Annotated in this window: 54 protein-coding genes, 1 tRNA gene and 1 pseudogene (1 of these 56 only partly in view); 29 read left to right on the top strand and 27 right to left on the bottom strand. The window is 64.0% G+C overall.

Annotation, left to right across the window (positions count from 1 at the left end):
- Positions 1-491: the 3' portion of a D-2-hydroxyacid dehydrogenase family protein gene (locus tag U4012_RS29015; protein ID WP_044847344.1), read on the top strand. Its footprint begins 523 nt before the window's first position; the window shows 491 of its 1,014 coding nt (coding positions 524-1,014); its start codon lies off the left edge, out of view; its stop codon occupies positions 489-491.
- Between the two features lie 79 nt (positions 492-570).
- On the opposite strand, the gene U4012_RS29010 is transcribed toward U4012_RS29015, so the two are convergent.
- Together U4012_RS29010 and U4012_RS29005 are read right to left on the bottom strand one after the other, a co-directional pair.
- Positions 571-1,437 carry a patatin-like phospholipase family protein gene (locus tag U4012_RS29010; RefSeq protein ID WP_124892316.1) on the bottom strand — a complete coding sequence of 289 codons (867 nt, stop codon included), beginning with the start codon at positions 1,435-1,437 and terminating at the stop codon, positions 571-573.
- Between the two features lie 8 nt (positions 1,438-1,445).
- Complete coding sequence (locus tag U4012_RS29005; protein ID WP_044847342.1) at positions 1,446-1,850, bottom strand: PaaI family thioesterase; 405 nt, start codon at positions 1,848-1,850, stop codon at positions 1,446-1,448.
- Positions 1,851-2,041: 191 nt separating this feature from the next.
- Between U4012_RS29005 and U4012_RS29000 the strand changes: the two genes are divergently transcribed.
- Together U4012_RS29000 and U4012_RS28995 are read left to right on the top strand one after the other, a co-directional pair.
- Positions 2,042-2,117 (top strand) — tRNA-Lys (locus U4012_RS29000).
- A gap of 189 nt (positions 2,118-2,306) precedes the next feature.
- The gene (locus U4012_RS28995) at positions 2,307-3,356 is read left to right on the top strand and encodes a DUF3592 domain-containing protein (RefSeq protein ID WP_321802696.1); all 1,050 of its coding nucleotides are present in this window, start codon (positions 2,307-2,309) and stop codon (positions 3,354-3,356) included.
- A gap of 42 nt (positions 3,357-3,398) precedes the next feature.
- Here U4012_RS28995 and U4012_RS28990 read toward each other — a convergent pair whose 3' ends face one another.
- Positions 3,399-4,013, bottom strand: coding sequence for a CGNR zinc finger domain-containing protein (locus U4012_RS28990; protein ID WP_321802694.1), 615 nt, complete (start codon positions 4,011-4,013; stop codon positions 3,399-3,401).
- Between the two features lie 81 nt (positions 4,014-4,094).
- On the opposite strand from U4012_RS28990, the gene U4012_RS28985 reads away from it, so the two are divergent.
- Positions 4,095-4,910 (top strand): alpha/beta hydrolase, encoded by an 816-nt coding sequence (locus tag U4012_RS28985; protein WP_321802692.1) that lies wholly within the window; start codon positions 4,095-4,097, stop codon positions 4,908-4,910.
- Positions 4,911-4,939: 29 nt separating this feature from the next.
- Here the strand turns inward: U4012_RS28985 and U4012_RS28980 are convergent, their stop codons facing one another.
- Genes U4012_RS28980 through U4012_RS28970 form a run of 3 tightly spaced genes read right to left on the bottom strand, consistent with a single transcriptional unit; the run spans position 4,940 to position 7,172 of the window.
- Positions 4,940-5,698, bottom strand: coding sequence for an amino acid ABC transporter ATP-binding protein (locus tag U4012_RS28980; protein WP_124486713.1), 759 nt, complete (start codon positions 5,696-5,698; stop codon positions 4,940-4,942).
- On the bottom strand, positions 5,695-6,375 hold the full coding sequence (locus tag U4012_RS28975; RefSeq protein ID WP_044847337.1) for an amino acid ABC transporter permease: 681 nt from the start codon (positions 6,373-6,375) through the stop codon (positions 5,695-5,697). The genes U4012_RS28980 and U4012_RS28975 overlap by 4 nt, the downstream gene beginning before the upstream one ends.
- Before the next feature lie 14 nt (positions 6,376-6,389).
- Positions 6,390-7,172, bottom strand: a complete 783-nt coding sequence (locus tag U4012_RS28970; RefSeq protein WP_257773938.1) for an amino acid ABC transporter substrate-binding protein — start codon at positions 7,170-7,172, stop codon at positions 6,390-6,392.
- A gap of 325 nt (positions 7,173-7,497) precedes the next feature.
- Here U4012_RS28970 and U4012_RS28965 point away from each other — a divergent pair, with 325 nt between their 5' ends.
- Complete coding sequence (locus U4012_RS28965; protein WP_044847335.1) at positions 7,498-7,773, top strand: hypothetical protein; 276 nt, start codon at positions 7,498-7,500, stop codon at positions 7,771-7,773.
- A 90-nt stretch (positions 7,774-7,863) separates the two neighbouring features.
- Here U4012_RS28965 and phnY read toward each other — a convergent pair whose 3' ends face one another.
- Positions 7,864-9,318: a phosphonoacetaldehyde dehydrogenase gene (gene phnY / locus U4012_RS28960; protein WP_124486716.1), complete on the bottom strand. Its 1,455-nt coding sequence runs from the start codon at positions 9,316-9,318 to the stop codon at positions 7,864-7,866.
- Between the two features lie 27 nt (positions 9,319-9,345).
- Positions 9,346-10,584: a phosphonoacetate hydrolase gene (phnA, locus tag U4012_RS28955; RefSeq protein WP_321802687.1), complete on the bottom strand. Its 1,239-nt coding sequence runs from the start codon at positions 10,582-10,584 to the stop codon at positions 9,346-9,348.
- 217 nt (positions 10,585-10,801) lie between these two features.
- Here phnA and U4012_RS28950 point away from each other — a divergent pair, with 217 nt between their 5' ends.
- From U4012_RS28950 to U4012_RS28920, 7 genes are all read left to right on the top strand, one after another.
- The gene (locus U4012_RS28950; protein WP_321802685.1) at positions 10,802-11,857 is read left to right on the top strand and encodes a putative 2-aminoethylphosphonate ABC transporter substrate-binding protein; all 1,056 of its coding nucleotides are present in this window, start codon (positions 10,802-10,804) and stop codon (positions 11,855-11,857) included.
- Between the two features lie 111 nt (positions 11,858-11,968).
- Positions 11,969-13,060, top strand: a complete 1,092-nt coding sequence (locus U4012_RS28945) for a putative 2-aminoethylphosphonate ABC transporter ATP-binding protein (RefSeq protein ID WP_321802683.1) — start codon at positions 11,969-11,971, stop codon at positions 13,058-13,060.
- Positions 13,057-14,784 carry a putative 2-aminoethylphosphonate ABC transporter permease subunit gene (locus U4012_RS28940; protein WP_321802682.1) on the top strand — a complete coding sequence of 576 codons (1,728 nt, stop codon included), beginning with the start codon at positions 13,057-13,059 and terminating at the stop codon, positions 14,782-14,784. The genes U4012_RS28945 and U4012_RS28940 overlap by 4 nt, the downstream gene beginning before the upstream one ends.
- Positions 14,785-14,832: 48 nt before the next feature.
- Positions 14,833-15,963: a 2-aminoethylphosphonate--pyruvate transaminase gene (locus U4012_RS28935; RefSeq protein ID WP_321802680.1), complete on the top strand. Its 1,131-nt coding sequence runs from the start codon at positions 14,833-14,835 to the stop codon at positions 15,961-15,963.
- A 133-nt stretch (positions 15,964-16,096) separates the two neighbouring features.
- On the top strand, positions 16,097-17,485 hold the full coding sequence (locus U4012_RS28930; protein ID WP_321802678.1) for an FAD-dependent oxidoreductase: 1,389 nt from the start codon (positions 16,097-16,099) through the stop codon (positions 17,483-17,485).
- A 478-nt stretch (positions 17,486-17,963) separates the two neighbouring features.
- On the top strand, positions 17,964-18,239 hold the full coding sequence (locus U4012_RS28925) for a hypothetical protein (protein ID WP_321802676.1): 276 nt from the start codon (positions 17,964-17,966) through the stop codon (positions 18,237-18,239).
- A complete protein-coding gene (locus tag U4012_RS28920; RefSeq protein WP_321802674.1) occupies positions 18,236-18,508 on the top strand; it encodes a hypothetical protein in 273 nt (90 codons plus the stop codon). The genes U4012_RS28925 and U4012_RS28920 overlap by 4 nt, the downstream gene beginning before the upstream one ends.
- Before the next feature lie 188 nt (positions 18,509-18,696).
- Here U4012_RS28920 and U4012_RS28915 read toward each other — a convergent pair whose 3' ends face one another.
- Positions 18,697-19,422 (bottom strand): phosphonate utilization associated transcriptional regulator, encoded by a 726-nt coding sequence (locus U4012_RS28915; RefSeq protein WP_044847361.1) that lies wholly within the window; start codon positions 19,420-19,422, stop codon positions 18,697-18,699.
- Positions 19,423-19,617: 195 nt separating this feature from the next.
- On the bottom strand, positions 19,618-21,789 hold the full coding sequence (locus U4012_RS28910) for a phosphocholine-specific phospholipase C (protein WP_321802671.1): 2,172 nt from the start codon (positions 21,787-21,789) through the stop codon (positions 19,618-19,620).
- Between the two features lie 229 nt (positions 21,790-22,018).
- Here U4012_RS28910 and U4012_RS28905 point away from each other — a divergent pair, with 229 nt between their 5' ends.
- Positions 22,019-22,927 carry a LysR family transcriptional regulator gene (locus tag U4012_RS28905; protein WP_321802669.1) on the top strand — a complete coding sequence of 303 codons (909 nt, stop codon included), beginning with the start codon at positions 22,019-22,021 and terminating at the stop codon, positions 22,925-22,927.
- 289 nt (positions 22,928-23,216) lie between these two features.
- Here U4012_RS28905 and U4012_RS28900 read toward each other — a convergent pair whose 3' ends face one another.
- Positions 23,217-24,857, bottom strand: coding sequence for an L-lactate permease (locus U4012_RS28900; RefSeq protein WP_124486726.1), 1,641 nt, complete (start codon positions 24,855-24,857; stop codon positions 23,217-23,219).
- Positions 24,858-25,418: 561 nt separating this feature from the next.
- Between U4012_RS28900 and U4012_RS28895 the strand changes: the two genes are divergently transcribed.
- Complete coding sequence (locus tag U4012_RS28895; protein ID WP_321802666.1) at positions 25,419-25,730, top strand: DUF4148 domain-containing protein; 312 nt, start codon at positions 25,419-25,421, stop codon at positions 25,728-25,730.
- 76 nt (positions 25,731-25,806) lie between these two features.
- Here U4012_RS28895 and gshA read toward each other — a convergent pair whose 3' ends face one another.
- The 3 genes from gshA to ada form a co-directional block, all read right to left on the bottom strand.
- Positions 25,807-27,420, bottom strand: coding sequence for a glutamate--cysteine ligase (gene gshA / locus U4012_RS28890; protein ID WP_321802664.1), 1,614 nt, complete (start codon positions 27,418-27,420; stop codon positions 25,807-25,809).
- Between the two features lie 478 nt (positions 27,421-27,898).
- On the bottom strand, positions 27,899-28,873 hold the full coding sequence (locus U4012_RS28885) for a DNA-3-methyladenine glycosylase family protein (RefSeq protein ID WP_321802662.1): 975 nt from the start codon (positions 28,871-28,873) through the stop codon (positions 27,899-27,901).
- Positions 28,870-29,961: a bifunctional DNA-binding transcriptional regulator/O6-methylguanine-DNA methyltransferase Ada gene (gene ada / locus U4012_RS28880; protein ID WP_044847321.1), complete on the bottom strand. Its 1,092-nt coding sequence runs from the start codon at positions 29,959-29,961 to the stop codon at positions 28,870-28,872. The genes U4012_RS28885 and ada overlap by 4 nt, the downstream gene beginning before the upstream one ends.
- Positions 29,962-30,390: 429 nt before the next feature.
- Here ada and U4012_RS28875 point away from each other — a divergent pair, with 429 nt between their 5' ends.
- Complete coding sequence (locus U4012_RS28875; protein WP_044847320.1) at positions 30,391-30,804, top strand: VOC family protein; 414 nt, start codon at positions 30,391-30,393, stop codon at positions 30,802-30,804.
- A 15-nt stretch (positions 30,805-30,819) separates the two neighbouring features.
- On the opposite strand, the gene U4012_RS28870 is transcribed toward U4012_RS28875, so the two are convergent.
- From U4012_RS28870 to speG, 3 genes are all read right to left on the bottom strand, one after another.
- Complete coding sequence (locus U4012_RS28870) at positions 30,820-31,374, bottom strand: YaeQ family protein (RefSeq protein ID WP_044847319.1); 555 nt, start codon at positions 31,372-31,374, stop codon at positions 30,820-30,822.
- A gap of 177 nt (positions 31,375-31,551) precedes the next feature.
- A complete protein-coding gene (gene sap1, locus U4012_RS28865; protein ID WP_321802658.1) occupies positions 31,552-31,899 on the bottom strand; it encodes a surface attachment protein Sap1 in 348 nt (115 codons plus the stop codon).
- Between the two features lie 491 nt (positions 31,900-32,390).
- Complete coding sequence (gene speG / locus U4012_RS28860; RefSeq protein WP_044848671.1) at positions 32,391-32,933, bottom strand: spermidine N1-acetyltransferase; 543 nt, start codon at positions 32,931-32,933, stop codon at positions 32,391-32,393.
- 152 nt (positions 32,934-33,085) lie between these two features.
- On the opposite strand from speG, the gene U4012_RS28855 reads away from it, so the two are divergent.
- The 4 genes from U4012_RS28855 (at position 33,086) to U4012_RS28840 (ending at position 35,368) form a co-directional block, all read left to right on the top strand.
- Positions 33,086-33,256, top strand: coding sequence for a hypothetical protein (locus tag U4012_RS28855; protein WP_044848668.1), 171 nt, complete (start codon positions 33,086-33,088; stop codon positions 33,254-33,256).
- 110 nt (positions 33,257-33,366) lie between these two features.
- Entirely contained in the window at positions 33,367-33,615 is a 249-nt protein-coding gene (locus tag U4012_RS28850; protein WP_006756942.1) for a DUF2795 domain-containing protein, read from the top strand.
- A 110-nt stretch (positions 33,616-33,725) separates the two neighbouring features.
- Entirely contained in the window at positions 33,726-35,084 is a 1,359-nt protein-coding gene (locus U4012_RS28845) for a sensor domain-containing diguanylate cyclase (protein ID WP_321802653.1), read from the top strand.
- A 149-nt stretch (positions 35,085-35,233) separates the two neighbouring features.
- The gene (locus U4012_RS28840) at positions 35,234-35,368 is read left to right on the top strand and encodes a hypothetical protein (protein ID WP_257773917.1); all 135 of its coding nucleotides are present in this window, start codon (positions 35,234-35,236) and stop codon (positions 35,366-35,368) included.
- 84 nt (positions 35,369-35,452) lie between these two features.
- Here U4012_RS28840 and U4012_RS28835 read toward each other — a convergent pair whose 3' ends face one another.
- The gene (locus U4012_RS28835; RefSeq protein WP_321802650.1) at positions 35,453-35,860 is read right to left on the bottom strand and encodes a DUF6678 family protein; all 408 of its coding nucleotides are present in this window, start codon (positions 35,858-35,860) and stop codon (positions 35,453-35,455) included.
- A 90-nt stretch (positions 35,861-35,950) separates the two neighbouring features.
- Positions 35,951-37,345: a tRNA uridine-5-carboxymethylaminomethyl(34) synthesis GTPase MnmE gene (gene mnmE / locus U4012_RS28830; protein ID WP_321802648.1), complete on the bottom strand. Its 1,395-nt coding sequence runs from the start codon at positions 37,343-37,345 to the stop codon at positions 35,951-35,953.
- Between the two features lie 338 nt (positions 37,346-37,683).
- Here mnmE and U4012_RS28825 point away from each other — a divergent pair, with 338 nt between their 5' ends.
- Positions 37,684-38,121, top strand: coding sequence for a helix-turn-helix domain-containing protein (locus U4012_RS28825; protein WP_124486743.1), 438 nt, complete (start codon positions 37,684-37,686; stop codon positions 38,119-38,121).
- 121 nt (positions 38,122-38,242) lie between these two features.
- Here the strand turns inward: U4012_RS28825 and yidC are convergent, their stop codons facing one another.
- The 4 genes from yidC to rpmH all read right to left on the bottom strand — a co-directional run bounded on the left by yidC (position 38,243) and on the right by rpmH (position 40,860).
- On the bottom strand, positions 38,243-39,898 hold the full coding sequence (gene yidC, locus U4012_RS28820; RefSeq protein ID WP_321802646.1) for a membrane protein insertase YidC: 1,656 nt from the start codon (positions 39,896-39,898) through the stop codon (positions 38,243-38,245).
- 8 nt (positions 39,899-39,906) lie between these two features.
- The gene (yidD, locus tag U4012_RS28815; RefSeq protein WP_006750110.1) at positions 39,907-40,173 is read right to left on the bottom strand and encodes a membrane protein insertion efficiency factor YidD; all 267 of its coding nucleotides are present in this window, start codon (positions 40,171-40,173) and stop codon (positions 39,907-39,909) included.
- A 75-nt stretch (positions 40,174-40,248) separates the two neighbouring features.
- Positions 40,249-40,710: a ribonuclease P protein component gene (gene rnpA, locus U4012_RS28810; RefSeq protein ID WP_039364627.1), complete on the bottom strand. Its 462-nt coding sequence runs from the start codon at positions 40,708-40,710 to the stop codon at positions 40,249-40,251.
- Between the two features lie 15 nt (positions 40,711-40,725).
- A complete protein-coding gene (gene rpmH, locus U4012_RS28805; protein WP_004198824.1) occupies positions 40,726-40,860 on the bottom strand; it encodes a 50S ribosomal protein L34 in 135 nt (44 codons plus the stop codon).
- 421 nt (positions 40,861-41,281) lie between these two features.
- On the opposite strand from rpmH, the gene dnaA reads away from it, so the two are divergent.
- The 8 genes and pseudogenes from dnaA to U4012_RS28765 all read left to right on the top strand — a co-directional run bounded on the left by dnaA (position 41,282) and on the right by U4012_RS28765 (position 52,722).
- Complete coding sequence (gene dnaA / locus U4012_RS28800; RefSeq protein WP_321802642.1) at positions 41,282-42,865, top strand: chromosomal replication initiator protein DnaA; 1,584 nt, start codon at positions 41,282-41,284, stop codon at positions 42,863-42,865.
- A 168-nt stretch (positions 42,866-43,033) separates the two neighbouring features.
- A complete protein-coding gene (gene dnaN, locus U4012_RS28795) occupies positions 43,034-44,140 on the top strand; it encodes a DNA polymerase III subunit beta (protein WP_006756934.1) in 1,107 nt (368 codons plus the stop codon).
- A 193-nt stretch (positions 44,141-44,333) separates the two neighbouring features.
- Positions 44,334-46,808, top strand: a complete 2,475-nt coding sequence (gene gyrB / locus U4012_RS28790) for a DNA topoisomerase (ATP-hydrolyzing) subunit B (protein WP_044848661.1) — start codon at positions 44,334-44,336, stop codon at positions 46,806-46,808.
- A gap of 272 nt (positions 46,809-47,080) precedes the next feature.
- Positions 47,081-47,179: pseudogene (locus tag U4012_RS28785) on the top strand (site-specific recombinase); the annotation flags it as partial.
- 162 nt (positions 47,180-47,341) lie between these two features.
- A complete protein-coding gene (locus U4012_RS28780; RefSeq protein WP_321802640.1) occupies positions 47,342-48,448 on the top strand; it encodes a DNA cytosine methyltransferase in 1,107 nt (368 codons plus the stop codon).
- Positions 48,396-51,299, top strand: a complete 2,904-nt coding sequence (locus U4012_RS28775; protein WP_321802637.1) for an ATP-dependent DNA helicase — start codon at positions 48,396-48,398, stop codon at positions 51,297-51,299. The genes U4012_RS28780 and U4012_RS28775 overlap by 53 nt, the downstream gene beginning before the upstream one ends.
- 24 nt (positions 51,300-51,323) lie before the next feature.
- Positions 51,324-51,773 carry a DNA mismatch endonuclease Vsr gene (locus tag U4012_RS28770; RefSeq protein ID WP_321802635.1) on the top strand — a complete coding sequence of 150 codons (450 nt, stop codon included), beginning with the start codon at positions 51,324-51,326 and terminating at the stop codon, positions 51,771-51,773.
- 133 nt (positions 51,774-51,906) lie between these two features.
- Positions 51,907-52,722, top strand: a complete 816-nt coding sequence (locus tag U4012_RS28765) for an HNH endonuclease (protein WP_321802632.1) — start codon at positions 51,907-51,909, stop codon at positions 52,720-52,722.
- Between the two features lie 196 nt (positions 52,723-52,918).
- Here the strand turns inward: U4012_RS28765 and U4012_RS28760 are convergent, their stop codons facing one another.
- The 4 genes from U4012_RS28760 to U4012_RS28745 all read right to left on the bottom strand — a co-directional run bounded on the left by U4012_RS28760 (position 52,919) and on the right by U4012_RS28745 (position 55,468).
- Complete coding sequence (locus tag U4012_RS28760) at positions 52,919-53,209, bottom strand: hypothetical protein (protein WP_213345852.1); 291 nt, start codon at positions 53,207-53,209, stop codon at positions 52,919-52,921.
- A gap of 100 nt (positions 53,210-53,309) precedes the next feature.
- Positions 53,310-53,975, bottom strand: a complete 666-nt coding sequence (locus U4012_RS28755) for a hypothetical protein (protein ID WP_321802629.1) — start codon at positions 53,973-53,975, stop codon at positions 53,310-53,312.
- Positions 53,968-54,375, bottom strand: coding sequence for a hypothetical protein (locus U4012_RS28750; RefSeq protein WP_321802627.1), 408 nt, complete (start codon positions 54,373-54,375; stop codon positions 53,968-53,970). Before U4012_RS28750 ends, U4012_RS28755 begins: the two co-directional genes overlap by 8 nt.
- A gap of 7 nt (positions 54,376-54,382) precedes the next feature.
- The gene (locus U4012_RS28745) at positions 54,383-55,468 is read right to left on the bottom strand and encodes a hypothetical protein (protein WP_321802625.1); all 1,086 of its coding nucleotides are present in this window, start codon (positions 55,466-55,468) and stop codon (positions 54,383-54,385) included.
- A 346-nt stretch (positions 55,469-55,814) separates the two neighbouring features.
- On the opposite strand from U4012_RS28745, the gene U4012_RS28740 reads away from it, so the two are divergent.
- Positions 55,815-56,060: a SymE family type I addiction module toxin gene (locus U4012_RS28740; RefSeq protein WP_321802623.1), complete on the top strand. Its 246-nt coding sequence runs from the start codon at positions 55,815-55,817 to the stop codon at positions 56,058-56,060.
- The last annotated feature ends 199 nt before the right edge of the window (positions 56,061-56,259 follow it).

Raw genomic sequence — 56,259 nt, 5'->3', positions numbered from 1 at the left:
CGTTCGGGATGAACGTGCTGATCTGGGGCCGCGAGCATTCGCTCGAGGCCGCGCGCGCCGACGGCTACACGGCCGCCGAGAGCCGCGAAGCGCTGTTCGAGCAGAGCGACGTGCTGTCGCTGCACCTGCGCATGCACGACGACACGCGCGGGATCGTCAAGCAGGAAGACCTGATGCGGATGAAGCCGACATCGCTGCTCGTCAACACGAGCCGTGCCGAGCTGCTCGAGGAAAACGCGCTCGTCAACGCGCTGTCGCACAACCGTCCGGGGATGGTCGCGATCGACGTGTTCGAGAGCGAGCCGATCCTGCAAGGCTACAGCCTGCTGCGGATGGAAAACGTGATCTGCACGCCGCACATCGGCTACGTCGAGCGCGAAAGCTACGAGCTCTATTTCAGCGCCGCGTTCAAGAACATCCTCGCGTTCGACCAGGGCGATATGTCGAGCGTCGTCAATCCGGAAGCGCTGACGCCGCGCCGCGTGCGCTGACCGACTCCGACCGGTGCTGGCCGGCACGGGCCGCGCTCGCCGCGCGGCGCTGCTGCCGGGCTTCCCGCCTTCCCCGCCTTCAGGCGGCCACGCGGCCGCCCGTCATCGCGTCGACGCGCGTGAGGAAATGCTCGCCGTCGCGCCGTCCGAGGTCGTACGCATGCCGCATCTGCGACGGACTCGTGTAATCCCAGCTCGAAATCGGCACCTTGCTCGACGGCTGTACATACAGCCGCCGCTGGTCGCCGTGCGCGACCGTGAACATCTGCGGGCGCGGATACAGCCGCGTGACGAGCACCAGCACGTCGCCCGGCGACGCGTCGAGCGCGTCGACCGGCACGTTGTCGACCATCCCGCCGTCGAGCACCGGCCGGCCGCCGCGGCGCAGCACCGGCGTGAACGGCGGCGTGCACGACGACTGCAGGATCAGATCGGCGAGTTCCTCGACACTCGCGCACGCCTGCGCGCGCACGAACTCGGGCCGGAAACCGAGCGTGCGCCCGAGCGTGGGGTGCAGCGTCTTGCGCAGGTACTTTTCGATGTTGTATGCGACGAGGCCCGCAGCGACCGCGCTGCGCGCGCCGAGCCAGCGCGGCACGTGCGACACGCCGATGCGGATCTCCGGCGCGTCGGCGAGCCGCGCGAACGGCTCGCCGTAGATGTCGAGCAGCGCCTGACGGTAGATCCGGTAATGCGGAAACACCGGCTCGCGGCCGAACAGGTTGCCCCAGTATGCGTTCTTGCGGTTGTGGCGCAGCGCTTCCTCGTAATAGCGCATCACCCACGCGGCGTCGCGTGTATACAGCATGCAGGCGGTCGCCGCGCCGGCCGAGATCCCCGCGATCACGCGCGGGCGCAAGCCGAGCGCCGGCTGCGCGACGTCCCAGAAGCCGGCCTGCCACCAGCAGCGATTGCCGCCGCCCGCGAAGACGATCTGGTCGAACATCGCGCCGCTCAGCTGACGAGCGCGTAGGTCGACGTCGCGTGAACGGCCATCTTGCCGTCCTCGTCGAACAGCTCGACTTCGCCGAATACCAGGTTGCGGCCCATCCGCAGCACGCGCGCGGTGACGAGCACGTCGCCCTTGCGCACCGGACGCATGAAGTTCGTGTTCAGCGAAACGGTGGTCATCGGACGGAACTCGCCGAGCGCGGCCGAGATCGCGACCACCATCGCGGTGTCGGCGGCGGCCGTGAACACCTGGCCGCAGATGACGCCGCCCGAATGACGGAATTCGCCGGAAAACGGCAGGCGCATCGTGACGCTGTCGTCGCCGATCGATACGGGAACCAGACCGAGCGAGCGGACCCACGGGGCCAGCAGGCGATCCAGCAATTCGCGGACTGCGTTTTCGTCCATCTTCGAATGTCCAGAAAACGTTGCGCGACCGCCGCGCAACGGGTGTGGACGTCATCATACCGGGAGCGCGCCAACTGCGATGGCTCATTACCGCGGCGACGGCCGCCGTCGCCGCTACGAAATATTTTGAGGAAATTCGCAGAAAGGGCTTGCCAAGTCCGAAATACACGGGCATAATCTTTCTTCTGTTGGGGGCGTTAGCTCAGTTGGTAGAGCAGCGGACTCTTAATCCGTAGGTCGAGTGTTCGAGTCACTCACGCCCCACCAGGAATTCCAAAGGCCGGTCAGCGCAAGCTGACCGGCCTTTTTCCATTTCCGGCGCCGCCCGGCCTCTCCCCCGCCTCGCGACAGGCAATCACATTGATGCCTCGCCCAGATACTTTCCGCTAGAATCGTCCGACAAAATATCACACGACCGGACGGCGATCGCCGCATCGCCGCCGGCACTGAGAGAGCATGGGACGTCAGACATGGAATCATGTGAACGAGACGCGACCATTCAGAGGGCATGGTCACGCCGACAACGGCACGCACATCGTGTCGCCTCCTTCCCCCGATCGCATCCGGGCCCGTCGCGTGACGCGCACTACGGATCCGGCCATGCCGCGTAAGGACGCGCTCGTCGCACTCGCGCTCGGCGTTGCGCTGCTCGTGGTCGCAGCCATGCTCGCCGTCACCGCGAGCCATGCGGCCGGCGACCTGATCCGCACGCCGGGCACGGTCGTGCGCATCGTGCAGGACAGCGACGCGATGCGTGCATACCGCCCGATCGTCGCCTATTTGGCGAACGACGGCCGCCGCCGCGAAGTCGCCGGCAATACCGCATCGGTGGTCCCGGCCTACGACATCGGCGAAAGCGTGGACGTCCTGGTCGATCCGGCCCATCCGAACCGTCCCGCACTGATCGACGATTTCACGCAACGCTGGTTGCCCGTCGCGGTGCCGGCGCTGCTTGCAGTCGCATCGCTGGCGATCGGCAGCCTGCTGTATGTGAACGCGCGCCGCGGCCGGCAGGCCGACGCGCTGTCTGCGCCGGCCGCCCGCAAAGCGGTCCGGCGCCGCTGGAACATCGCGATCGTGCTGATTCCGATCGCGATCGGCACCGTCTTCCTGGCCGGCGCCGGCGCCGCCGGGCTGCGCCAGTGGCAGATCGCCCGCCATTACGCGCACTCGACCGGCCATGTGGTCGAGATCGCCGAAACCGCCCAGTCGTCCCGCACGCGCACGTCGCTCTATTCGGCGACCATCGCGTTCACGACCGACAGCGGCCGCCCCGTCACGTTCGCGCAAGGCTCGACCTCGTCGCGCCCCGGGCTGTACGAAGGCGAGGTGGTCGACGTGCTGTACGACCCCGTCACGCCCGAGCGCGCGGTCATCGACCGGTTCTGGGACCGGTGGGGGCTCACGGCCATCCTGTTCGCGATCGGCGCGCCGTTCCTCGTCGCCGGACTGTTCGTCGTCGGGGCGCTGTGGCCCGAGCCTCGACCGCACGAACTCGCCGAATGACGAACGCGGAAGAACCGGGCCGTCAACGTCGCGGCCCCGGCTTCACCGCTCCCTGAACGCCTCCACCTTCGCGCGGTTGCCGCACGTGCGCATGTCGCACCAGCGGCGTCCGACGCCGCGGCCGCGATCGACGAAGAACCACGTACAGCGGCCGCACTGCCGCACGCGCGCGAAATCGTCGCCGCGCAGCAGATGCTCGAATCCGAGCGCGGCCGCGTCGATCCAGCGCGACGCGGCGCGCGCATCGGGCCGCCACGCGAAGCGGCCGTCGACCGCGTCGAATCTGCTGCGCCCGATCGCGTCGCGAATCGCCTCGGCGAGCCGGTCCGCCGCTCGCGCGCCGGCACTGCCGCCTTCGCCGGCCGTCAGGTGCGCGAGCGCCGCATACGCATCCTCGCGAAAACCGTGCAGCGCGGCGAGTTCGTCCGCGCCGTCCTGCCGCGGATGACGCAGAAACCGCGTCAGGTCGGCCTCCGCCAGCAACCCCGACTTCCCGGCCCAGGCACGCACGGCCGGCCAGTCGACGAGTTTGTCCTCATCGCGCGTCTTGCCCGTGTCGGCCACCGTGTTCAGGAAATCGAGCGCCGGATGGCCGCCGACGAAATCGGCCGCGCACCATGTATGCGCCGGTCGCGCAGGCTCGTGTCGAGTAACCATTTATTTTCACCTATCGGTTTCACATCCGAGTGAACAGGCGTAACCTGTTAACAACCAAAACAGGTTAGCACGGAGGCGCCGATGCTCGAGCTCGCCAATCGCTACAATTTTGAAGGTCACCGGATCGCATGGGGCACGCTCGGCGAAGGGCCGCCGCTTGTGCTCGTGCACGGGACGCCGTTCTCGTCGCAGGTGTGGCGCCGCATCGCGCCGTGGCTCGCACGGCGTCATCGCGTGTTCTTCTACGACCTGCTCGGCTACGGCCAGTCGGACATGCCCGACACGGACGTCTCGCTCGGCCGGCAGAACGTGCTGTTCGGCGCGCTGCTCGACGAATGGAAACTTTCACGCCCGCGCGTACTCGCGCACGACTACGGCGGCGCAACCGTGCTGCGCGCGCATTTCCTCGACGGCATCGCGTATTCGGACCTGACACTCGTGAACCCCGTCGCGATCGCGCCGCAAGGCTCGCCGTTCGTGCGTCACGTCGCGCAGCACGAAGCCGCGTTCACCGGGCTGCCGGCGTATGCGCATCACGCACTCGTGTCGGCCTATATCGGCAATGCGGTCGCACGGCCGTTGAGCGACGACGTGCTGTCGATCTACCGCTCGCCTTGGCTCACGCCGGCCGGCCAGCCGGCGTTCTATCGACAGATCGCGCAGATGCGCCAGCGCTATATCGAGGAAGCCGAGGCCCGTTATGCGCCGCCGGACTTTCCGGTGCGCATCGTGTGGGGCGAGGACGACGCATGGATTCCGCGCGAACAGGGGCAGGCGCTCGCCGATCGCATCGCGGGCGGAAAGTTGATCCGCGTGCCGCGCGCGGGGCACCTGGTCCAGGAGGATGCGCCCGAGGCGATCGTCGCCGCGGTGCTCGACGCACACGGACAGGAATGATCGCCCACGCAGCCGCGTGGCGTGGCAGATCAGAAGGCCGGCACGCCCTGCGCGAGCGTCGCGACGAACTTCGCGGTGCGCGGATCGCGCGGCCGCCCGAACAGCTCGCGCGATGCGCCGGCCTCGACCACGCGGCCATCCGCGAGAAACACCGCATCGTGCGCGACCGACGCGGCCAGGCGCAGGTCGTGCGTGGCCATCAGCATCGTCGTGCCTTCCCGCGCGAGCTGGCGCAGCACTTCGACGACTTCGACGGACAATTCGGGATCGAGCGCTGACGTCGGCTCGTCGCACAGCAGCACCTGCGGCGACGGCGCGAGCGCGCGTGCGATGGCCACGCGCTGCTGCTGGCCGCCCGACAACGTCGCGGGCCATGCGTCGGCCTTGTCGGCGATACCGACCTTGTCCAGCAACGCGAGCGCGCGTTCACGCGCCTGCTCGCGCGGCCAGCGCTGCACGGTCACGAGCCCTTCCATCACGTTCTGCACGACGCTCAGGTGCGGAAACAACTGGAAGTTCTGGAACACCATGCCGGTCTGACGGCGCACCGCGAACACGTGATCGCGCGACGGGCGGCGCCCCGCCGCGAAGTCGATGCGGGCGTCGCCGACCGTGAGCGCGCCCGCCTCCGGCACTTCGAGCAGGTTCACGCAGCGCAGCAGCGTGCTCTTGCCGCTGCCGGACGGCCCGATCAACGCGGTCACGCTGCCGGGCTGCAATGCGAGGTCGATGCCGGTCAGCACGCGCTGCGCGCCGAACGACTTGTCGATGCGTTCGAGACGGATCATCGCAACTCCGCGTGGAACAGCGCATGGCGCCCGAAGCGCAGCTCGAGCCGACGTTGCAGCGACGAGAGCACCGAGCTGAACAGCAGATAGATCAGCGCGGCTTCGGTATAGAGGATCAGCGGCTCGTAGGTGACCGCCGCGATGCGCTGTGCGGCCTGGAAGATCTCGGGCACGGTCAGCACGGCCGCGAGCGACGTGTCCTTTACCAGCGAGATGAACGAATTCGACAGCGCGGGCAGCGCGACGCGCGCGGCCTGCGGCAGGATCGCGCGGCGCAGCGCCTGCGCGCGCGTCATCGCCATCGAGTACGCGGCTTCCCACTGCCCTTTCGGGATCGATTCGATCACGCCGCGGATCACCTCGGCGTTGTACGCGCCGACGTTAAGCGAGAAGCCGATCACGGCGGCGGTCAGCGGATCGAGCACGATGCCGACGTTCGGCAGTCCGTAGAAGATCACGAACAGCTGCACGAGCAGCGGCGAGCCGCGAAACAGCCAGATGTAGAAACGTATGGCGGCCTGCGCCCAGCGCGGCCCGAACAGGCGCGCGAGCGCCGCGCCGAACGCGAGCAGCAGGCCGATCGCGAACGACGCGAGCGTGAGCGGAACCGTGAACACGAGCCCTGCCACCAGCAGGGGCCGCAGCGATTCCGCCATCAAGTGCAGCCAGGGCGGCATCGGTCAGCCTCGCGTCACGGCTGCGACACGTCGCGGCCGAAGTACTTCTGCGAGATCTTCGCGTAGGTGCCGTCGGCCTTGAGGTCCGCGAGCGCCTTGTCGATCGCCGCCACCAGCGCGGGACTGCCCTTGCGCAGCAGCACGCCCGATGCATCGCCGGCGCCGCTCGTGTCGGTCGCCGCGATCTTCAGTTTCGCGTCGGGCTTGTGCTTGCGGAAATCGAGGTACGACAGCGAATCGTTGATCGTCGCGTCGACGCGTCCCGCGCTCAGCAGGTCGATCGATTCGTTGAAGCCCTGCACGGGCACCACGTCCGCGCCGTGCGCGGCCGCGAGCTTGCCGAAATTGCTGGTCAGCGTGTTCGCGGATTTCTTGCCCTTCAGGTCGTCGAACGAGCGGATCGACGTGTTGTCCGCGCGCACGATCAGCACCGCGTGGGACGTGATGTACGGCGTCGAGAAATCGTATTTCGCCTTGCGCGCATCGGTGATCGACACTTCGTTGACGACCGCGTCGTAGCGGTTCACGTCGAGGCCCGCGATCAGCCCGTCCCACTTGCCTTCGACGAACTCCGCCTTCACGCCGAGCCGTTGCGCGATCGCGCTCGCGATGTCGACGTCGAAGCCGGTCAGCTTGCCCGACGCATCGTGATACGTGAACGGCGCGTACGTGCCTTCGGTGCCGACCCGGAACACGCCGGCCGACTTGATCTGCGCGAGATCGTCGGCCGCCAGCGCGCTCGTGACGGCAGTGGCCTGCAGCAATGCGACGACCAGGATGGAGCGAAGGAATTTCATGGTGCGGACCCCGAACGATGGAAGGGAGTGGACCCGCCGGCCCGAACGGCCGCGCGAGAGGTCCGCGAATTCTACCGACGCGCCGATATCCGGCAAAAACGCAAATCCGCTAACGATATGAGCGCGTCGAATAACGCGCCGGCGAGCCGCGCCCATTCCGCAGACGAAATCCCACGCGATGCAGCGGGGCGATCGTCTGACGAATCGTTACCGGCGGTTACAGAAGCGACACTGCGGTATCACCCATCGGGCATGCGCTACGTACCATGAAGGCAGGTAAAACGATTGCTCGCGGGCCTGTCCCCGCGGACGGAGTGAACGGCAAATGAGACGCATCCTGTTGTCCAGTGCCGTCGGCATCGCGGCCGCCTGCCTGTCGGCAAGTGCGTTCGCGCGTGCCGACGTCGGCGTGTATTTCGGCGTGCCGGGGCCCGTGATCGAGGCGCCGCCGCCTGTCTACTACGCGCCGCCGCCGCCCGTCGTGTACGAGCCGGCGCCCGCCTATTACGGCCCGTACTACGGCGAATACCGTTACCGCTACTACCGGCACGACAACGGCTGGCATCGCGGCTGGCGTCATCACCATCACGACGACGATTGACCGTCGCCTGGCGGCTGTCGCGGCCGCCTCCCGCGATGGGGAAATTGCGCGCGCCGGCCTTCGAGCCGGCGCGTGTGCATCACACACCGCTTACCACGGCAGCGAGTAGGTCTTCGTGTTCGTGAAGCTCTTCATCGCCTCCTGCACGCCTTCCTTGTAGCCGAGGCCCGAATCCTTCACGCCGCCGAACGGCGTCAGTTCGAGCCGGTAGCCGGGCACCTCGCGCACGTTCACGCTGCCGACTTCCAGCTCCGTGATGAAGCGCGTGATGCTGTCGAAGCGGTTCGTGCAGACCGACGACGACAACGCATAGTCGGTGCTGTTCGACATCCGGATCGCCTCGTCGATGTCGCGAAAACGCATGATCGGCGACACGGGCCCGAACGTCTCGTACTTCACGAGCGGCATGTCGGGCGTCACGCGATCGACGACGGTCGGCGAATACAGCGCGCCGTCGCGCACGTTGCCGACCAGCAGCCGCGCACCGCGTGCAATCGCGTCGTTCACCTGCTGCTCGCAGAACTTCGCGGCCGCTTCGTCGATCACGGTGCCCATGTCGACCGACGGATCGGCCGGGTTCCCGTAGGCCCACGCGCGGGTTTTCTCGACGACCAGCTCGGTGAAGCGATCGGCCACCGCCTCGTGCACGAGCATCCGCTTGATCGCGGTGCAGCGCTGCCCCGAGTTCTTGTACGAACCCGACACCGCCAGCGTGCTGGCCTCGTCGAGATCGGCGTCCTCCATCACGATGATCGGATCGTTGCCGCCGAGTTCCAGCACCGCGCGCCGGTAGCCCATCCGCGACGCGATCGACTTGCCGATCGACACGCCGCCGGTGAACGTGATCAGGTCGATCGCCGGATTCGTGATCAGCTCGTCGGCGATCTCCTTCGGGTCGCCGGTGATCACCTGCAGCATCTGCGGCGGCAGGCCGGCTTCATACAGGATGTCCGCGAACAGGTAGCACGACAGCGGCACCTTCTCCGACGGCTTCACGACGATCCGGTTGTTGGTCGCGACCGACGGCACGACCTTGTGCGCGACCTGGTTCATCGGGTGGTTGAACGGCGTGATCGCGGAAATCACGCCGAGCAGCGGTTCGCGCTGCGTGTACACGCGGCGCTTCTTGCCGTGCGGCGTCAGATCGCACGAGAAGATCTGCCCGTCGTCCTTCAGCACTTCGCCCGCGCCGAACGTGAGCACGTCGGCCACGCGCCCGGCTTCATACGTCGAATCCTTGATGCACAAGCCGGCCTCGGCCGTGATCAGCGCCGCGATCCCGGCGGTGCGCGCACGCACGATGTCGGCCGCGCGGCGCAGGATCGCCGCGCGCTCGTGGCGCGTGAGCGACGGCCGGTACGCCCGCGCGACCGCGAACGCGCGCCGCACGTCGTCGAGCGTCGCCTTCGGCACGGTGCCGACGAGCGAGCCGTCGTACGGGTTGCGTACCTCGATCACCGCATCGCGCTGAATCCTTTCACCATCGATTCGCAGTGCTTCACGATGAACCGTGCGAACCTCCGTCGATGCTGCAATGGCGTTCATGAGTGTCTCCTGGCGGATGCGTCCGCGTCACTGCAGATGGTTGAGCGCGATGTCGATGATGTCGAAGTTGCGCAGCCGCGCGCGGCCCGCGACATCGGTCGCGACCGGCTTGCTGAAGATCAGCGGCACGATCTGCTCGGAGATCCCGCCGTGCGAGCGCAGCGGCACGTCGAGGCCCGACAGGTCGTGCTTGATGCGGCGCGTGCCGAGCACGACGTCCTGCTTCGAGATCACGATCAGGTCGCCCATCCGCTCGGGCGGCAGCTCGAAGCGCGCGCAGCCTTCGGCGCCCGTCAGCACGACCTCGATGCCGTCCACCGCGGCGAGCCGCGCGCGCAGCGCGTCGGCATCGGCGTCGTCCGGCACGTAGACGGTCGCGAACGAGCCGAGCGCGCCGTGGTGCACGACGTACGGATCGGTGATCGGCAGGATCACGCGCGCCGCGTCATGGCCGAGCCACGCGTCGAACAGCTCCTGCAGATAGATCACGTTCGGCTCGCCGGTCTCGCCGTCGTGCTTCGCGTTCATCCCGTGGTCGGCCGTGATCGCGACGATCGCGCCGAGTTCGTCGAGCCGCTTCAGGTACGCGTCCATCATCTGGTAGAACGCGTTCGCACCGTCGGTGCCGGGCGCGCACTTGTGCTGCACGTAGTCGGTCGTCGACAGGTACATCAGGTCGATCGGGCGCGTCTCGAGCAGGCGCACGCCGGCCGCGAACACGAATTCCGACAGGTCCGCGCTGTACACGCTCGGCACCGGCTTGCCGACCAGCTCGAGCACGTTGTCGATGCCGTTTTCCTCGAGGCTCGCCTCGTCCGCTTTCTCCGACGAGAAGCAGATGCCCTTGAGCCCCTTGCCGAGCAGGCGGCGCAGCTTGTCCTTCGCGGTGACGACCGCGACGCGCGCGCCCCGTTCCGCGAAGGTCGCGAGCACGGTGGGCGCGACCAGGTACTTCGGATCGTTCATCAGCACCTCGGCGCCGGTGTCGCGATCGTAGAAGTAATTGCCGCTTATCCCGTGGATCGCCGGCGGCACGCCGGTAACAATCGACAGGTTGTTCGGGTTCGTGAAGCTCGGCACCACGCACTCGCCCTTGAGCGCCGTGCCCGGCTTCAGCAGCGTGCGCAGGAACGGCGCGACGCCGGCCTCGGCCGCCATCTCGAGATACTCATAGGCGCAGCCGTCGACGCAGACCACCACCACGGGGCGGCGCATCCAGTTGTAGCGGCGGCCGTTCACTTCCACGGATACAGGCGTTTCAGTCATGACGTTCAGTCCTTTCGGTTCGAAGGGGTTGAGCTGTCGGCGCCCGCGCCGCGCCGAGGAGGTGTTTTCCATGCTTGACATTAAAATTGATGATTTGTAGATTGTCAACAACATGCAGAGAACAGAAAGCAAAAGACGGAAACACGAGGCAGTACGAAGAGGGCTGGTCTCCACTCATCCGCCGCAGCCCGCGGCGCCACGGTCAAGGGGTCTGAAGATGAACGAAGTGCCGGTACAGAAGCGTTTCAATGCATGGGCGACGGGCGCGGCGCGCGTCGCGCTGGCCGCCGCGGTCGCGCTCGGCGCGGCGCAGGCGGCGCATGCGAAGACGTCGCTGCTCGTCTACACCGCGCTGGAGGACGAGGCGATGAAGCCCTACAAGGACGCCTTCGAGAAAGCGAACCCCGACATCGAGATCCGCTGGGTGCGCGACTCGACCGGCTCGGTCACCGCGAAGCTGCTCGCGGAGAAGAACAACCCGCGCGCGGACGTCATCCTCGGCCTCGCCGCGTCGAGCCTCACGCTGCTCGACCTGCAGGGGATGCTGATGCCGTATGCGCCGAAGGGCTTCGACCAGCTCACGCGCAAGTACAGCGACGCGAACACGCCGCCGCACTGGGTCGGCATGGACGTGTGGGGCGCGACGATCTGCTACAACCGCGTCGCCGCGCAGGCGAAGAACATCCCGAAGCCGACGTCGTGGGAAGACCTGACGAAGCCGGTCTACAAAGGCGCGATCGTGATGCCGAGCCCCGTGTCGTCGGGCACCGGCTATCTCGACGTCACCGCATGGCTGCAGACCTTCGGCGACGATCGCGGCTGGAAATTCATGGACGCGCTCGACAAGAACGTCGCGCAGTACGTGCATTCGGGCTCGAAGCCGTGCACGCTCGCCGGCACCGGCGAATTCCCGATCGGCATCTCGTTCGAGTTCCGCGGTCATGAACTGCAGGCGCAGGGCGCGCCGATCGATCTCGTGTTCCCGAAGGAAGGGCTCGGCTGGGACATGGAAGGCACCGCGATCATGAAGACGACCAGGCAGCCCGACGCCGCGAAGAAGCTCGCGGACTTCATGGCGAGCAAGGACGCGAACGAGATCACCGCGCGCTGGTGGGCGATCGTCGCGTACCCGGGCGTCGCGCGCAAGCTCGCCGGCATCCCCGACAACTACTCGGACCTGCTCGTGAAGAACGACTTCGTGTGGTCGGCGAAGAACCGTCAGTCGATCCTCGATACCTGGCAAAAGCGCTACGGGGCAAAAGCGCAGCAATGACGCGGCGATAACGCCGCACCAGGCAGCGGGGCCGCGACACGCGCCGCCCCGCGTCCCTTCCGATCGTCGTATCCGGCCCGCATCCGGGCCGCCCGCAGCGTGGAGGCGTGCATGGCACCCTATCTGAGCGTAGAACGCATCGAAAAGCGGTACAACGACACACAGGTCCTCACCGACATCAACCTGAGCGTGATGAAGGGCGAGATGATCTGCTTCCTGGGGCCGTCCGGCTGCGGGAAAACCACGCTGCTGCGGATCATCGCGGGGCTCGAGGCGCAAAGCGCCGGCCACATCATGCAGGACGGCCGCGACATCTCGCGGCTGCCGCCGCAACTGCGCGACTACGGGATCGTGTTCCAGTCGTACGCGCTGTTTCCGAACCTCACCGTCTTCGACAACGTCGCGTACGGGCTCGTGAACCGCAGGATGAAGCGCGACGCGATCCACGAGCGCGTGCATACGCTGCTCGCGCTGGTCGGCCTGCCCGACAGTCATCGCAAGCATCCCGGGCAACTGTCCGGCGGCCAGCAGCAGCGCATCGCACTCGCGCGCGCACTCGCGACGTCGCCCGGCCTGCTGCTGCTCGACGAGCCGCTGTCGGCGCTCGATGCACGCGTGCGCGTGCGGCTGCGCCAGGAGATCCGCGCGCTGCAGCAGCGGCTCGGCGTGACGACGATCATGGTCACGCACGACCAGGAAGAGGCGCTGTCGATGGCCGACCGCATCGTCGTGATGAATCACGGCGTGATCGAGCAAATCGGCACGCCGCTCGAAATCTACCGGCAGCCCGCGTCGCCGTTCGTCGCGGACTTCATCGGCCGCGTCAACACGATTCCCGCCGAAGTCGCGCAGGACGGCACGCTGCGCGCGGGCGGCGTCGGCTTCGACTGCCGGCATGGCGCGACCCGGCCGGCCCAGGGCGCGGCCGTGTCGGTCTACGTGCGGCCCGAGGATCTGCGCATCCGCATTCCGGGCGAGACGGCCGACAACGTGCTGGCCGGCCGCGTCGAGAAGCTCGAGTTCCTCGGCGCGTTCTGTCGCGTGAGCTTCCGGATCGACGGGCTCGACGGCCAGGAAATCGTCGCCGACCTGTCGTATCACGACGTCGACCGCACCGGCGTGCAGGCCGGCGCGCGCATCGACCTCGCGCTCGATCGCGAGCATGTCCGCGTGTTCCCGAGCGCGAAGGAGCGACTGCAATGAGCGCCGTCCTCACCGAACGCCGCCGCGGCGCGGCCGCATCCGCCGACGTGCGGCAGCTCACGCACTGGCACGACCGCATCGCACAGCTCGCGCTCGTCGCGATGGCCGCGCTGATGTCGCTGTTCCTGCTGCTGCCGCTCGCGCTCGTCGTGCAGAAGTGCTTCGTCGATACGGACGGCCGTTTCGTCGGCGCACACAACTTCGTCGAGTATCTCGAGGACAGCGGCGTGCTGCGCTCGATGCTCCATTCGCTGACGGTCGGCGCGCTCGTCACGATGATCGTCGTGCCGATGGCGTTTACGTTCGCGTATGCGCTGACGCGCTCGTGCATGCCGCTGAAGAACGCCGCACGCACGATCGCGCTCTTGCCGCTGCTCGCGCCGACGCTGCTGTCCGCCGTGTCGTTCATCTACTGGTTCGGCAACGCGGGGCTGCTCAAGCCGCTGCTGCACGGCCACTCGATCTACGGACTGCCGGGGATCGTGCTGAGCATGGTGTACGCATCGTTTCCGCACGTGCTGATGATCCTCGTCACCGCGCTGTCGCTCGCGGACGGCCGGCTCTACGAAGCCGCCGATGCGATGGGCACGAGCCGCATCCGCAAGTTCTTCACGATCACGCTGCCGGGCGCGAAGTACGGGCTGATCAGCGCGACGATGGTGGCCTTCACGATGTGCATCAACGACTTCGGCGTGCCGGTGGTGATCGGCGGCTCGTACAACGTGCTGTCGACCGACATCTACAAGCTGATCATCGGGATGCAGGACTTCAACCGCAGCGCGGTCGTGAGCCTGATGCTGCTGTGCCCGGCGCTGGTCGCGTTCGGTGTCGACTTCTTCATCCGCCGCCGCCAGCAGTCGCAACTCGGCGCGCGCTCGACGCCGTACCAGCCGAAGCCTTCGCGCGGCTTCGACGCCGCGATGCTCGCGTACTGCGCATTGGTGTGCGCGTTCTTCATCGCGGTGGTCGGCATCTCGGTGTTCGCGTCGTTCGTGAAGTTCTGGCCGTACCAGATGAGCGTCGGGCTGCAGCACTACGAGATGGGGCTGATCGGCGCCGGCATCTTCGATGCGTACAAGAACAGCCTGCGGATGGCCGCGACCGTCGCGCTCGGCGGCACGATCGTCGTGTTCGGCGGCGCCTACCTGATCGAGAAAACCCGCGGCGCACGCTGGCTGCGCGGCTTCGTCAGCCTGTGCGCGATCCTGCCGATGGGCGTGCCGGGCCTCGTGCTCGGCATCAGCTACATCTTCCTGTTCAACGCTCCCGGCAATCCGCTGAACGGGCTGTACGGGTCGCTGTGGCTGCTCGCGATCGTCACGGTCGTCCACTACTACGCGTCGAGCCACCTGACCGCCGTCACCGCGCTCAGGCAGATCGACAGCGAGTTCGAGGCCGTGTCCGCGTCGCTGAAGGTGCCGTTCTACAAGACCTTCCTGCGCGTGACCGTGCCCGTGTGCCTGCCCGCGATCCTGCTGATCGCGCGCTACCTGTTCGTCAACGGGATGACGACGGTCTCCGCCGTCGCGTTCCTGTACTCGCCGGACACGCAGCCCGCCTCCGTCGCGATCCTGAACCTCGACGACGCGGGCCAGATGGGCCCGGCCGCCGCGATGGCGACGCTCGTGCTCGCGACCTCGTCGTTCGCGTGCGTGCTGTTCGCCTGCATCTCGCACCGCCTGTTGCGCCGCACGCAGGCCTGGCGCACCCCGCACCGCCGCTGATCCGTTCGCCGCATTCACGTGACGTCCCGACTTCACCAAGGAGACACCATGACGCTCGCCACCCAGCCCATCCTGCTCACCCCCGGCCCCCTGACGACCTCGGAGCGCACGCGCGACGCGATGCTGCGCGACTGGGGTTCGTGGGACAGCGACTTCAACGCGATCACCGCGCGGCTGCGCGAACGGCTGCTGCAGATCGTGCACGGCGAAGGCACGCACGAATGCGTGCCGCTGCAGGGGAGCGGCACGTTCTCGGTCGAGGCGGCGATCGGCACGCTCGTGCCGCGCGATGGCCACGTGCTGGTGCCGAACAACGGCGCGTACTGCCAGCGCCTCGCGAAGATCTGCCGCGTGCTCGGCCGCAAGCTCACGACGATCGACTACAGCGAGAGCCGCCGCGTCGATCCGGCCGACGTCGAGCGCGCGCTCGCCGGCGATCCGACCATCACGCACGTCGCGCTCGTGCACTGCGAAACCGGCGCCGGCGTGCTGAACCCGCTGCACGAGGTCGCGCAGGTCGTCGCGAAACACGGCCGCGGACTGATCGTCGACGCGATGAGCTCGTTCGGTGCGATCGACATCGATGCGCGCACGACGCCGTTCGACGCGGTGATCGCCGCGTCCGGCAAGTGTCTCGAAGGCGTGCCGGGGCTCGGCTTCGTGATCGCGAAGCGCACCGCGCTCGAACGCTGCGAAGGCAACAGCCATTCGCTCGCGATGGACCTGTACGACCAGTGGGTCTACATGCAGCGCACGACGCAGTGGCGCTTCACGCCGCCGACGCACGTGGTTGCGGCGCTCGATGCGGCCGTCGCGCAATACGTCGACGAAGGCGGGCTCGCCGCGCGCGGCGGCCGCTACCAGCGCAACTACCGTGCGCTGATCGACGGGATGCGCGCGCTCGGCTTCCGGCCGTTCCTCGATCCGGCGATCCAGGCGCCGATCATCGTCACGTTCCATGCGCCGGACGATCCGAACTATGACTTCAAGCGGTTTTATCAGGAGGTCAAAAAGCGCGGCTACATTCTGTATCCGGGCAAGCTGACCGAGGTCGACACGTTCCGCGTCGGCTGCATCGGCCACTTCGGCGAGGCCGGCATTCCGGGCGCGGTCGCCGCGATCGCCGACACGCTGAAGGCGATGGGCGTGCGGCGCGTGTCGGCCGAAGCGGCGGCCTGACGCGCTGCATCCGCCACACCGCGGCGCGCGGCCGGTCGCCGTGCGTTGCGGTGCGGCGGGTTCGCTTTCGTTTTGCGTTTTACCGCCGTGTGCGGCACGGCAATTCTCTCGACCCTTACCGGCACGACACCCGATGCGACCCTTCTGGATCGAACAAGCACTGTTCAACGACGGCGATCTCGCCCCCGCGCTGCAGGGCACGACAGAGGCCGACGTCTGCATCGTCGGCGGCGGCTTCACGGGACTCTGGACCGCGATCCAGGCGAAGCAGCAGAACCCGGCGCTCGACATCGCGATACTCGAGGCCGACCTGTGCGGCGCCGGCGCGAGCGGGCGCAACGGCGGGTGCCTGCTCACGTGGTCAGCCAAATTCCTGACGCTGCGGCGCCTGTTCGGCGAAGCGGAGGCGATCCGGCTCGTGAAGGCGTCGGAGGCGGCCGTCCAGCACATCGCGGACTTCTGTCGCACGCATCGCATCGATGCCGAACTGCGGCTCGACGGCACGCTGTACACCGCGACGTCGCGCGCGCAGGTCGGCACGCTCGCGCCGGTGCTCGACGCGCTCGCCGCGTGCGGTATCCACAGCTACGAGCCGCTGCCGGCCGCTGAAGTCGCGCGCCGTTCGGGCTCGGCCCGCAATCTCGACGGCGTGTATTCGCCGATCGCCGCGACCGTGCATCCGGGCAAGCTCGTGCGCGGGCTGCGCCGCGTCGCGCTCGAGATGGGGATCCGGATCTACGAGCGCACGCCGCTCGTCGACTTCACGCCAGGGCAGCCGGCCGTCGTTCGGACGCCGTCCGGCAGCGTGCGCGCCGGCAAGCTGGTGTTCGCGATCAACGCGTGGATGGCGAGCCGCTTCCCGCAGTTCGAGCGCACGATCGCGGTCGTGTCGAGCGACATGGTGATCACCGAGAAATGCCCGGAACTGCTGGAACGGACCGGGCTCGTCGACGGCGTGTCGGTGCTCGATTCGCGGATCTTCGTGTACTACTACCGCACGACCGCCGACGGCCGGCTGATGCTCGGCAAGGGCGGCAACACGTTCTCGTGGCGCAGCCGCATCGCGCCGGTGTTCGACCGGCGCTCGCCGTACGAGGCGCAGCTCACGCAGAGCCTGCGCGAATTCTTTCCTTCGCTCGCGGGCGTGCCGGTCACCGCGAGCTGGAACGGCCCGTCGGACCGTTCGGTGACGGGCTTCCCGTTCTTCGGCCGCCTCGATGGCGCGCCGAACGTGTTCTACGGCTTCGGCTATTCAGGCAACGGCGTCGGGCCGACCTACATGGGCGGACAGATCCTGTCGTCGCTGGTGCTCGGCCTCGACAACGCGTGGACGCGCAGCCCGATCGTACGCGGCCCGCTCGGCCATTTCCCGCCGGAGCCGATCCGCTATGTCGGCGCGCACGTCGTGCGCAATGCGATTCGTCGCAAGGAGCGTGCGGAGGATGAGAGCCGGCGGCCGGCGATGGTCGATACGTGGCTCGCGAAGTTCGCGAGCGCGGCGGGGAAGGCGGACAAGGCTTGAGGCACCGGCCTAATGCGACAGCGCGCAGTACGCGTGAACAGTTCTGCAGGGTAACGGTTCGTCACATCTTCTTCCAATTCCGGTCTTTCTCAAATAACAAACGAGCAAGGATCATTGACAAGACAAGTCAAATTTCCGAAGTGGCGTTTCTCATAAAATCGGACGATTTTCATCCAAATGAACGCAAGCCAATAAGATAAATCTTGTCGCATGAAATTTATCTCGCCGCACCAGATCATTATCTCGATTTTATGATGAAAAAGAAGGCGTTAGGATTCCGCATTTTCTGCGGGAAAACACGCCTCTTATGCATCCATCATCGACCATTGAAATTCTGATTAGCGACTCTCGACCCATATCGAGCAGATCACAATTCGGACATACCGCAATCGCCATTGATGGGGTCGTATACGGTCGAGCGCATCCGGGACGGGACGTAGACAACGTCTCGAATTATCTGAATCGCCAGCAAACCAAAATGCGCCGCGATACGATCGGTTATCTCGTCAAGACATCCGGGGACGAGAAAAGAATCATTCTCGACGAAATAAGAAGACGGCGCCTTGAAAACAAGCGCTACTCACTCGTCGACAATAATTGCTCATCAAATATAGCCGAGGTACTCGGCAAGGCGGGCATTCTGGCTTACGACCCGAGATGGCAGCTCCCGGGTATCATAGCTCCCGCAGATCTAATGATCGGCCTGCGCCATTCGAAGCGATTGATTGGAATCCGACACTACCCGAAGAAATGACGCGCGTTCTGCTGTTTGCCATATTCACCGTCACGATCTGTGCATGCTCGAAGCACATAGACGAAAAATGGACGGCGCTTCAAGACATGCCCGCCTTCGCCGAGCCGAATGACGATCGAACCCAGCCCGTCTTTACGATCAGGAAAGGCGAATCCTGCGTGCCATTGGCGGATCGCGCCGCAAAAATTTACGCCTACACACAGGTGCGCTGCGAGACTGGTACTGGCTGGGTCCTGGACGATTTCTTTGATAAACGGAGCGGCAAATGATCAACGCGCCGACGATCACCCCGATCGGCTCGGATCTCGTCATCTTCGGCAGGAACTGAACCCGCCAGGCACAACGCGCATCGCGCACCGCACGTCACCATGCGAACGATGTAAACACAAAAGGCGCTGACCGATCGGTTCAGCGCCCTGTCGCCATCGACGCGCGGTGAAACCCGCGCCGCACCCGCTCACGCGCCGGCTTTCTCCCGCGCCGCCTTCCCCGCCGCAGGCAATCCCTGCTCGTGCGTGCGGCGCATCCGCGCGAGGCCGTGCGCGACATGCTCGCGCACCAGTGCGACCGCCTTCTCCTCGTCGCCGCTCGCGAGCGCCTGCACGATCTTGTCGTGCTCGGCCGCCGACACCGCGATCGCATCCTCCTCGGCCTCGATCGCGGCCTGGCGCAGCAGCCCGAGCTGGCGCACGAGCCGGCGATAGGTGTCGGTGAGATGCGTATTGCCGACGCCGACCACCATCGCGTCGTGGAACTGCACGTTCAGCTCGGTATAGCGCGTGACGTCGTGCGTCTTCGCGGCATCCTTCATCGACTGGATGATGCCCTTCAGCACCTTCAGCGTGTCGGGCGAAATGCGTTTCGCGAGCGCGCGCGCGACCGACTCGTCGAGCATCGCGCGCACTTCGTAGATCTCTTCGGCCTCGCGCAGCGGCACGACGCGCACCGTCACGCCGCGATTCTTCTCGTTGCGCAGCAGCCCGGCCTGCTCGAGCGCGCGGAATGCTTCGCGCACGGGGCCGCGCGACACGTTCAGCTTGGTCGCGATATCGACTTCGTTGAGCTTCTCGCCCGGCGCATATTCGCCGGACACGATCGCGCGCTCGAGCATGTCCTGGACAATCATCGCGAGCGACTGGCTTTGCAGGAGTTCGATGGCGTTGAGCGCGTTCGGGGCAGTCATGGTCGGGCAGGCAGCGACGCTGCGGAAGAAAAACGAGGGCGCCATGTCGGCGAATGATCGTTATATACCCTCGGCCCGATACATTGTCAACAGTTTTCAGTTTCCAAAAACCGGTTCCGCGTGCCGGAACGCGACCGGCACGCGGCATCGTGCGGCCGGCCTGAGCACGCCGGACCGCACGATGCGGGCGTGCCGTCAGGCCGGCTGCTTCACCGGCCCCGGGTCGCTCTGGCTCGGCCGCCCCGTCTCGACGTGGCCCGCGAAGCGGCGCACGACCTTGTCGTCGCCATCGCGCAACGTGGTCGCGGTGATCGTCAGATCGTACCAGCCGTGGCTCGACGACAGCTCGAAGTGATCCTCGATGCGCTCGCCCGGCTCCAGCGTGTAGCTGCGTGCATGCGCATGGCTGTACGCGTTGTCGACGACCACGCGGCACGCCGCGCCGCCGCTGTTGCGCAGCTGCAGGTACACGTGGCGGTTGCGCACGTCGTAGCCGACCTTCGCTTCCGGGTTCGCGTGGCGGCCGTCCGCGGCCAGCCGCGTGTTGCCCTGGAATTCGCACAGATAGCCGTTCGGGCCATACGCGGCGAGATGGTAGTCGCCGCGCGCGGCCGACGTGCTCCAGGTATCGGCGAAGCGGTCGTGCGAGGACACCGCGTAACGGCGCGGCGGCGTCGCCGGATTGCGGCGGTCGTACACGTAGAATGCGGCGCCCGCGTCACCCGAGTTCGCGAAATCGAGCGACACGCTGTCGTCGCGGCCGTTCACGCGGGCATGCACGAACAGCTCGTACGGCAGCGCCCGCGCCGGACGCGTGCCGGGCTCCTGCGCCGGCATCGACTGCTGCGCGGGCACCTGGTACGCGTGGCCGGCCGTCTGGATGTGCTGCGGCACCGTGAAGCTCACCGTGCGCGTATCGGGTCGCGCGGAGAAATCGAATGCCGACGTGAGGTCGCCGCAGACCGAGCGGCGCCACGCGCTGATGTTCGGCTCCTGCACGCCGAAGCGCGCTTCGAGGAAACGCAGCACCGACGTGTGGTCGAACGTCTCCGAGCAGACCCAGCCGCCCTTCGTCCACGGCGAGATGATGATCAGCGGCACGCGCGGCCCGAGGCCGATCGGCTGGATGCCGCCCGGGTCCGCACCCGGCACGAGCGGGCTCATCTCGCCCGGGTACTTGTTCAGGTCGAGCAGTTCGTCGCCGAGGTTCGACAGCAGATTCGACGACACGATGCCCTGGCCGCCCACGCCGCTCGTGACCGGCGGCACCGGCGGCACGACGTGGTCGAACAGCCCGTCGTTTTCGTCGTAATTGAGGATGAACACCGTCTTCGCCCACACCTCCGGGTTCGACGTCAGCGCCTCGAGCACCGTGTTGATGTAGAACGCGCCGTCGGTCGGCGACGCCTGCGGGTGTTCGCTGTACTTGTACGGCGACACGATCCACGACACCTGCGGCAGCCGGTTCGCCTGCACGTCGGCCTTCAGCTCGGCGAGCGTGTGATCCGAAGCGCCCTTGTCGACCAGCGGGCCGCTCGCGCCTTCCTTCACCTGGAAGCGCTTGAAGAACATCAGCGAGTTGTCGGTGTAGTTGTCCGTCGGGTCGCCCGGGATGCCCGTGCCGCCCTGGTACAGCTTCCAGCTGATCTTCGCGTTCTCGAGGCGTTCCGCGTAGGTCGTCCACGTGTAGCCGTTCGTGTTGTTGCGCTCGCCGATGCCGGGCCCGTTCGGCTGCGTGCCGTACACGTTGCGCGAATCGATCGTGCCGGTCCACAGGTAGATGCGGTTCGGCGCCGTGTCGGCGTGCGCGGAGCAGAAGTACGAATCGCAGATCGTGAACGCGTCGGCGAGCGCGTAGTGGTACGTGAGGTCCTGGCGCTTCAGGTAGCCCATCGTCAGCACGTCCTGCTTCTGGTTCACCCACTGGTCCCACTGGCCGTTGTTCCAGGACAGGTGGCCGCTGCTCCAGCCGTGGTTGGTGCCCGGCTGGAATTCGGTCGTCTGCTTCGGGTCGAGGTAGAACGGCAGCACGTACGGCGCGGACGGGTCGAGCCCGCGCGAGTGGTAGTTCTTCGTGAACACCGACGCCGGCGGCTGCTGCCACACCGGCGCGCCGTTCGGCAGCAGGTGCGGGCGCGGGTCGTTGAAGCCGCGCACGCCGCGCAGCCCGCCGAAGTAATGGTCGAACGAGCGGTTTTCCTGCATGAAGATCACGACGTGTTCGACGTCGCGGATCGTGCCGGTGCGATAGGCGGCCGGCATCGCGAGCGCCTTGCGGATCGCCGGCGGGAAGCCGGCGTAGGCGGCCATCGCGCCGGCCGACTGGGCGGCGAGGCGCAGGAAATCGCGTCGATTGGTGGCGGACATGAAGAGGATCCTGTGGGTCGGTAAGGGTGGCGCCGGTCGAGCGGGGCCGGCGGTCGGTGCGTTGCCGCTATTACTCCGCACCGGCATGTCCCGGCCGTGACCGGTTCCAGCAGGTTTCTTGCGGTCACCCCCAGCTTTTTTTCGAAGCGGCGCACGACGCACCTTTCATGTGGCCGACACACGCATGCGCTACGCTGACGCGCGATGAAGAGGGGGGAGAAGCCGAGTCGTGTTCGATCAGCTGAAGGCGTTCCATGCGACCGTCCGGCAGGGCAGCATCACGCGCGCCGCGCGCCACCTGGGCGTGAGCCAGCCGACGATCGCCGCGCAGATCCGGCAGGTCGAGCAGCTGTACGGCGTCGAGCTGTTCTATCGCAGCGGCCGCAAGCTCGAGGTCACCGAGACCGGCATCGAGCTGCTGCCGCTCGTCGAGAAGATGATCGCGCTCGAGGCGCAGGCCGACATCATGCTGCGCAACGTCGGCGGCCTGTTCGAAGGCCATCTGCGGATCGGCGCGACCGGGCCGTACTACATCATGGACGCGCTCGGCCGCTTCTCGCACGCGCATCCGTCGATCGCGCTCACGTGCCGGATCGGCAATTCCGAGGAAATCCTGCAGGCGCTGCACGAGTTCCGCATCGACCTCGCGGTGTCGTCGCAGCGCAATGACGCGGACGGCCTCGAACGCAAGGTGATCTCGACCGATCCGCTCGTGCTCGTCGTGCATCGCGACCATCCGCTCGCACGCTTCGACGCGATCGACGCCGCGCAGCTCGCCGACGTGCGGCTCCTGATTCGCGAGGAAGGGTCGGTCACGCGCCGCTGCACGGAGACGATCCTCGCGGCGGCCGGGGTCGCGGCCACGTCGGTCGCCGAGATCGGCAGCCGCGAAGCGATCCGCGAGGCGATCCTGCATGGCGTGGGCGGAAGTCTGTTTCCGCGCGGCGAGGCCGAGCGTCACCCGGACCTGCGCGTCGTCGCGCTGCGCGGCGTCGACACGACGATCGACGAATACGTGTACTACCTGAAGGCACGCCGCCAGAGCCCGGCGATCGATGCGTTCCTCGCGTGCATCGTACCGGCGCAGACCGCGACCCGCGACGCAACGCACGCGACGCGGCCGGTGAACGCGCGCTGAGCCGCCGCGCGTTCGTCGGCTTCGCGTTTTTCCCTTCGCGCTTCCCGGCGCTTTTCCGGGCGCTTTTCCGGGCGCGTTTCCCGCGTTGTTCCCGCGTTGTTCCCGCGTTGTTCCCGCGTTGTTCCTGCGTTGTTCCTGCGTTGTTCCTGCGTTGTTCCTGCGTTGTTCCTGCGTTGTTCCTGCGTTGTTCCTGCGTTGTTCCTGCGTTGTTCCTGCGTTGTTCCTGCGTTGTTCCCGCGCCTTCCGTCGTTGTGTTCCTCGTGCCTTCCTTGCCGCTTCCCGCCGCGCATCACTTTGGCAGCGCGGGGATCATCCACGTCAGCACGTGCTGCTGCAGGAACACGAGCACGCCGAGCAGCAGCGTGAGGATCACGCTGTGCCAGAAGGTGCGCGCGAACACGATGCCTTCCTGCCCCTTCAGGTCGGTCGTCGAGACGCCCGTCGCGATGTTCTGCGGCGAGATCATCTTGCCCATCACGCCACCCGACGAGTTGGTCGCGGCCATCAGTACCGGATCGAGGCCGAGCTGCCGCGCGGCGACCACCTGCAGGTTGCCGAACAGCGCATTGCCGGACGTGTCGCTGCCGGACAGGAACACCGCGATCCAGCCGAGCGACGCCGACACGAGCGGGAACAGCGCACCGGTCGACGCGACACCGGTGCCGAGCGTGTAGCTGATTCCCGAGTAGTTCAGCAGGTACGCGAGCCCGACGATCATCATCACCGTGATGATCGCGATCCACGTCTGCCGCCACGTCTTCACCACGCATTCGAGGAACGCGCCGGCGCCGGTGCGCGTCAGCACGGCCGTGATGATCGCCGACAGGAGGATCGCGGTGCCGGTGCCGAGCGGCTGGAAGTCCCAGATCGCCGCATACGGCTTGTGGTACAGCGACACGAAGACCGCGTTGTGCAGGCCCGGCCACTTGATCTTCACGTCGCCGATCGCCGCGATGTTCGCGTGCACCCAGACGATCACGACCACCGACACGACGATCCACGGCAGCCAGCCGCCGAAGCCCGCGCGCGCGGCGCCGGCCGTCGCGGGCACGCTGCGCGCGAGCGCGTATTGCGGATCGGGCTGCGGCTTCCACACCTGCAGGAAGCCGATCGTGACGATCAGCGACGTGAGCGACGACAGCACGTCGGTGAGCTGGTAGCCGAGGAAGTTCGACGTGACGAACTGCGCGATCGCGAAGCTCGCGCCCGACACGAGCAGCGCGGGCCAAAGTTTCGAGATCGAGCGCAGGCCGCCGTACGCGCCGACCACGTAGAACGGCAGCAGCAGCGCGAAGAACGGCAGTTGCCGGCCGACCATCGCGCCGAGCGTCGCGGGCGGCAGCGACGTGACCGCGCCGAGCACGGTGATCGGCACGCCGAGCGCGCCGAACGCGACTGGCGCCGTGTTGAACAGCAGCGTGTAGGTGAGCGCTTCGAGCGCGGGGAAGCCGAGCGCGATCAAGAGTGCGCTGGTGATCGCGACCGGCGTGCCGAACCCGGAGATCCCTTCGAGCAGGCAGCCGAAAGAGAACGCGACGACGAGCAGCACGAGGCGGCGGTCGTCGGGCAGGTGGTCGAGCATCCACTGCCGGAACTGGTCGAAGCGGCCCGACTTCACCGCGATGTTGTACAGCAGCAAGGCGTTGAACACGATCCACATCACCGGCACGACCGCGAGCGCCATGCCGGCGCCCACCGCGTTGAACGCGAGGCCGGCCGGCATGCCCCACGCGCCGATCGCGACCGCGAGGCCGGTGACGAGGCCGGCGAGCGACGCCTGCCATGCCGGCCGGCGCAGCACGCCGAGCGCGATCAGCGCGACCGCGATCGGGATCACCGCGACGAGGAACGACAGGAACAGCGAGTTGGCGACGGGCGTCAACGGCTGCGCGAACAGGATGCCGGGCGGCAGGGTTGCGGTGGGATTCATCGTGTCTCGTGTCTCCGTGTCGACAGGAGTTAGCGCTTTAGCGCTTACTCCTGTCCCATGCTTCGCGGTCGACAGGCGTTAGCGCTTTAGCGCTTGCTCCTGTCCCATGCTTCGCGGTCGACAGGCGTTAGCGCTTTAGCGCTTGCTCCTGTCCCATGCTTCGCGGTCGACAGGCGTTAGCGCTTTAGCGCTTGCTCCTGTCCCGTATCAAACGTGCGTTCCACGACGGCGAAAAGATCGCCCGACGCTTGCGCATGCAACCATGCCGCAGCGCCGACCGATCGGTCGCTTAAAAAGGTTAGGAGGCGCATCGCGCTTGCACAAGGAGGGCAAGCCCGATGCGCGCGGCGTCGACACACGGAATCCGCCGCACGCTGAACGGCGGCTGGCGCCGCACTGACACGCACGCCAGCAAGCCGCCGGCGCAATGTTGCTCAGGCGACAAAGGTGACTGACGGCACGCGGGGTGTTTCGTTTGGCGTCCGAAGCCTAGACTGGCTGCATCGATTCCGCCCGCGCCGACGAAGGGCGCGGTGCCGGACACCTCACGGAGCAAACACGATGAAGACCATGAAACTTGCGGCGTGCGCATTCCTGCTGATCGGCTCGGCTGTCGCCGCCCAGGCCAAGGCCGCGTCGACGCTGACGCGTGCGCAAGTTCGCCAGGAACTCGCGGAACTGCAGGCCGCCGGCTACCGGCCGAGTCTCGCCAGCAGCCCGGACTTTCCGCAAAACATGCAGGCGGTCATGCAGCGCGCCGCGCAGGCGCGCGGCGACGCGGCCGGCTACGGCAGCAACGGCCATGCGAATGTGGAATCAGGAAAACCGGCACTGCCGCACGTGGTCGATCGCGACACGTACGCGCATCACTGAAGCGGACGAAACCGGGCCGGGCGCGTGACTGCGCAACCGGCCCGCCCGCCGCGCGACGCGCAGCGGGCCGCGGCCGTCAAACGCTGAAGCGGTTCAGCGTATACGCACGATAGGCCGCGACGAACGCGTCGAACGATCCGGCCTCCTTCGTTTCCAGCTCGGCCTGCTCGGCCAGCGACTTCGCGGCGAGCGCCTGCTCGGCGCGCATCGTCTCCGCCGACGGCGGGTTCGTGCGGAAATGCGCGGCATGCGCTTCGCTGTGCGCGCACGCGAACGCGAGGAACGACTGCCCGTTCTCGCGCATCGTGCGCAGCACGCGCGCCGACGGCGTGCGCTCCGGATCGGCGAGCTTCTCGCGCTGCGCGGCAATCGCTCGCACATGCTCGTCGCCGCCGCGGATCTCGTCGAGACGGCGCCCGACGGTTTCGATATCGGTCATCAGGTCGTCCGCCCAGGCCTGCAGCGTGACCGGCTGGCCGTCGCGCGTCAGCGTCAGCCCGGGCTTGCGCCCGTCCATCGTCACGCTGCCGAAGTTCGCGTTCGCTTCCTTGTACGCGTCGCAGTCGAGCGCGGGGCTCTCGTCGAGCGCGCACGCGAGCAGGAATGCGTCGATGAAGCGCGCGGTCTCCAGCGCGATGCCGGTCGGCTCGAACGGATCGATGTCGAGGCAGCGCACTTCGATGTACTGCACGCCGCGCGACGCGAGCGCATGCAACGGCCGCTCGCCCGAATACGTGACGCGCTTCGGCCGGATCGTCGAGTAGAACTCGTTCTCGATCTGCAGCACGTTCGTGTTGATCTGGATCCACTCGCCGTCGCGATGCGTGCCGATCGCCTCGTACGGCGGATACGGCTCGCTCACGGCCTTCGACAGCGCGTCGAGATAGCCGGGCAGCGTGTTGTAGTCGACTTGCAGCGCGGCCTGCGCGGTCGTGTTCGAGTAACCGAGGTCGCTCATCCGCAAGCTCGTCGCATATGGCCGGTACAGCGTATCGGCGTCGAACGTGTCGAGCTTGTGCGGCTTGCCGCGCAGGAACTTCGTGTCGAGCGCCGGCGACGCGCCGAACAGGTACATCAACAGCCAGCTGCGGCGGCGGAAGTTGCGGATCTGCGCGAGATAGCGCTCCGACTGGTAGTCGACCAGCGTGGCAGTCGAGCCCTCTTCCGCATGCAGGCGCCGCCACACTTCCTCGTGCAGCGAGTAGTTGTAGTGGATGCCGGCGATGCACTGCATCGTGCGGCCGTAGCGATACGCGAGACCGCGCCGGTACACCGTCTTCAGGCGACCGATGTTCGACGTGCCGTAGTCGGCGATCGGGATTTCGTCGTCGGCCGGCAGTTGGCCCGGCATCGAGTTATTCCACAGCATCTCGTCGCCGAGCGACGCGTACACGTAGCGATGTAGATCGTCGAGGCGTTCGAGCGTGATCGACGCGTCGGCTTCCGCCGGCGTGATCAGTTCGATCAGCGCTTCGGAATAGTCGGTCGTCAATGACGGGTGTGTGAGTGCCGAACCGAGCGCGCGCGGATGCGGCGTGAACGCGATCATCCCGTCGCGCGTCACGCGCAGGCTTTCCTTTTCGATGCCGCGCAGGCCGTCGGGCAGATGCTGCCGCGTCGGGCCCGAGCTCAGCGCTTCGAGACGATTCAGCAGCAGTTCGGACTGGCGGTGAGTCATGGTGTTCGACATGGAGACGCAAGTGCGTGACGGCCGCGCGCAGGATGCCGCGCGGCCGGCTGGATTATTGGTCGCTTCGTTGGTAGCGGGCACTTTAACATCTCGCCGTCACGCGCGCTTGAGGTGACTCCGGGTGGTGCGCGCCCGCCCCGGCGGGCCGCCGGGCGGGCCGATGGAGACGATCGCCGCGCGCGCGGCGGACCGTCCGTCGGCACCGCCGGACGCGACGATCACGCGAAATTCGTCGGAAGTAACATGAGCCGTGCACGCCACGGCGCCGCCAGGTGCAACCCGCGCAGCCGAACCCGCGATGCGTCGCCGTCACGCTCGAGCCGCCCGCACGCCGGGGGATGACGGCCGCCGGAACGGGGTGATCGCCGTCAAGCGTCGCAACCGTGAGCACCGCCGACCGATCGCTGCCGGCCCGGCGCCGTTTGCGGGTCGCAGCGCGGCCCTGCCCCGCGCACCCGCCGGCCGGCCGCGGCGACCGTCATCCGCCGCGCGCGCCGCCGGCCCGGTCGGCCACGTCGTTCCACAGATGCAGCGCCGCATACGCGCGCCACGGCCGCCAGCCTTCGGTGCGGCGCTTCTGGCTCGCGAGCCGGTCGAGCGACGGATCGCGCGCGGTGATCGACTGCATCAGCACGAGATCGGACGCCGGCCATGCGTCCGGGTCGCGCCACGCACGCATCGCGATGTATTCGACGGTCCACGGGCCGATGCCGGGCAGGTCGAGCCAGGCGCTCCGCAGCGTCGCGAGATCGGCCTGGGCGGGATCGAGCGGCACGTGGCCGGCCGCCACCGCGCGCGCCACGCCCGTCAGCGCCGCGGCCCGCTTGCCGGGCATTCCGATCTTCTCCAGATCGCAGGCGGCGAGCGCGTCCGGCGTCGGGAAACGCCAGGCGGGCACGCCGTCCGGCGCCGCCATGCCGTCGTCGTACGCGACGCGCTCGCCGGCCCGCTGGACGAGCCGGCCGACGATCGTCGTCGCCGCCTTCACGCTCACCTGCTGGCCGACGATCGCGCGCACCGCGAGCTCGAATCCCGACCAGGCGCCCGGCACGCGCAGCCCCGGGGCTGCATCGACGAGCGGCGCGAACCACGGATCGCGCGCAAGCCCGCTCCCGATCGCGGCCGGGTCGGCGCCGAGGTCGAACATCGACGCGACGCGGCGCGCGAATGCATCGTCGACATGCCGCGCGGCCGCCCCGTCGACCGTCGCGATCAGGCAATGCCGGCGCGGATGCTTCGTGACGGCCAGCCGGCCCGCGTCGCCGTGGAGGTCGACGATGCGGCGATACACGCCGTCGACGACCTGTTCGACGCCCGGAATCGCCCGTCCGCTGAAGAAGCGCAACACGCGCGCCCAGTCGTACGGCGCCTTGAAGCGCAGTTCCATCTGCGCGGACGGCGGCACCTGACCGCCATCCGCGATCGACGTAATCGTATTTTTTTCGATGCTCAAACTGCGTTGCCCTCCGCAACGGCTTCGGTTTCGTCGTCGTGCGCATGGCGCGCCTCGGATGCGAGCAGCGTCGCCTTGCGGCGCACGCCCCAGCGATATCCGGCGAGCGCGCCGCCCTTCTGCACGACACGGTGGCAGGGGATCGCGAGCGCGACCGGGTTCGACGCGCAGGCCGATGCGACGGCCCGCACCGCACGCGGCGCGCCCAGTGCCTCGGCGATCTCCGAGTAGCTGCGCGTTTCGCCGTACGGGATGTGCGTCAGCGCTTCCCAGACGCGCTGCTGGAACGCGGTCGGCGCGATGTCGAGCGGCAGGTCGAACGCGTGCCGCGTGCCGTCGAGGTAGGCGCGGATCTGCGCGACGAACGGCGCGAGCCGCGAAGGCGATTCGACCAGCTCCGCACGCGCGAACGCATCCGTCAGTTCGCCGACGAGCGACGCCGGCTCGTCGCCGAACGCGATCCGGCAGATGCCCTGTTCGGTCGCGGCGACGAGCACCGTGCCGAGCGGCGTCGACGCGGTCGCGTAGTCGATCCGCAGGCCGGCGCCCTGGCGACGGAAAGCGGACGGCGCCATGCCCAGTTCGCGCGGCACCGATGCGTAAAGCCGCGACGGCGAGTTGAAACCCGCGTCGACGGCCGCCTGCGTGACCGGCTGCCCGCTTTGCAGCGCCTCGCGCAAGGCGGCGCCGCGCTGCGCGGCCTGGTACTGCCGCGGCGACACGCCGACCACGCGCTTGAACAGCCGCTGCAGGTGGAACGGGCTTACGTGCACGGCGTCGCTCAGTTGCTGCAGCGTGAGCCGCTCCGCATGCGCGTCGAGCACCGCGCAGGCACGATTGACGATCTCGAGCTCGCGCGGCAGCCCTTCCGGCTGGCAGCGCTTGCACGGACGAAAACCGGCCGCGCGCGCGTCGGCCGGACTGGCAAAGAAGGACACATGCTCGCGCCGCGGCAGCCGCGACGCGCAGCTCGGGCGGCAGAACACACCGGTCGTGCGCACGGCGTAGAAGAACGCGCCGTCCGCATGCGGATCGCGGGCGGTCACGGCGCCCCAGCGGGCATCGTCGGTCGGATAGGCGGTTTTCATCTGAACCTCGCACTCTCTAGTGTAGATGGTGCCTACTCTAGACATCGGCATGGGCCGTCGCGCCCTGAATCTTGCTCTGTGATTCGCACCGGCGAAACCGGGGGCACATCGCAATCGATCAATCGGACGAAACACCGCGCAAAGCGCTGCTCCGGCACCGCTTTCGTCATCGTCGCGTCACCATTTTGCTGCAGTGCGGCTGCGACCAATCGCCATCCTGACCATTTTTTACACTCGGAATATTGCAACGCACCATCGCCGTGTGTATAGTTGGAACTGTCTCCTCCATGTCTCCTCCTGATATGGATTAAGCCCGTTCCGCTCTGCGTGAACGGGCTTTTTTTCGTCCGTCGATCGTGCAGCCATTGCGGCATCCGTCGCCGGCGCGGTCTACACTCGGTGCACGCCATCCGAAGGAGTGCCCCGCTCATGAAACCGACCATCCGCGCGATCGATCACGTCGTGCTGCGCGTGACCGACATGGCTGCGATGACGCGCTTTTACTGCGATGCCGTCGGCTGCCACGTGGAGAAGGAACAGCCCGACCTGGGCCTCGTGCAGTTGCGTGCCGGCGACGCGCTGATCGACCTGCTGTCGGTCGGCGGCCCGATCGATCGTCCCGACAGCGGACCGCCCGGCACCGGCCGCAACCTCGACCATCTGTGCCTGCGCGTCGAGCCGTTCGACCCCGACGCGCTGATCGAGCATTTCGCCGCGCATGGCGCGCGCCCCGGCGCCCCCGCCGATCGCTACGGCGCCGGCGGCTACGGGCCGTCGATCTATCTGTTCGATCCCGAAGGGAACATGCTGGAATTCAAGGGGCCGCCCGCCGCGTTCGGCTGAGCGGCGCGCCGGCCGTCACGCGTCGGCGAACGGCTTCAGCACCGTCCATTCGACCGCGACCGGATCGTGGTCGGCGCTCGAGATCCAGGCGGCGCCGTCCTGCACCGTGCACTGCAGGCGCATCGTGCGCTCGGCGAGACGCCCGAGCGCGGCCGCGACGCCGTCGGCCAGCGACAGCACCTGCACGTTGCGCAGCCGCTCCACCTTGCTGCGCACGCCCTGCCACCAGATATCCGAGGTCTTGCCGCCGTACGCGATCACCGTGACCTGCCCGGCGCGGCCGGCCGCCTTCGAGATGCGCCGTTCGTCGGGCTGGCCGGCCTCGATCCATACGTCGATCGCCCCCGTCAGGTCCTTCTGCCACAGATCGGGCTCGTCGACGTCCGACAGCCCCTTGCAGAATTCGAGACGCTCGTGCGCGAACAGCGCGAACGCGACGATGCGCACCATCATCCGGTCGTCGGTTTCGGACGGGTGACGGGCGACCGTCAACGCGTGATCGCCATAGTAGTGCCGATCCATGTCGGCGATTTGCAGCTCGGCTTTGTAGATCGTGGATTTCAGCGCCATGCGGATGCGGCCCGGGCGGGCATTCGGTTCGGTCGGGCCGTGATGATACCGAATGCGCGCCGCCCGGCGCGTGACGGGCGCGCCACAGCACGACGGCCCGGCATCGGCCGGGCCGCGTTCAGGTCGCGCCGCCGGCGGTTCCGGCAGGCGCGCGGGGGCGAGAGGTGCGCGTGCGGGTTACTGCTTGACGAAGCGCGAATCGGTCCAGAGGCCCTGCTGGTCGCTGTTGTCGGCGCTGACGAACTGGACGTCGCCCTGATCGACCGACACCACGCGGAAGCGCTGGCCTTCCGGCACCGACAGGCAACGGTAGTCGTCGAAGTACTGCTGCTTCGCCTGCGACTTGCCGTCACGTTCGTGACTCAGTACGGAGTCCAGATTGTCTTTCGACAGACAGCCCCACGCATTCTTCGTCAGCTGGATTTCCTGCTTCGGCTGGACAGCCGCATCGCCGCCCGCCTGGGCGATCGACACCGCGGAAAATGCGCCGACGAGGGCAAAAAGGACACCGGTACGCTTCATCATGTTCTGTCTCCAGGCTTGCGGGCACCAGGCTCGGTTAGCTATGTGTTTAAAGGTGATCGTGAACCCGCGTTTTTCACTTTAGAAGACCGGCAAGCGATATCAAGCACATTTGTTGTGCGATCGCAATAGCGGCGAATTGTCGCACCCTGCGCGCGCCCGGTTTTCCACTTGCGGCGGCGTCTGCCGTCCGGCGGATTCGCCCGCGCCGCCGGAAGCAAAGCCTCATCCGGCAAGCCTTTCGGAGAAACTACAGTCCATCGGCTGAACGGTCTGGTTAATTCATTTCAATAGCGGGACCATTTTGATGCGTTGCACATAAAGTCATCCGAAACGATCTGAATTTACCGCAGTGCGGGACCGGATTTACCTGATACAAGAAAAATGCCAGGTATAAGCGCACTCGTATTTACCCGTATTTTCCCCGGCAGGCTTGGCGCCCGCTGCAGCGGAGCCGCAGCGGGCGTTCGCCAGTGTTTTTTACCCCACCTTATTTAGATCGCTTGCGGGCGCTCGAAATAATCGCGCTGGAAAATGCACATGCGATAAGCGTTGTGATATGCACCGTTTCCGAAAAATTCTTCCTTCAATTCCGCCTCGTGCTGGAATCCGCATTTCTCGTACACGTGGATGGCCGCCGCATTCGACGTGTCGACGATCAGGTACAGCTTGCGCATGTTCAGCACCTTGAACGCATATTCGATCGCGAGGCGCGTTGCCTGCCCCGCATAGCCGCGCCCCTGGCATTGGGGCGCGATGATGATCTGGAATTCGCCGCGACGGTGAATGTAGTCGAGCTCGATCAGCTCGACGAGGCCGACCAGTTCGTCCTGCGCATCGACCGCGACGAAGCGGCGCTCGCGCTGGTCGTGCACGTGACGGTCATACAGTTGCGACAGCTCGGAGAAGGTTTCGTACGGCTCCTCGAACCAGTAGCGCATGATCTTCGCGTCGTTGTTCAGCTCGTGAACGAAGCGCAGGTCCTGGCGCTCCAGCGGCCGCAGTGCAAGCGTGTGCTTGTCGTTCTGGAGTTGCATGTTCGTGTCCTTTTTGATGCCCGCGCGCGCATGAAACACCCGTGCGGCGGCGCCGCGAACGGGGCGCGTTCCGCGCTGTAAGAAGTTGACCGCGGGCGAAGGTCAGAGCCTAGAATGGACACAAGGGTTCCTGCCACCGCAAGGAGGCTATCGTGATCGAGCAAGTCATACTCGGCATCTTCCTCGTGCTGCCACTCATGATCGTGGCTGCGCTGTTCTCCGACGAACTGTGGCAGGAACATCGGCGCCAGCATCCGCGCGACGAAAATGCACCGCATATCGACTGGAAACATCCGTGGCGCCGGGTGCGGCGCGGACACTGAGCCGATCGCCATCCCGGCAGGCGGGGCGCTGCACACGGTGCAAACGGTGCAACCGCTTTCCGCCACGAACCGCGTCGAACCGAATCCCGCCCAACCAGCGAGCCGCCGCCGTGAACGACAAACCCGCTCTCCCTCCGCACGATATCCCCGGCGAAGCGATCGACCTGCAGATTGCCGACGTGCTGGCGGCCGTCCGCTACCCGGCCAACAAGGATGCGATCGTCGACGCCGCACGCGACGCCGGCGCCAGTAACGAAGTGCTGTCGATGCTCGACGGCCTGCCCGAACAGGACTACGCGGACGTCGATGCCGTCACGCGCTGGGTCGCCGGCAACTTCGGCCCCGGCCTCGGTATTTGAGCGCACGCCAATAACGCGATAGGATCGGGCCGCACCGGTTGCGCTGCGGCCGGATGCTTGCTGCCCGGCGCCAAGACCGGGCGTGACCGCACGAGTGCCCGGGGGAATCCATGGAAGGTATCCTGATCCAGCATACGACGCGTCGTCAGCTTTGGTTCGGCGCGCTCACGGCACTCGTCATCGTGCTCGCGCTGGCGATCGCCGTGCCGCACGCAAACGTCACGCTGCCGGCCGTCGAGCCGTTCATGCCGATGTGCGCGCTGACCGTGTTCACCACCGCGAGCATCGCCGCCTTCTTCCTCGGCGCGCAGTTCACCGTCACGCGCCAGCCCGTGCTCGGTGCGCTCGGCGGCGCCTATGCGTTCACCGCACTCGCCGTCGCGCTGCAGCTGCTCACCTTCCCCGGCGTGTTCGCGCCGCAAGGCTTGCTCGGCGCGCGTCCGCAAAGCGCCGCGTGGATGTGGGTCTTCTGGCATGCCGGCTTTCCGTGCTTCGTGATGGCCGCGCTGCTCGCGCGCGAGCGGCTCACGCATGCGCCGGTCGGCGCGGCGCAGACGCGCATATGGACCTTCGCGCTGGTCGGCGGCCCGGCCGTCGCGGCCGCGCTGCTGTGCGTGCTCGCGCTGAACGTCGCCCTGCCGCCCGCGTTCCATCCGCCAGGCGACGCAGCCGCGCTGCCCGTCGACGGGATCGCGCTGGTCGTGTGGCTGCTCAATGCGCTCGCGCTCGTCGCCGTGCTGGCTTCCGGCCGACTGCGCACGACGCTCGACCTGTGGCTCGCGATCGCGGTGCTCGCCTGCCTCACCGACACGACGCTGAACCTGCTGACCACGAGCCGCTTCACGGTCGGCTGGTATCTCGCACGCGTGTTCAGCATGTTCACGCCGGGCGTGCTGGTGTGCGTGCTCGCCTGGGAAGTGACGAAGCTGTATCAGCAGCTGTTCGAGGCGCATGCGACGCTGGTTCGTTCGTCCGCGCGCGACGGGCTGACCGGCGCGTTCAATCGCAGCCACTTCAACGATCACTTCCACACGCTGTTCCTGCAGGCGCGGCGGCAAGGCGAGCCGTTGTCGCTGCTGATGGTCGACGTCGATCACTTCAAGGCGTACAACGACGCGTTCGGTCACGTGAAGGGCGACGCGTGCCTGATCGCGGTCGCGAATGCGCTCGCCGGCGCGGTGCGGCGGCCGGCCGATATCGTCGCGCGCTACGGCGGCGAGGAGTTTGCCATCGTGCTGCCGAACACCGGCGCGCGCGGTGCACGGGTCGTTGCCGAGGAAGCGCGCGAAGCGGTGCTGCGGATCGATCTCGCGATGCCCGGGTCGCCGGCCGGGCGCGTGAGCGTCAGCGTCGGTTGCGCGACCGTGTCGGCCGACGACCTGTCGACGCCCGATGCGTTGATCGAAGCCGCCGATGCCGCGCTGTATCGTGCGAAGGATGCGGGGAGAAACCGCGTCGTGGCGGCGTGAAAACGTCTGCGGATTGGGGATTTGTTACGGTCATTGTGACCGGAATAATCCGCCGTTACGGATTGCCGCGCCGGGAAACGATCGCTTACAGCCGGTGTTGAAGGCGCTCGCTATGCTGGGTTCATGTCGAATCCGAGCAGGTGAGCGTGATGAAGAAAACCCTTTTGCTGATTGCCGGTGTCGCCGTGCTGTTGAGCGGCTGCATCGTGGTGCCGGATGGCGGCGGGTATGGGTATTACGGTGATGGCGGGTATTACCACCATCATCATCGGCATTGGGATTGATGCATTCCACCCCGGCTGTCGCGACGACACCGTCCGGATCAGTCGATTGATCCGGACCGCTGAGGACGGCAGCTGCGTCCTTCCTCAACGAGCCGTCGGAAAGTCTTCGTACGACTTCGGCCCATATCCCCAGATTCTCACCACCTCGCATCTGGCCTCGAACTCGAAGCCGATCTCTGCAAGCTTTCCCAACACTCGCGCGGATTGGTCCGCCGCTTGATGCCTGGCGGACGCCTGGGCATTCAACCCGATGTCGAACCATTCGACGCCCACGAACGGGAATGGCAGATGGTAGAACCACTCGACGTCCCAATCCGTCACATGACCATTGACCCACTTTGACCGGTACGAAGGCCGCCACCCGCTCAGATCGCGCACGAAGGTAATCAGCTCGTTCCACTTGGTGTCGTTGGCCAGCGAGCCGGTAAATTTCCGACGCGCGAGGGCTGCGACTTTTTCCTTGTCCATGCCGCGCGGCACGGCGTCCGCCATTGGAAAGGCACTCATCTCGGAACGTGGGTCGATGTGGAAAAGGGAAAACAGCGGGAATTCGAAGCGCCAGCATTCCGTTGAAATGCCCGCTTACTTCCCGATGCAGAACCTGCTGAAAATCACCCCCAGCAGATCATCCGAAGTGAACTCGCCGGTAATCGCATTGAGTTGCTCCTGCGCGAGCCGCAGCTCCTCCGCAAACAGATCGAGCGATTGCGCGCGCTGCTCGGCGTGATCCGCCGCCTGCGCCAGATGCTCCTGCGCAGCCCGCAGCGCAATCAAGTGCCGCTCGCGCGCCAGATAAACGCCTTCGGCCCCCGCCTGCCACCCCGCGATCCGCAGCAGTTCCGCGCGCAACATGTCGATACCGTCGCCGCGCTTGGCCGACAGATGCACCTCGGTCAGGTCGCCGTCGGCCGCCGGATGCTCGACGCACGCCGGCACGCCGGTGAGGTCCGTCTTGTTCAACACCCGCACCACCGGCACGCCATCCGGGAACCGGGCCGCGATCGTCTCGTCGTCCGCCGTCATCCCCGTGCGCGAATCGAGCAGATGCAGCACGACGTCCGCGCGCTCGATCTCGCTCCACGTGCGCGCAATCCCGATCCGCTCGACTTCGTCCTCCGTCTCGCGCAGCCCGGCCGTATCGATGATGTGCAGCGGAATCCCTTCGACCTGGATCGTCTGCGCGACCTTGTCGCGCGTCGTGCCTGCGATCGGCGTGACGATCGCCAGCTCCGCGCCGGCGAGCGCGTTCAGCAGCGACGACTTGCCGACGTTCGGCTGCCCCGCGAGCACGACCGACAACCCCTCGCGCAGCAGCGCGCCCTGCCGCGCGTCACCGAGCACGTGCGCCAGTTGCTCGCGGATCCTCGCGAGCTTGCCGCGCGCATCGGCCGCTTCCAGGAAGTCGATTTCCTCTTCCGGGAAATCGAGCGTCGCCTCGACCAGCATCCGCAGCGTGATCACATCCTCGACGAGCGCGTGGATCTGCCGCGAGAACGCGCCGTCGAGCGAGCGCCCGGCCGAGCGCGCCGCCGCTTCGGTACTCGCCTCGATCAGGTCGGCGACGGCCTCGGCCTGCGCAAGATCAAGCTTGTCGTTCAGAAACGCGCGCCGCGTGAATTCGCCCGGTTCCGCGAGCCGAAGCCCGAAGCCGCGCCCCGCATCGAGGCAACGCTGCAGCAGCAGCTGCATCACGATCGGCCCGCCGTGCCCCTGCAACTCGAGCACGTGCTCGCCGGTGTACGAATGCGGCGCGGGGAAATACAGCGCGATTCCGCGATCGAGCGGTGCGCCGTGCTCGTCGAGGAACGGCACGTAGCTCGCATGGCGCGGCGCGAGCCGCTGCCCGCACAACGCGTCGATCAGCGGCAGCGCGGCCGCCTCGCCGCCGCGCCCGAACGACACGCGGACGACGCCGACGCCCCCCCGGCCGGCAGCAGTGGCAATGGCGACGATCGGATCGGAATCGGTAGCGAGCATGGGAATCGGATGAATCGGGTGAACAGAGCATCAATGGTGCGCCCGCACAACAGTTCGGGCATCGGGACGCCGGCATTGTAGCCTGCCGGCCCGCACGCCACCGGACACCCGATCGGCGTCGAACTTACCCGAATTTATCCCGACGGGGATAAGTCGAGTATCAATGCCGGACAATCACGTCCTGTCCATTTCGGACGAGTATGCCTTTCCGAACGGTCCGACACTGCGGCCCCCAATTCCGTCGCACGGTCCACGGCAGGTTGGGATTCGTCCGAACAGGCTATGTTTAGCTTATATGGTTGTCTGAGACGTGTCGGTGGAATTGCACAATCACCCCCATGCCGACACCCGAAGAAAAAGCAGCGTTCTCGGAACGCCTGAAATTCGCCTTGCGGCGCAGCCCGGACAAGGTCACCGGTGCGACGGAACTCGCGAACCGGTTCAATCTGCGTCACCGCGGTGCGCAGCCGGTTTCGCCGCAAACCGCGCACAAATGGCTGACGGGCCGCACGATTCCGACGCCGGACAAACTCGAAACGCTCGCCGACTGGTTGCGCGTCGAACTGCATTGGCTGCATTACGGCCCGTCGCCGAGCGTGACCGAACACACGACGCCGCAACCGCTGCCGCGCGACGAGCGTTATCCGCCGACGCCCGAGACGATCGAACTCGCGTCGAAGATCGAGGCGCTGCCGCCGCATCAGCGTTACCTCGTTCAGGAACTGATCGAGCAGTTCTACGGCGGCGACACGAAAATCGAAGCGAAGAAGGCCTGAACGGCAGCGGTCAACGCCCCCGCGCCGCCACCCGCCAGAAACAAAAAAGCCGCATGGATGAAACCATGCGGCTTTTTTGCGTGCATCGCAGGCGGCTGGCCGCCCGCGTGTGCCAAGGGCGTCAGGCCTTCTTGCCGCCGCCGAGCTTGCGCGTGATGTAGTACTGCTGCGCGATCGACAGCACGTTGTTCACGACGTAGTACAGCACCAGGCCGGCCGGGAAGAAGAAGAACATCACCGAAAACGCGATCGGCATGAACTTCATCATCTTCGCCTGGACCGGGTCCGGCGGCGTCGGGTTCAGGCTGGTCTGCACGAACATCGACACGGCCATCAGCACCGGCAGGATGAAGAACGGGTCGCGCTGCGACAGGTCGTGAATCCACAGAATCCACGGCGCGCCGCGCATTTCGACCGACGCGAGCAGCACCCAGTACAGCGAGATGAACACCGGGATCTGGATCACGACCGGCAGGCAGCCGCCGAACGGATTGACCTTCTCGGTCTTGTACAGCTCCATCAGCGCGGCATTCATCTTCTGCGGATCGCTCTTGAAGCGTTCGCGCAGCGCCTGCATGCGCGGCGTGATTTCCTTCATGCGCGCCATCGACTTGTAGCTGGCCGCCGACAGCGGGAAGAACACCGCCTTGATCAGCACCGTCAGCAGCACGATTGCCCAGCCCCAGTTGCCGACGAAGCCGTGGATCTTCTCGAGCAGCCAGAACAGCGGCTTCGCGATGATCGTCACCCAGCCGTAGTCCTTCACGAGTTCCAGGCCCGGCGCGACGCCTTCGAGCATGCGCTCTTCTTCCGGACCGGCGAACAGGCGTGCCTGCACGTCGGCGGACTGGCCCGGCGCGATCGCGGCGACCGGCTGCTTCACGCCGACGCGATACAGCGTCGGATCGATCTTCTCGGCGTAGATGTCGCGCTTCACGCCCTGCTGCGGAATCCAGGCCGACGCGAAGTAGTGCTGCACCATCGCGACCCAGCCGTTGTCGGCGGAGTTCACGAAGTCGGCCTTGTTCTTGTCGAGGTCGCTGAAGTTGATCTTCTGGAAGTGCTTCGCGTCCGTATAGACCGCCGGCCCGAGGAACGTATGCGAGAACATCGGCGTTTCGACGGCCGTGTTGTCGCGCACCAGTTCCATGTAGACCGTCGGCGTGACCGGTGCCGTGCCGACGTTGTCGATCTTCGTATCGACGCCGATCACGTAGCTGCCGCGCGTGAACGTGTAGGTCTTCACGACCTTCACGCCGCCCTTCACCGGCGATTCGAACGACAGCTTCAGTGTGTTCTGGTCACCCGTCAGCGACGTCGGGCCCGCGTTGACCTGCGTATAGACGTCGTTGTGGTTCGGGAAGTCGCCGCCGAGCAGGCCCGAGCGCGCGAGATACGTGTGGCCGGCCGTATGGTCGAACAGCGTGATGTACAGGTCAGGCTGCTTGCCGTCGCCCTGCTTCTTCAGCGTCAGCTTCGCGAGCGTGCCGCCGCGCGTGTCGATTTCGCCGTCATACACGTCGGTCGAGAACTTCACGAGCTGCGCCTGCGCGGCCGGTGCCGTCGTCGACGGTGCGGCGCCTGCTGCTGCCGCAGGCGCGTCACCTGCGGTCGTCGTCGCGCCCGTGCCCGATGCACCGCCTGCAGCCGCGGGGGCCGTTTGCGTGGCGCTCGGGAAGAACATCGACGGGCGTCCATGGTCGCGCTGCCAGTTGTCGTACAGCATGACAGCTGACATGAAGAAGATCACCCATAGGACGGTGCGTTTGATATCCATGCGTTGTCTCAGAGTCGATGGGACCGCGCGTCGGCTTCGCCGCGAGCGCGAGTGTCGGAGTTGGGCGGCGGGACGAGGTCGATGCCGCCCGCGGAAAACGGATGGCATCGGCACACGCGCCTGACGGCGAGATACGTGCCGCGCGCGGCGCCATGATACTGGATTGCCTCGCGCGCGTAATCCGAACAGGAAGGATAAAAACGGCAACGGTTGCCGAGCATCGGGCTCACGGCAACCTTGTAGAAGCGCAGCAAGGCGATCAATACCGTTTCCATACCTTGGGCGGCGCCGTTCGACGCCGCGTCAAAACCGGCCGGGCAAGCGCGAACGCCGCACCGGACACGGATGCGTCACTCGGACGCGGGCTTCGACGCCCGGCGGGCGATTTCCCGGACTGCCCTGTCGAGCAGTTCGCGGATCTCGGCCGCGCACATCGCCGCGAGCGGGGCGGAAGCCGCGCTCGGCAGCGCTTTCTTGTCGAAGCGCGTGTGCTGCCGCAGCAGCAGGTCGTAACCGGCGAATTCGGCCCGGCGCAGGCGAAACTGATCGCGCGCCAGCCGCTTCACGAGGTTGCGGGTTACCGCACGCGGCGCATACTTCTTGCCGACGACGAGCCCCAGACGCGCGGGCTGACCGGTCGGCTTGCCGTAGATCACGAAGTGCGCGGAACGCCGCCAGGGGCGCAAACGAAAAACGGATGAAAATTCATCCGTTTTCAGAAGTCGCGCAGCTTTCGGGAAGGCGGCTTTCGTCTGCGACGGATTCGCACCCGGCTCGACAGCACCTTCCGCAGGACTGCGGACGGCGGACACAGCGCGCAACCTGCCTTAGATGGCGAGGCGCTTGCGGCCCTTCGCGCGGCGAGCGTTGATGACCTTGCGGCCACCTGCCGTCTTCATGCGGACACGGAAGCCATGGGTGCGCTTGCGGCGCGTCACGGACGGTTGGTAAGTACGTTTCATGATGTTCTCACTTGTTCGAGAATGTCGAAATTCAGGGGACCGCGTGCCCTTAACCGGAGGCATTCGGGCGAACGCAATCGCCGGGAATACAGGATTGGTTTTCGCGGAACCCGCTATTTAAACCGTTTTTCTCTTGACGGTCAATACTTTAGGAGTCGATCGCCTGTGCCGGCCCGCGCCGATCCGGCCCCGCGACCCACAATCCCGGCCTGTGGATAACTCGCGCTGTGGCTGCGTTTGGCGGTAGAATCTCGCCTTATCTCCAAGAATCCCGCACGCCGCCTCGGCCCGCGCCTGCCCCTCCAACACTGTGACGCAGGCGTCCGAGGCACGCTCGCACGACCGCTTCGGGCCTTGTTGCGCAACCGCGACAAGGGCGCCGGCGAGCCGCGCTGTGCACGCAAAAAACGACAGTTACTTGATGAACGATTTCTGGCAACACTGTTCCGCACTGCTGGAGCGCGAGCTGACGCCCCAGCAGTACGTGACGTGGATCAAACCCTTGGCCCCGGTGGCCTTCGATGCGTCGGCGAACACGCTGTCCATCGCCGCGCCGAACCGCTTCAAGCTGGACTGGGTCAAGAGCCAGTTTTCGGGACGGATCTCCGATCTGGCCCGAGATTTCTGGAATGCGCCGATCGAAGTCCAGTTCGTCCTCGATCCGAAGGCAGGCATGCGCAGCGCCGCGACCGCGACGGGCGCCGCGCCGGTAGCCCCGCGCGCGCCGCTCGCACCCAGCGGCCCGGCCGCGACGGTCGCTGCGATCGCCGCCAACCTCGCCGCAAATGCCGGCGCTGCGCCCAGCGCACCGGCCGACGTGCCGATGACGCCGTCGGCGGCCGCCGCACACCACCTGAACGCCGACGACGCCGACATCGACCTGCCGAGCCTGCCCGCACACGAAGCGGCCGCCGGCCGCCGCACGTGGCGTCCGGGCCCCGGCGCCGCACCCGCGAACGGCGGTGAAGCCGATTCGATGTACGAACGCTCGAAGCTGAACCCCGTGCTCACGTTCGACAACTTCGTGACCGGTAAGGCGAACCAGCTCGCGCGCGCCGCCGCGATCCAGGTCGCGGACAATCCGGGCATCTCGTACAACCCGCTGTTCCTGTACGGCGGCGTCGGCCTCGGCAAGACCCACCTGATCCACGCGATCGGCAACCAGCTGCTGCTCGACAAGGCCGGCGCGCGGATCCGCTACATCCATGCGGAACAGTACGTGTCGGACGTGGTGAAGGCGTACCAGCGCAAGGCGTTCGACGACTTCAAGCGCTACTACCACTCGCTCGACCTGCTGCTGATCGACGATATCCAGTTCTTCTCCGGCAAGTCGCGCACGCAAGAGGAATTCTTCTACGCGTTCGAGGCGCTGGTCGCGAACAAGGCGCAGGTGATCATCACCAGCGACACGTATCCGAAGGAAATCTCGGGCATCGACGATCGCCTGATCTCGCGCTTCGACTCGGGCCTCACCGTCGCGATCGAGCCGCCCGAACTGGAAATGCGCGTCGCGATCCTGATGCGCAAGGCGCAGTCGGAAGGCGTGAACCTGTCGGAAGACGTCGCGTTCTTCGTCGCGAAGCACCTGCGCTCGAACGTGCGCGAGCTCGAAGGCGCGCTGCGCAAGATCCTCGCGTATTCGAAGTTCCACGGCCGCGAGATCTCGATCGAGCTGACCAAGGAAGCGCTGAAGGACCTGCTGACCGTGCAGAACCGGCAGATTTCGGTCGAGAACATCCAGAAGACCGTCGCCGACTTCTACAACATCAAGGTCGCCGACATGTATTCGAAGAAGCGCCCCGCGAACATCGCGCGGCCGCGGCAGATCGCGATGTATCTCGCGAAGGAACTCACGCAGAAGAGCCTGCCGGAAATCGGCGAGCTGTTCGGCGGGCGCGACCACACCACCGTGCTGCACGCGGTGCGCAAGATCGCCGACGAGCGCAGCAAGGACGCGCAGCTCAACCACGAGCTGCACGTGCTGGAACAGACGCTGAAGGGCTGAGCGCGCGGCGCGCTTGATAATTCGGCATCCGCCCCAAATTAAGGGGGGCGGTTCGGTTTTGAGGCACAATACTGGTTTGACCGCCCCGGTGGTGGCGGGCCAAGAGCCCGGCCGGCGGGGCGCTGCGAGGCTGCTGCGCTGCAGGCCGTTACTCAACGAAGGAACTCTATGCAACTGGTCAAGACCGAACGAGACACCCTCCTCAGGCCGCTGCAAACGGTCAGCGGCATCGTCGAACGCCGCCATACGTTGCCGATCCTCGCCAACCTGCTGATCACCAAGAACGGCCCGGACGTTTCGTTCCTGTCGACCGACCTGGAGCTGCAGATCACCACGCGCGCCGATTTCGGCGTCGGCGGCGACCAGGTCGCGACCACCGTCGCGGCGCGCAAGCTGCTCGACATCCTGCGCGCGATGCCTGACGGCCAGGTCACGCTGTCGCTCGCCGACAAGCGCCTCACCGTTCAATCGGGCAAGAGCCGTTTCGCACTGCAGACGCTGGCGGCCGACGAGTTCCCGACCGTCGCGCAGGCGAAGGATTTCGGCGCGACCCTGACCGTCCCGCAGAAGTCGTTCCGCCAGTTGCTCGGCATGGTCCACTTCGCGATGGCGCAGCAGGACATCCGCTACTACCTGAACGGCATGCTGCTCGTCGTCGACGGCGACCAGCTGATGGCCGTGGCCACCGACGGCCACCGCCTCGCGTTCTCGTCGATGAAGCTCGAAGGCGGCACGTTCGGCCGCCAGGAAGTCATCGTGCCGCGCAAGACGATTCTCGAGCTGCAGCGCCTGCTCGAAGACATCGACGACACCGTCACCATCGACATCGCGCAAACCCAGGCCAAGTTCACGTTCGGCCAGGTCGAGCTCGTGTCGAAACTCGTCGAGGGCAAGTTCCCCGACTTCCAGCGCGTGATCCCGAAGGCGCACAAGAACACGTTCGAGATCGGCCGTGAAGAACTGCAGCGTTCGCTGCAGCGCGCGGCCATCCTGACCTCGGACAAGTTCAAGGGCGTGCGCTGCATCATCGCGCCGGGCCAGCTGAAGATCATGTCGACCAACGCCGATCAGGAAGAGGCGCAGGAAGAACTGGAAATCGCCTACCAGGGCGATACCGTCGACATCGGCTTCAACGTCACGTATCTGCTCGACGTGCTCGCGAACCTGAAGGTCGACACCGTGCAGGTGAGCCTCGGCGACGCCAGCTCGAGCGCGCTGATTACCGTGCCCGAGAACGACGAGTTCAAGTATGTCGTGATGCCGATGCGCATCTGACGCGCACGACATCAAGACACACACCAGGGGGCGGCAAGCCCCTTTGGCGTTTTTATGGCGAACCGACAACCCGTCCCTTTGGTGCCTTTTCGGCGCCTGGGGCGGGCCAGGAAACTGGAGCGGCCCGGCGATTTCTCTCGCTGAAACGCACCGCGCCGCCACCTGAGTGGCCTCGCAGAACCGGAAGATATCCATGAGTGAACAGCACAATTCGCAACCCGATAACAGCAGCTACGGCGCCTCGTCGATCCAGATCCTCGAAGGTCTGGAAGCGGTGCGCAAGCGCCCCGGGATGTACATCGGCGACACGTCTGACGGCACCGGTCTGCACCACCTCGTGTTCGAGGTGCTCGACAACTCGATCGACGAAGCGCTGGCCGGGTACTGCAACGACATCCACGTGACGATTCACGCCGACAACTCGATTTCCGTGACCGACAACGGCCGCGGGATTCCGACCGACGTGAAGATGAACGACAAGCACGAGCCGAAGCGCAGTGCTGCGGAAATCGTGATGACCGAGCTGCACGCCGGCGGCAAGTTCGACCAGAACAGCTACAAGGTGTCCGGCGGCCTGCACGGCGTGGGCGTGTCGTGCGTGAACGCGCTGTCGAGCTGGCTGCGGTTGACCGTGCGTCGGAACGGCAAGAAGCACTTCATGGAGTTCCATCGCGGCGTCGCACAGGAACGCGTGCTCGAGACGGTGGACGGCGTGGAAGTTTCGCCGATGCTGATCACCGGTGACACCGAGAACCGCGGCACCGAAGTGCACTTCATGGCCGATCCGACCATTTTCGGCACGGTCGAGTATCACTACGACATCCTCGCGAAGCGGATGCGTGAACTCTCGTTCCTGAACAACGGCGTGCGGATTCGTCTCACGGACCTGCGCTCGGGCAAGGAAGACGATTTCGCGTTCGCCGGCGGTGTGAAGGGCTTCGTCGAGTTCATCAACAAGACGAAGACCAACCTGCACCCGACGGTGTTCTTCGCCAACGGCGAGAAGGACGGCGTGGGCGTCGAAGTCGCGATGCAGTGGAACGACAGCTACAACGAAAACGTGCTGTGCTTCACGAACAACATTCCGCAGCGCGACGGCGGCACGCACCTGACCGGCCTGCGGGCCGCGATGACGCGCGTCATCAACAAGTACATCACCGACAACGAAATCGCGAAGAAGGCGAAGGTCGAGACGACCGGCGACGACATGCGCGAAGGGCTGTCGTGCGTGCTGTCCGTGAAGGTGCCGGAGCCGAAGTTCAGCTCGCAGACGAAGGACAAGCTGGTTTCGTCCGAGGTTCGTGCGCCGGTTGAAGAGGTTGTGGCGAAGGCGCTGGAAGAATTCCTTTTGGAAACGCCGATCGACGCGAAGATCATCTGCGGGAAGATCGTTGAGGCTGCTCGGGCGCGGGATGCTGCTCGGAAGGCGCGTGAGATGACGCGCCGCAAGGGTGTGCTCGATGGCGTTGGTCTGCCGGGCAAGCTCGCGGACTGTCAGGAGAAGGATCCGGCGAAGTGCGAAATCTACATCGTCGAGGGTGACTCGGCAGGTGGGTCGGCAAAGCAAGGGCGTGATCGGAAGTTCCAGGCGATCCTGCCGCTGCGCGGCAAGGTGCTGAACGTCGAGAAGGCACGCTACGACAAGCTGCTGTCGTCGGAACAGATCGTCACGCTCGTGACCGCGCTTGGGTGCGGGATCGGCAAGGAAGACTACAACCTCGACAAACTGCGCTATCACCGCATCATCATCATGACCGACGCGGACGTCGACGGTGCGCACATCCGGACGCTGCTGCTCACGTTCCTGTATCGCCAGATGCCGGACATGATCGAGCGCGGGTACGTGTATATCGCGCAGCCGCCGCTTTACAAGATCAAGGCGGGCAAGGACGAACGGTATCTGAAGGACGACGTGGAGCTCAACGCGCATATGCTGCGGTTGGCGCTGCAAGGGTCGGAGCTGGTGCCGGGTGAGAATGCTGCGGCGATTTCGGGCGATGCGCTTGGGGAGCTGGCGCGGTCGTATCTGCTGTCGCAGAGCGTGATCGAGCGGTTGAGCCGGTTGTATGACCCGGCCGCGCTGGAAGCGGTCATGGATGGGGTTGTGATCGACCTCTCCACTGAGGCTTCGACTGAGGCTTCGGCTAAGGCGCTGCACGCTGCGTTGCATGATGAAGCGTTGAAGAACGAAGTGCGTGTCGTGCCTTCGTATGACCCGGTTCGCGAACAGCGGTCGCTGCATGTCGAACGTACCCATCACGGCAACGTGCGGGTTTCGGTCATCGACCAGGAATTCCAGCACACGGCGGATTATCAGCAGCTCGTGACCACCGCAAATACGTTCAAGGGACTCATCGGGGAAGGTGCGGTCATCAAGCGCGGTGAACGCAGCATGGCTGTCGCGGACTTCAAGAGCGCGATGAAGTGGCTGCTGGCGGATGCTGAACGGAACGTCTCCAAACAACGCTATAAGGGGCTCGGCGAAATGAACCCCGAGCAGCTGTGGGAAACGACGATGGATCCGGCAGTGCGGCGTCTGCTGCGTGTGCAGATCGAGGACGCTATTGCTGCGGACGGGATCTTTACTACCCTCATGGGGGATGACGTCGAGCCGCGTCGGGCGTTTATCGAGTCGAATGCGTTGCGGGCGGGGAATATTGACGTTTAATGCATTGCCAGTGCAGGGCGCCAGAGTAAGTGTGACTGTGCGACAAAGTTGGTGCGACTAGCCTCCCTGTCGAGCATCATGTCTTATGAGAGCTCAGCCGCGGAATCATAATCCGCAGGTTCGGGTTCCGATTCGCCACCATATGCGAAAGCCCTGTAGGCCTTTGATCTACAGGGCTTTTTCACTAAGGGCTCTGCGGCTTCGCTGCGAGTCCTTTCTTTTACCGGCCCCTCGCGGTGCAATACGCGGTGTAGCCCTCATAGAAGGGCACCATGGCAGCACTGACAAAAAACCCTGGCACCTCGAAAGCAACCATCCGGCGCGTTGGTTGGCCGACCGTCGCCAAGACATTCCGCACGAAGCGCGATGCATACCGCAGTGGCAGGCATCGAAGAACTGGCGGTTGCAAAGCTGGCAAAGGATAATGCAGACTTGGTCCAAGTGCGGGACCAATTGAAGCAATGGCAACACGGCCCAGTGGCGTAAAGGTCCGCAGGCCCCACATCGGACTGTTCTCCGGTTGAATTTATACAATGGCTTCTAGAACGACATCTCCGCAAAAGCACCGCCCTAGTGCTATAGATCTGTTTAGCGGGTGTGGCGGGTTAAGCACCGGCCTAGAGCAGGCTGGATTTCGCGTCTGCGCGGCCGTTGAGATCGATGATAAGGCGCAACGGACCTATCAGCTAAACCACCCAGGCGTCAAGCTGTATCGCAACGACATTCGCAAGCTGAGTGTTCGCAAAGTCATGCGAGATTTGAGTCTTTCCGCTGGCGAGCTAGACTTGCTTGCAGGATGCCCGCCATGTCAAGGCTTCTCGAGGCTAAGGACGCTTAATCAGGCCGACTCTGTCGACGACCCTCGGAACAATCTAGTACGCGACTTTCTTCGGTTCGTGCGCGTCCTGCGTCCGAAAACAGTAATGCTCGAAAACGTACCTGCGCTTGAGAATGACGAACGCTTCACCTCACTTTGCGAGGCTCTGAAAGCGATGAAATACAAGCTCGTCGTTCACGTGCTGAACGCTGCCGACTATTCGGTTGCTCAGCGGCGCAAGCGTCTCATCTTGCTTGCGTCGAAAGTACACCTCCCAGCTATCGCCCCGAAATCGAAGCAGCGCAAAACAGTGGGGGATGTCATTCGGCACCTGGAAGCCCCATCAATGACCCGCGACGCGTTGCACGCGGTCCCAGAAAAGCGCTCGAAACAGGTCATGGAGCTAATCCGCCTGATTCCGCGCGATGGCGGAAGCCGTACCGACCTGCCTGCCGACCGGCAACTCGAGTGTCACAAACGTAGTGACGGCTTTCGCGATGTGTATGGTCGCATGGCATGGGACGATTTGGCTCCCACGATTACCAGTGGATGCATCAACCCGTCGAAGGGCCGATTCCTGCATCCCATGCAGGACCGCACCATCACGCTCAGGGAAGCGGCTTTGCTGCAAGGCTTTCCGCCGAAGTACAAATTCGACGTATCACACGGAAAAGAGGCAATAGCATTAATGATCGGCAACGCGCTGCCACCGCCCTTTATTGAGGCTCAGGCTCGCGCGTTGCGCGACGGCATTTTGACGGGGAAACGCGATGAAAAAAATTTCAACCGTGGACGAGCTTCGCGCCGAGGGACTGACTGCTGAACAGTCAGCAGCCGCAGCCGATACATCAGCGACCGTTCTGTGCATAGCTTGTGCGGGTTCGGGTAAGTCGCAAACCCTCGCTTATCGGATTGCGCGTCTGATATCCGAAGGGACGCCAGCCACTTCGATCGTGGCCATAACCTTTACCGAAAAAGCCGCCGACTCGATCAAGCGTCGCGTAGCCAAAGTTCTGGTCAAATGCGGTCTCAGCGCGAATCTGATTGGTCAGATGTACATCGGCACTATCCACGCATTCTGTCAGAATGTGTTGGGTGACTCGGACGCCATTTTTCGTCAGTACGATGTACTCGACGACAACCGCTTCACGCTGTATTTGATGTCCAGATATCCGGAACTCGGAATCAATACACTGAAACCGCGATTTAAGGATCGATACTTTGAGACTCTGTCACAAGTCCAGCGCGCGTGGAACGTATTCCGGGATGAGGGGCTATCGCTCGATGAAATCGAGACGCACGATCCGGAGGTTGGTCTTGTACTAAGAGAGATCGGGCAACGCTTAATACGCGACCAATTCCTTGACTTCTCCTCGATGGTCCGCGAGACGGCCGAACGGGCGAAAAGCAATGTCAACGTTCGAGCACGCCTGGGTCGTATTCGGCATTTACTAGTTGACGAATATCAGGATGTGTCTGGCTCTCAAGAGGAGCTAATTGCGACGATTCACGAATTAGGTGCCAACCTCTTCGTGGTAGGCGATGACGACCAGTCGATTTATGGATTCCGCGGCGCTCACGTTTCGAACATCCTTAATTTTGTTACTAGGTACAAGGGCGTTAGCGAACACGTCCTCGCCACGAACTTTCGAAGCACCCGCGCTATTGTGGCCGCGACCAACGCGTTCGTCGCGTCACAATTGGGTCCTCAGCGGCTCTATAAGCAACCGCGTGAACACGTCGATCTCGCTCCGCGACATCTTGCCGTGCATCATTTTGCGACTCGCCCAGAAGAAGCCGAATGGGTGGCACAGCGCATCAAACATCTGCTGGGAACAGAATACGTCCAATCCGATGGGACGGTCCGAGGTCTCACACCAGGTGACTTCGCCATCCTTATGCGTTCAACAAAGACGCCTGAGCAGGACGACAATCCACGACATCACGCGTTCACGCGTGAACTAGACGCGCTTAACATACGCTATACGTTAAACGCTGGCGGTTCGGTTTTTGATCGGCCGTGCGTAGCTGCGCTGCGAGAAACATTTATCGCGCTCGAGAATGGGCCGATCTCGCGACCCGACGCTACTCGCCTGATCGATGATCACATCAGACCAGCATACTCTCGTGTTAGCCCAACAAAAACATACGCCGTGCTCGCGGATTGGGGGCGGCGGATACATGCGCCGCTAGGCGCAGCCCGGCAGCGACTGTTTCCGCAGCAGCTGCTGAACGACCTTCTGGACGCATTCGACGTCGCACATAGCTCGCTCCCAGACGAAGTGATGCGCGAGATCGGCCTTTTCAGCAGGATGCTGCAAGACGTCGAAAGTGTATATCTAAGCATCGACTCGAGCGGTCGATTCACGTCTGTCGTGCGGTTCCTGCAGCAAGTCGCCGAGGAAGGCTATAACATCAGTACAGAGGACGTAGTATCACGGCCCGACGCAGTTACCGTCTCTACGGTGCATCAGGTGAAGGGACTAGAATTCCCGGTCGTGTTTGTGGTCGATGTCGTCCCAGGGCGATTTCCGGGCAAGCGTTCAAATTACAGCGGACTGCTACCGGCAAATCTTCTCGCGAGCGCAATCGCACGCGGCGCGTACTCCAACACACGCGAAGCCGAAGCACGACTGTTCTATACGGCCCTCACGCGCGCGGAACGCTACCTATACGTTACTGGCGCCGCGTCTCTTCCAAACGGGAAGCGCACGAATCGCCAGTCGGAGTTCGCCGCAGCGCTGCAAGATGTTGAGCTGATCGTTGATCCGCTGCAAACGCCTCCTGAATTAAGTCGGGCCGCGCCGCGGCAGAGAGAAGACGAGTCGACGTTACCCACGTCGTTTAGCGACATCAAGTACTACCTGCATTGCCCCATGGACTATCGGTTTCGCAAGGGCTTCGGGTTTAGCCCACCGGTCCCGGAACTGTTCGGGTACGGCCGCGTGGTTCACGTCGCCATCGAGAAACTACACGAGCATTTCTCGGGGACCGCCCCCACGCCAGCAGAAGCGAGTCAGATCGCCGCCGATCATTTTCACCTGAAGCATGTTGCGCGGAGTCGCGATCCGGAAAACCGCCCCGGCGCTTACGAGCAAGCGATGAACAAGGCACAGGAAATCGCAGCGGACTATGTTACGAGATTTGCCTCGGACTTCGCTCAACAAAAACAGGTTGAAGTGCGTTTCGAGATCCCAGCACAGGGATGTCTCATCACAGGCTCCATTGATCTGCTCATGCGTTACAACACGAAGGGTGATATCGTTGAAGCTCACGTTGTAGATTTTAAAACGATGCAAGGCGGAGACGACCCATCTAGGAACATGCAGCTAGACTGGCGTGAACTTTCACTTCAGGTACAGTTATACGCTAAGGCGGCGCGCGAAGTGTTCAATGAAAATGCGGCTACAGGATCGATCCATCTGCTGAAGGATAACAAACGAGTTGACGTGCCCATCGATGATGCTGCAATACAAGCCGCGGTTGCGAACATCGAGTGGGCTGTTCGGGGCATTTTGGCAAGGGACTATCCAAGTAGGCCAAGCAAAGAAAAATGCGCAAACTGCGACTTCAACCGACTATGCCCTAAAACGCCTCAGCAATTTCGCGCCGATGCAGGTGTCCCGCCCCCCATCATGACGCCGCTCGGCCCAATGAGTGCGTCGGCACTGTGAAAGGACTGTTGGATCGGTGCAGCAATGATGGACAAGGTAACGCAGTCGACACGAAGCCGCATGATGGCGGCTGTACGCAATCGCGACACCGCTCCGGAGCGTCAAGTCAGAGCGATGCTCCACGCGGCAGGTCTACGTTTCCGACTGCACGACCGGTCGTTGCCAGGTACTCCCGACATAGTGCTGAAAAAGTACGCCACCATAATCATGGTAAATGGATGTTTTTGGCATGGCCATCATTGCCCCAGAGGTAAGTTGCCAACGACGCACACCGACTTCTGGCTGAAGAAACAAACGACTAATCGTCGCCGGGACGCGGAAGCGATTCGTCGGCTCAGGGCATTAGGTTGGCGAGTTCTAGTAATATGGGAGTGCAAAATCCGGGAAAAAACGGAACTTGCTCGAACCTTAGCAAAAGCGTTCCCGCAGATACAACGAATCGAGTTAGAGTCACACAATAACGATAGCAGTTAACGCTCCAACGCCAATCCCCAAGTGGCAATCGGCATACAGAATATCCAGACGCCCGTGACTTGTACGTGACGCCGCAGTCTTTCGTCTACTACATTATAATGCTAGAAGCATGTAACGCCAAAATGGACGGCACATGCAACTGAAAAAAGTGCAGGATATCTTTACCCTTTCAACCGGCCAGCTCATTTCGAAGAGAAATCTCTTCGATCTTATACAGCGGTCGAAAGTCGAGGGATCTGATTATTGGTCGGGCCCCGAATTTATTGTGGGAAATACACCCCAGCAGGGAATAAATTGGATTGGACGACTATCATCAATTCGCGCAATAATTATCAAAACACGGCCTGGCTCATACGCTGATGATGGATGGTCTACCGAAGACAAGATGGTGTATCATTATTCCTTTAAGGCAAAAAATGGCAACATCAATCCCACAGAAAAAGCCAATACTGTTTTAATCCAGCAACCAGAGCATCTTTATCCGATATTTTTATTTACAGAAAATACGAATAATTGGTGCTTCGAAGGATCATTCCACGTCTCCGATCTCCAAGAGAGATTTGTCATTCTTCAGCGCGGAAACCCTTCGGTGGAAATTAATGATAATCCCGGTGAATCCAAATATTCGGAGGGCGGACGGAAGTATGTAACCCACTTGCTTGCCGAAAGAAATAAAGGGGTCGTAGAAACCCTAAAATCATCTGAGCCGTGGGTTTGCGACATATGCCATATGGACTTCGAATCCAAATACGGCGTTAAGTATATAGAAGCTCACCACAAAATTCCCATCTCAACGTATGCATCAACATCGAAAGTAAGCACATCCGATTTTGCCCTTCTCTGCCCGAACTGCCACAGAGCGGTGCACATTTATATGAAAAAAGAAGGGCTTGCTTATTCTCAAATTAGGGCCATTTTGTCAGCTGATCCACACCGCCACCAGTCCTAACGCCCCCCTGAATGCTCTCAGTGTGTCGAGCACAACACGTCAGTTTGAGGTACATATTTCCCGCGCTCCAGCGCATCGGACCTCGTTAGGCTCCTTAAGCTGCGCATCACCACAGAACATCCCACCGACTCTCAAAAAAATATGGGGCGCTCATCGAGTTTGCCCCATATCCTGCGCGCAGCTTACTTCCAAACAATTACGATTTCCCCTCAGCCTTCTTCTTCAATGCCTTTTGCACATCCTTAAAAGCAAGAACAGGTATCTTATTAGTCACAATACAACCACTCTTCCCCGCCTTCTTCACCGAGAGCACCACGGAATTTTTTTGAGACTCTTCTAAGGATCGGCCTTTCGTTGGATTGGCTTCTTTGATGTGACCAAGCGCTTTATCCTCAGCCGCCTCTTTACTGTCAGCCGATACGATCATTTCCAGTACATGCGGATGATCCAGCGTCTGTACATACACTTTGTAAAGTCTCTCAGCCATATTCCCCCCGTATTGATCTAGCACTTTACATCGACTCGAAAGGTCCCAGAGCATCCTTTCCCCAACGACACTACGCCAGAAAGACCTGTATTACACCAAGTCACTTTTCCGGTGCGTGACGCAGATGGAGCACCATATGTCGAATCCTGTACGGTAGGCCAGTTCCCTTGTGTATCTCGGCGGTTCTGAATGCGAGACCGGGCCGTCCACCATCATTCATATCGCAAACGATCGAATGATCGTTGGTCAGATACTCGGCCCATTGCGTCAAACGCCCAGCAGCATTGTCATAGTCGAGCACATAAATGAGCATGCCTCCATGATCGGAATTCTTTGACGCAGAGCTATACCTAGTAGTCAGCTGCAAAAGTCCGCCGTACGAATTTGCGGGACCTCTATCGATTTTCGCCTCGCCAAGCCAGATGAAGGCAGGCTTATGCTTACACTCAACAGTTATGTCGACGTGTCCATTGCTGTCTTTGTCATGATGTGCAGCGTACCCAAATCTACGAAGATCACTAATTATGGCATCGGATATTTGATCTTCGCTTGACTCAGAGAAATATTTCTTTCGCTTCTCCAGATCACCGAGAATTTCGTCGAAATCTTCATATAAGATTGCGATGAACTCTTCATACGTTTCAGTACCTGCACGCGGCAACGCACGATTGCCGCCTGCCGCCAATCGGAGCATCGCCTCAAACGCTTTGTAGCTGACGCGGTGTCCACCATCGCCTTCAGGAAGAACAAATCCGATCTCACTCATCAGCAACAATTTCCTTTGCCAATGTAGACGGAACGAATGTTACGAAAATCCGCTCTTCGTAATTATCGATAGCCTCCCCAGTTTCCGGGTGATGGAGATCGCCATCACGTCTCGCTATATTTAAATCCTCGGGATCGAAATAATAAACATCATCCTCATCATCGATAAACTCAAACTCCATGTCTAAGAGATGAAGATCGTGCCCCGTTAAATATTGGATTGCTCTTGCAACATCAACCTCGTCAGCCTTAGTTTGTTCGGCCAGACCATGGAGCTGACCAAACGTCAGCCGCTTCAATACACCCGATGATATGAGCTCCAACACGGCCAAGCAAAGCGCCCCCGCGGGGGTTTCATCCCAAACGGAGTGGACGCGTGTGATTGCCTCGTGTCGGTTCATGTGCAAGTCAAACATGCTGAAGGAGAACTCGAACGACCTGATCAAAGTCGTCCTCAGAGATACCCCCGCTAACTGCTCCTAGCTCCAATCGTTGCGACGGCTTTGCCAGCTCGCGAAACGATCCCGGAAGAACAAGCTCCACCGTCGCGCCGTTAACGCTACCTGGAAAGCGCACGGCCAGACGATATGGGACGATTTTTGCGAGGTTACCCAACCCCGCTTTGCCAGCTTTATGATACAGCTCCTCACGAAGGTCAGACGACCTGTCCCGCATCTTCTCGATCTTCACCGAGTCAGTCGGCGTCTCGAATCCAAGCTCGCTGACTCTACCCAAATCTTTCGTACGGTAAATTTTGTCGATCGCCTTGAATAGATTCACGCGCTCGCCAAGGATGGGCTCGCCTTTCGGTCCAGAAAAGTGAGCGTGGAAGTGCTGCAACAAACTGGTTGCACAGATTTCCGCATAGTCCATGTTCGTAAGCGTCGGCAAATCGAGTCGAATCTCCACCGACGCGTCAGGCGACACGATGATACTGTCCACGCACTGCTTGAACCTAAGCTTGATCGCGATGAACTCGTCGTAGTCATTGAAGGCATCTCGCACTACCTGCGCGACGTCCTCGCGCTTGTACTTGTCCCGCTCCTCAACGTACCGACCGGACAAGAAGAACAACGCGATCCGCCCGTCTCCATACTTCCGCGTACCCGCGAACGTCGGAACACCAGGCACATCCTTCTTCGCCTTGCTCTCCGGAATCAACGATGGAAAGTGTTCCGAGACAACACTGACAGGTGCAACGGCCTTCTTAGCGAGATTGTAAAGCCGAGCCCCAAAATCGACACTAGGCCGAAAGAACATCACGATACGGTCACCAGCCGATAGCTGCGCGACGTAGAAACTTGTCAGCTTGTCAGCTACCTTTCGGAGAGCAGCCTCAGACGTATTGTCCTCTAGCAACCGCTCCAAAAACGGGTCCCACGTCCTCGTGACCGGAAGTCCATTTGCAGCGGCGAAGACTCCCATCCGCCCCCATTTTGTCACTCGACGCAGATCAGCAACAAGTCTCTTAACTTCGGTCTTGGTAGTACTCATCGAATTGGTCTCAGCGGTTACTTTTTCTATTAGTCAAACGCAATTGGCCGATGAGTATATACCGTATGACCTAGGCGATGACGCACCACCAGGGGAGCAAGCACTTGTCAGCGGCGACACAACGTCCGGCGCCGCTAGTCAACGTCAATGTCGGCAGCGCCTACGCCGTAATTTCCAGCGGCAAAAACCCGAGAAGCTATGCCGTTTGGCCATCCCTTAAATTTTCCATATTTCGAGATGCCCAGTTAGGTAGACTCAAATTGCAGCACCGCAAAAAAGCGCGGGCCGCATGGGCTGCCACCCATACGACCCGCTGACCACAACCAACTCACACTAGGAGTCGGAAATGGCTAACGCCAATCATAAGTCACGCCCCGTCGTAACGGAACGCTTCGTTAAGATTCAAGAGTCAGCACGCCATCACTCCTTGTCTAGAGTCCTCCGTGCTATCAGAGCACACCGGAAATTGAATACGACGTATTACCCGTGGATCAAATTGGCGGGAGTCTGGCTTGAGGAGGCTGGATTCGAGGCAGGAGAACGCGTTCGGATTACTGTCGAGGACAAGCGACTCATCATCACGCCGATGTGATCGGCGCATTGCCCATGGTGGGCGTCGCAAGTCACCATCCGTCTAGGTAGCTCGGTGCCTGATACTCCGCACCGTTAGTAACTGTGACAAGCGACGATCGTGCTGCAATCGCAGCGGGCCGGCCACTCAGACCTGCTGCCGTGTAGCCTTTCAGCACGAGCTGCAACCCACGCCAGGCGCACCGCACATTTCCATCGCT

The organism is Burkholderia sp. BCC1988 (assembly GCF_905339895.1).
Lineage (GTDB): Bacteria > Pseudomonadota > Gammaproteobacteria > Burkholderiales > Burkholderiaceae > Burkholderia.
The sequence above is the reverse complement of the archived record's forward strand: the minus strand, read 5'-3'. Positions and strand labels throughout refer to the sequence as shown.

Excerpts from the sequence above, each read along its gene's own strand:
- U4012_RS29010 (WP_124892316.1), bottom strand. The coding sequence starts at position 1,437 with ATGTTCGACCAGATCGTCTTCGCGGGCGGCGGCAATCGCTGCTGGTGG.
- U4012_RS29005 (WP_044847342.1), bottom strand. The coding sequence starts at position 1,850 with ATGGACGAAAACGCAGTCCGCGAATTGCTGGATCGCCTGCTGGCCCCG.
- U4012_RS28995 (WP_321802696.1), top strand. The coding sequence starts at position 2,307 with ATGGGACGTCAGACATGGAATCATGTGAACGAGACGCGACCATTCAGA.
- U4012_RS28990 (WP_321802694.1), bottom strand. The coding sequence starts at position 4,013 with ATGGTTACTCGACACGAGCCTGCGCGACCGGCGCATACATGGTGCGCG.
- U4012_RS28985 (WP_321802692.1), top strand. The coding sequence starts at position 4,095 with ATGCTCGAGCTCGCCAATCGCTACAATTTTGAAGGTCACCGGATCGCA.
- U4012_RS28980 (WP_124486713.1), bottom strand. The coding sequence starts at position 5,698 with ATGATCCGTCTCGAACGCATCGACAAGTCGTTCGGCGCGCAGCGCGTG.
- U4012_RS28975 (WP_044847337.1), bottom strand. The coding sequence starts at position 6,375 with ATGCCGCCCTGGCTGCACTTGATGGCGGAATCGCTGCGGCCCCTGCTG.
- U4012_RS28970 (WP_257773938.1), bottom strand. The coding sequence starts at position 7,172 with ATGAAATTCCTTCGCTCCATCCTGGTCGTCGCATTGCTGCAGGCCACT.
- U4012_RS28965 (WP_044847335.1), top strand. The coding sequence starts at position 7,498 with ATGAGACGCATCCTGTTGTCCAGTGCCGTCGGCATCGCGGCCGCCTGC.
- phnY (WP_124486716.1), bottom strand. The coding sequence starts at position 9,318 with ATGAACGCCATTGCAGCATCGACGGAGGTTCGCACGGTTCATCGTGAA.
- phnA (WP_321802687.1), bottom strand. The coding sequence starts at position 10,584 with ATGACTGAAACGCCTGTATCCGTGGAAGTGAACGGCCGCCGCTACAAC.
- U4012_RS28950 (WP_321802685.1), top strand. The coding sequence starts at position 10,802 with ATGAACGAAGTGCCGGTACAGAAGCGTTTCAATGCATGGGCGACGGGC.
- U4012_RS28945 (WP_321802683.1), top strand. The coding sequence starts at position 11,969 with ATGGCACCCTATCTGAGCGTAGAACGCATCGAAAAGCGGTACAACGAC.
- U4012_RS28940 (WP_321802682.1), top strand. The coding sequence starts at position 13,057 with ATGAGCGCCGTCCTCACCGAACGCCGCCGCGGCGCGGCCGCATCCGCC.
- U4012_RS28935 (WP_321802680.1), top strand. The coding sequence starts at position 14,833 with ATGACGCTCGCCACCCAGCCCATCCTGCTCACCCCCGGCCCCCTGACG.
- U4012_RS28930 (WP_321802678.1), top strand. The coding sequence starts at position 16,097 with ATGCGACCCTTCTGGATCGAACAAGCACTGTTCAACGACGGCGATCTC.
- U4012_RS28925 (WP_321802676.1), top strand. The coding sequence starts at position 17,964 with ATGCGCCGCGATACGATCGGTTATCTCGTCAAGACATCCGGGGACGAG.
- U4012_RS28920 (WP_321802674.1), top strand. The coding sequence starts at position 18,236 with ATGACGCGCGTTCTGCTGTTTGCCATATTCACCGTCACGATCTGTGCA.
- U4012_RS28915 (WP_044847361.1), bottom strand. The coding sequence starts at position 19,422 with ATGACTGCCCCGAACGCGCTCAACGCCATCGAACTCCTGCAAAGCCAG.
- U4012_RS28910 (WP_321802671.1), bottom strand. The coding sequence starts at position 21,789 with ATGTCCGCCACCAATCGACGCGATTTCCTGCGCCTCGCCGCCCAGTCG.
- U4012_RS28900 (WP_124486726.1), bottom strand. The coding sequence starts at position 24,857 with ATGAATCCCACCGCAACCCTGCCGCCCGGCATCCTGTTCGCGCAGCCG.
- U4012_RS28895 (WP_321802666.1), top strand. The coding sequence starts at position 25,419 with ATGAAGACCATGAAACTTGCGGCGTGCGCATTCCTGCTGATCGGCTCG.
- gshA (WP_321802664.1), bottom strand. The coding sequence starts at position 27,420 with ATGTCGAACACCATGACTCACCGCCAGTCCGAACTGCTGCTGAATCGT.
- ada (WP_044847321.1), bottom strand. The coding sequence starts at position 29,961 with ATGAAAACCGCCTATCCGACCGACGATGCCCGCTGGGGCGCCGTGACC.
- U4012_RS28875 (WP_044847320.1), top strand. The coding sequence starts at position 30,391 with ATGAAACCGACCATCCGCGCGATCGATCACGTCGTGCTGCGCGTGACC.
- U4012_RS28870 (WP_044847319.1), bottom strand. The coding sequence starts at position 31,374 with ATGGCGCTGAAATCCACGATCTACAAAGCCGAGCTGCAAATCGCCGAC.
- sap1 (WP_321802658.1), bottom strand. The coding sequence starts at position 31,899 with ATGATGAAGCGTACCGGTGTCCTTTTTGCCCTCGTCGGCGCATTTTCC.
- speG (WP_044848671.1), bottom strand. The coding sequence starts at position 32,933 with ATGCAACTCCAGAACGACAAGCACACGCTTGCACTGCGGCCGCTGGAG.
- U4012_RS28845 (WP_321802653.1), top strand. The coding sequence starts at position 33,726 with ATGGAAGGTATCCTGATCCAGCATACGACGCGTCGTCAGCTTTGGTTC.
- U4012_RS28840 (WP_257773917.1), top strand. The coding sequence starts at position 35,234 with ATGAAGAAAACCCTTTTGCTGATTGCCGGTGTCGCCGTGCTGTTGAGC.
- U4012_RS28835 (WP_321802650.1), bottom strand. The coding sequence starts at position 35,860 with ATGGCGGACGCCGTGCCGCGCGGCATGGACAAGGAAAAAGTCGCAGCC.
- mnmE (WP_321802648.1), bottom strand. The coding sequence starts at position 37,345 with ATGCTCGCTACCGATTCCGATCCGATCGTCGCCATTGCCACTGCTGCC.
- U4012_RS28825 (WP_124486743.1), top strand. The coding sequence starts at position 37,684 with ATGCCGACACCCGAAGAAAAAGCAGCGTTCTCGGAACGCCTGAAATTC.
- yidC (WP_321802646.1), bottom strand. The coding sequence starts at position 39,898 with ATGGATATCAAACGCACCGTCCTATGGGTGATCTTCTTCATGTCAGCT.
- yidD (WP_006750110.1), bottom strand. The coding sequence starts at position 40,173 with ATGGAAACGGTATTGATCGCCTTGCTGCGCTTCTACAAGGTTGCCGTG.
- rpmH (WP_004198824.1), bottom strand. The coding sequence starts at position 40,860 with ATGAAACGTACTTACCAACCGTCCGTGACGCGCCGCAAGCGCACCCAT.
- dnaA (WP_321802642.1), top strand. The coding sequence starts at position 41,282 with ATGAACGATTTCTGGCAACACTGTTCCGCACTGCTGGAGCGCGAGCTG.
- dnaN (WP_006756934.1), top strand. The coding sequence starts at position 43,034 with ATGCAACTGGTCAAGACCGAACGAGACACCCTCCTCAGGCCGCTGCAA.
- gyrB (WP_044848661.1), top strand. The coding sequence starts at position 44,334 with ATGAGTGAACAGCACAATTCGCAACCCGATAACAGCAGCTACGGCGCC.
- U4012_RS28780 (WP_321802640.1), top strand. The coding sequence starts at position 47,342 with ATGGCTTCTAGAACGACATCTCCGCAAAAGCACCGCCCTAGTGCTATA.
- U4012_RS28775 (WP_321802637.1), top strand. The coding sequence starts at position 48,396 with ATGAAAAAAATTTCAACCGTGGACGAGCTTCGCGCCGAGGGACTGACT.
- U4012_RS28770 (WP_321802635.1), top strand. The coding sequence starts at position 51,324 with ATGATGGACAAGGTAACGCAGTCGACACGAAGCCGCATGATGGCGGCT.
- U4012_RS28765 (WP_321802632.1), top strand. The coding sequence starts at position 51,907 with ATGCAACTGAAAAAAGTGCAGGATATCTTTACCCTTTCAACCGGCCAG.
- U4012_RS28760 (WP_213345852.1), bottom strand. The coding sequence starts at position 53,209 with ATGGCTGAGAGACTTTACAAAGTGTATGTACAGACGCTGGATCATCCG.
- U4012_RS28755 (WP_321802629.1), bottom strand. The coding sequence starts at position 53,975 with ATGAGTGAGATCGGATTTGTTCTTCCTGAAGGCGATGGTGGACACCGC.
- U4012_RS28750 (WP_321802627.1), bottom strand. The coding sequence starts at position 54,375 with ATGAACCGACACGAGGCAATCACACGCGTCCACTCCGTTTGGGATGAA.
- U4012_RS28745 (WP_321802625.1), bottom strand. The coding sequence starts at position 55,468 with ATGAGTACTACCAAGACCGAAGTTAAGAGACTTGTTGCTGATCTGCGT.
- U4012_RS28740 (WP_321802623.1), top strand. The coding sequence starts at position 55,815 with ATGGCTAACGCCAATCATAAGTCACGCCCCGTCGTAACGGAACGCTTC.